The organism is Levilactobacillus spicheri DSM 15429, assembly GCF_001435095.1.
Lineage (GTDB): Bacteria > Bacillota > Bacilli > Lactobacillales > Lactobacillaceae > Levilactobacillus > Levilactobacillus spicheri.
Genome location: NZ_AZFC01000035.1, coordinates 538,605 through 596,275 on the forward strand (window position 1 = coordinate 538,605; position 57,671 = coordinate 596,275).

47 protein-coding genes, 1 CRISPR repeat array and 1 riboswitch (1 of these 49 only partly in view) are annotated in these 57,671 nt (G+C 55.7%); of the genes, 11 read left to right on the plus strand and 36 right to left on the minus strand.

All coding sequences use genetic code 11. The annotated features are described in order from the left end of the window. Nucleotides 1-5: 5 nt before the first annotated feature. From add to FD37_RS11355, 13 genes are all read right to left on the minus strand, one after another. Nucleotides 6-1,046, minus strand: a complete 1,041-nt coding sequence (gene add, locus FD37_RS11295; RefSeq protein ID WP_056965338.1) for an adenosine deaminase — start codon at nucleotides 1,044-1,046, stop codon at nucleotides 6-8. A 66-nt stretch (nucleotides 1,047-1,112) separates the two neighbouring features. Then, nucleotides 1,113-2,411 (minus strand): pyrimidine-nucleoside phosphorylase, encoded by a 1,299-nt coding sequence (locus tag FD37_RS11300; protein ID WP_056965339.1) that lies wholly within the window; start codon nucleotides 2,409-2,411, stop codon nucleotides 1,113-1,115. A gap of 7 nt (nucleotides 2,412-2,418) precedes the next feature. Further along, nucleotides 2,419-3,387, minus strand: a complete 969-nt coding sequence (locus tag FD37_RS11305; protein WP_056965340.1) for a sugar-binding transcriptional regulator — start codon at nucleotides 3,385-3,387, stop codon at nucleotides 2,419-2,421. Between the two features lie 495 nt (nucleotides 3,388-3,882). Continuing rightward, complete coding sequence (gene deoD, locus FD37_RS11310) at nucleotides 3,883-4,593, minus strand: purine-nucleoside phosphorylase (protein ID WP_045806364.1); 711 nt, start codon at nucleotides 4,591-4,593, stop codon at nucleotides 3,883-3,885. A 24-nt stretch (nucleotides 4,594-4,617) separates the two neighbouring features. Beyond that, nucleotides 4,618-5,805, minus strand: a complete 1,188-nt coding sequence (locus FD37_RS11315; RefSeq protein WP_056965341.1) for a phosphopentomutase — start codon at nucleotides 5,803-5,805, stop codon at nucleotides 4,618-4,620. 23 nt (nucleotides 5,806-5,828) lie between these two features. Next, on the minus strand, nucleotides 5,829-6,518 hold the full coding sequence (deoC, locus tag FD37_RS11320; RefSeq protein ID WP_056965342.1) for a deoxyribose-phosphate aldolase: 690 nt from the start codon (nucleotides 6,516-6,518) through the stop codon (nucleotides 5,829-5,831). 326 nt (nucleotides 6,519-6,844) lie between these two features. After that, on the minus strand, nucleotides 6,845-7,702 hold the full coding sequence (locus tag FD37_RS11325) for a metallophosphoesterase family protein (RefSeq protein WP_056965343.1): 858 nt from the start codon (nucleotides 7,700-7,702) through the stop codon (nucleotides 6,845-6,847). 849 nt (nucleotides 7,703-8,551) lie between these two features. Beyond that, a complete protein-coding gene (gene rihC, locus FD37_RS11330) occupies nucleotides 8,552-9,466 on the minus strand; it encodes a ribonucleoside hydrolase RihC (RefSeq protein ID WP_045806361.1) in 915 nt (304 codons plus the stop codon). 69 nt (nucleotides 9,467-9,535) lie between these two features. Then, nucleotides 9,536-10,870: an NCS2 family permease gene (locus FD37_RS11335; RefSeq protein WP_082605184.1), complete on the minus strand. Its 1,335-nt coding sequence runs from the start codon at nucleotides 10,868-10,870 to the stop codon at nucleotides 9,536-9,538. Between the two features lie 250 nt (nucleotides 10,871-11,120). Then, nucleotides 11,121-12,389: a NupC/NupG family nucleoside CNT transporter gene (locus FD37_RS11340; RefSeq protein ID WP_045806359.1), complete on the minus strand. Its 1,269-nt coding sequence runs from the start codon at nucleotides 12,387-12,389 to the stop codon at nucleotides 11,121-11,123. Nucleotides 12,390-12,654: 265 nt separating this feature from the next. Beyond that, nucleotides 12,655-13,482 carry an alkaline phosphatase family protein gene (locus tag FD37_RS11345; RefSeq protein ID WP_056965344.1) on the minus strand — a complete coding sequence of 276 codons (828 nt, stop codon included), beginning with the start codon at nucleotides 13,480-13,482 and terminating at the stop codon, nucleotides 12,655-12,657. Between the two features lie 1,239 nt (nucleotides 13,483-14,721). After that, a complete protein-coding gene (locus tag FD37_RS11350; RefSeq protein ID WP_056965345.1) occupies nucleotides 14,722-15,363 on the minus strand; it encodes an SDR family oxidoreductase in 642 nt (213 codons plus the stop codon). 215 nt (nucleotides 15,364-15,578) lie between these two features. Beyond that, a complete protein-coding gene (locus tag FD37_RS11355) occupies nucleotides 15,579-15,848 on the minus strand; it encodes a hypothetical protein (RefSeq protein WP_045806356.1) in 270 nt (89 codons plus the stop codon). 355 nt (nucleotides 15,849-16,203) lie between these two features. Between FD37_RS11355 and FD37_RS11360 the strand changes: the two genes are divergently transcribed. Continuing rightward, entirely contained in the window at nucleotides 16,204-16,818 is a 615-nt protein-coding gene (locus FD37_RS11360) for a hypothetical protein (RefSeq protein WP_056965346.1), read from the plus strand. A 127-nt stretch (nucleotides 16,819-16,945) separates the two neighbouring features. After that, the gene (locus tag FD37_RS11365; protein WP_045806354.1) at nucleotides 16,946-17,203 is read left to right on the plus strand and encodes a hypothetical protein; all 258 of its coding nucleotides are present in this window, start codon (nucleotides 16,946-16,948) and stop codon (nucleotides 17,201-17,203) included. A 59-nt stretch (nucleotides 17,204-17,262) separates the two neighbouring features. On the opposite strand, the gene FD37_RS11370 is transcribed toward FD37_RS11365, so the two are convergent. Then, nucleotides 17,263-17,646 (minus strand): MarR family winged helix-turn-helix transcriptional regulator, encoded by a 384-nt coding sequence (locus FD37_RS11370; protein ID WP_045806353.1) that lies wholly within the window; start codon nucleotides 17,644-17,646, stop codon nucleotides 17,263-17,265. Nucleotides 17,647-17,882: 236 nt separating this feature from the next. After that, a complete protein-coding gene (locus tag FD37_RS12970) occupies nucleotides 17,883-18,683 on the minus strand; it encodes a hypothetical protein (protein WP_056965347.1) in 801 nt (266 codons plus the stop codon). A 305-nt stretch (nucleotides 18,684-18,988) separates the two neighbouring features. Here FD37_RS12970 and FD37_RS11380 point away from each other — a divergent pair, with 305 nt between their 5' ends. Further along, nucleotides 18,989-19,654, plus strand: coding sequence for a hypothetical protein (locus tag FD37_RS11380; RefSeq protein WP_147007747.1), 666 nt, complete (start codon nucleotides 18,989-18,991; stop codon nucleotides 19,652-19,654). Between the two features lie 65 nt (nucleotides 19,655-19,719). On the opposite strand, the gene FD37_RS11385 is transcribed toward FD37_RS11380, so the two are convergent. The 12 genes from FD37_RS11385 to FD37_RS11440 all read right to left on the minus strand — a co-directional run bounded on the left by FD37_RS11385 (nucleotide 19,720) and on the right by FD37_RS11440 (nucleotide 38,091). Further along, a complete protein-coding gene (locus tag FD37_RS11385; protein ID WP_056965349.1) occupies nucleotides 19,720-21,933 on the minus strand; it encodes an L-type lectin family protein in 2,214 nt (737 codons plus the stop codon). Nucleotides 21,934-21,957: 24 nt separating this feature from the next. Further along, on the minus strand, nucleotides 21,958-22,992 hold the full coding sequence (locus FD37_RS11390; protein WP_082605185.1) for a WxLIP family cell surface protein: 1,035 nt from the start codon (nucleotides 22,990-22,992) through the stop codon (nucleotides 21,958-21,960). Between the two features lie 120 nt (nucleotides 22,993-23,112). Beyond that, the gene (locus FD37_RS11395) at nucleotides 23,113-23,814 is read right to left on the minus strand and encodes a WxL domain-containing protein (RefSeq protein ID WP_056965350.1); all 702 of its coding nucleotides are present in this window, start codon (nucleotides 23,812-23,814) and stop codon (nucleotides 23,113-23,115) included. A 35-nt stretch (nucleotides 23,815-23,849) separates the two neighbouring features. Continuing rightward, a complete protein-coding gene (locus FD37_RS11400) occupies nucleotides 23,850-24,509 on the minus strand; it encodes a WxL domain-containing protein (protein ID WP_045806348.1) in 660 nt (219 codons plus the stop codon). Between the two features lie 18 nt (nucleotides 24,510-24,527). After that, on the minus strand, nucleotides 24,528-24,923 hold the full coding sequence (locus tag FD37_RS11405) for an LPXTG cell wall anchor domain-containing protein (protein WP_056965351.1): 396 nt from the start codon (nucleotides 24,921-24,923) through the stop codon (nucleotides 24,528-24,530). 742 nt (nucleotides 24,924-25,665) lie between these two features. Next, a complete protein-coding gene (locus FD37_RS11410; protein ID WP_056965352.1) occupies nucleotides 25,666-26,607 on the minus strand; it encodes a glycosyltransferase family 2 protein in 942 nt (313 codons plus the stop codon). A 217-nt stretch (nucleotides 26,608-26,824) separates the two neighbouring features. Continuing rightward, complete coding sequence (locus FD37_RS11415) at nucleotides 26,825-28,144, minus strand: hypothetical protein (RefSeq protein WP_082605187.1); 1,320 nt, start codon at nucleotides 28,142-28,144, stop codon at nucleotides 26,825-26,827. A 329-nt stretch (nucleotides 28,145-28,473) separates the two neighbouring features. Then, nucleotides 28,474-31,497 (minus strand): YfhO family protein, encoded by a 3,024-nt coding sequence (locus FD37_RS11420; RefSeq protein ID WP_056965354.1) that lies wholly within the window; start codon nucleotides 31,495-31,497, stop codon nucleotides 28,474-28,476. 269 nt (nucleotides 31,498-31,766) lie between these two features. Then, nucleotides 31,767-33,137, minus strand: a complete 1,371-nt coding sequence (locus FD37_RS11425) for a hypothetical protein (protein ID WP_056965355.1) — start codon at nucleotides 33,135-33,137, stop codon at nucleotides 31,767-31,769. A 148-nt stretch (nucleotides 33,138-33,285) separates the two neighbouring features. Further along, entirely contained in the window at nucleotides 33,286-34,455 is a 1,170-nt protein-coding gene (locus FD37_RS11430; protein ID WP_235807871.1) for a GW dipeptide domain-containing protein, read from the minus strand. 385 nt (nucleotides 34,456-34,840) lie between these two features. Then, on the minus strand, nucleotides 34,841-36,370 hold the full coding sequence (locus FD37_RS11435) for a hypothetical protein (RefSeq protein WP_056965357.1): 1,530 nt from the start codon (nucleotides 36,368-36,370) through the stop codon (nucleotides 34,841-34,843). A gap of 314 nt (nucleotides 36,371-36,684) precedes the next feature. Beyond that, entirely contained in the window at nucleotides 36,685-38,091 is a 1,407-nt protein-coding gene (locus FD37_RS11440; RefSeq protein ID WP_056965358.1) for a hypothetical protein, read from the minus strand. Between the two features lie 594 nt (nucleotides 38,092-38,685). On the opposite strand from FD37_RS11440, the gene FD37_RS11445 reads away from it, so the two are divergent. The 4 genes from FD37_RS11445 to FD37_RS11460 all read left to right on the plus strand — a co-directional run bounded on the left by FD37_RS11445 (nucleotide 38,686) and on the right by FD37_RS11460 (nucleotide 43,438). After that, entirely contained in the window at nucleotides 38,686-38,919 is a 234-nt protein-coding gene (locus FD37_RS11445) for a hypothetical protein (RefSeq protein WP_056965359.1), read from the plus strand. Between the two features lie 489 nt (nucleotides 38,920-39,408). Continuing rightward, on the plus strand, nucleotides 39,409-39,885 hold the full coding sequence (locus FD37_RS11450) for a hypothetical protein (protein WP_056965360.1): 477 nt from the start codon (nucleotides 39,409-39,411) through the stop codon (nucleotides 39,883-39,885). Nucleotides 39,886-39,924: 39 nt separating this feature from the next. Then, nucleotides 39,925-40,401 carry a hypothetical protein gene (locus FD37_RS11455; protein ID WP_056965361.1) on the plus strand — a complete coding sequence of 159 codons (477 nt, stop codon included), beginning with the start codon at nucleotides 39,925-39,927 and terminating at the stop codon, nucleotides 40,399-40,401. A gap of 194 nt (nucleotides 40,402-40,595) precedes the next feature. Beyond that, nucleotides 40,596-41,418: direct repeats of the CRISPR family, unit length 28 nt; unit sequence GGATCACCCCCACACGTGTGGGGAATAC. A gap of 499 nt (nucleotides 41,419-41,917) precedes the next feature. Then, a complete protein-coding gene (locus FD37_RS11460) occupies nucleotides 41,918-43,438 on the plus strand; it encodes a DUF5776 domain-containing protein (protein WP_056965362.1) in 1,521 nt (506 codons plus the stop codon). 340 nt (nucleotides 43,439-43,778) lie between these two features. On the opposite strand, the gene FD37_RS11465 is transcribed toward FD37_RS11460, so the two are convergent. Beyond that, nucleotides 43,779-44,990: an aminotransferase-like domain-containing protein gene (locus tag FD37_RS11465; RefSeq protein ID WP_056965363.1), complete on the minus strand. Its 1,212-nt coding sequence runs from the start codon at nucleotides 44,988-44,990 to the stop codon at nucleotides 43,779-43,781. 162 nt (nucleotides 44,991-45,152) lie between these two features. Between FD37_RS11465 and FD37_RS11470 the strand changes: the two genes are divergently transcribed. Beyond that, the gene (locus FD37_RS11470; protein WP_056965364.1) at nucleotides 45,153-46,061 is read left to right on the plus strand and encodes a LysR family transcriptional regulator; all 909 of its coding nucleotides are present in this window, start codon (nucleotides 45,153-45,155) and stop codon (nucleotides 46,059-46,061) included. Nucleotides 46,062-46,164: 103 nt separating this feature from the next. On the opposite strand, the gene FD37_RS11475 is transcribed toward FD37_RS11470, so the two are convergent. The 3 genes from FD37_RS11475 to FD37_RS11485 form a co-directional block, all read right to left on the minus strand. Then, nucleotides 46,165-46,398 (minus strand): DUF2922 domain-containing protein, encoded by a 234-nt coding sequence (locus tag FD37_RS11475; protein WP_056965365.1) that lies wholly within the window; start codon nucleotides 46,396-46,398, stop codon nucleotides 46,165-46,167. Nucleotides 46,399-46,418: 20 nt separating this feature from the next. After that, nucleotides 46,419-46,625 carry a hypothetical protein gene (locus tag FD37_RS11480; RefSeq protein ID WP_045806330.1) on the minus strand — a complete coding sequence of 69 codons (207 nt, stop codon included), beginning with the start codon at nucleotides 46,623-46,625 and terminating at the stop codon, nucleotides 46,419-46,421. A 95-nt stretch (nucleotides 46,626-46,720) separates the two neighbouring features. Continuing rightward, on the minus strand, nucleotides 46,721-47,272 hold the full coding sequence (locus FD37_RS11485; protein WP_056965366.1) for a helix-turn-helix domain-containing protein: 552 nt from the start codon (nucleotides 47,270-47,272) through the stop codon (nucleotides 46,721-46,723). Between the two features lie 293 nt (nucleotides 47,273-47,565). Between FD37_RS11485 and FD37_RS11490 the strand changes: the two genes are divergently transcribed. Beyond that, nucleotides 47,566-48,609 carry a hypothetical protein gene (locus FD37_RS11490; protein WP_056965367.1) on the plus strand — a complete coding sequence of 348 codons (1,044 nt, stop codon included), beginning with the start codon at nucleotides 47,566-47,568 and terminating at the stop codon, nucleotides 48,607-48,609. Nucleotides 48,610-49,490: 881 nt separating this feature from the next. Here FD37_RS11490 and FD37_RS11495 read toward each other — a convergent pair. The 5 genes from FD37_RS11495 to FD37_RS11515 all read right to left on the minus strand — a co-directional run bounded on the left by FD37_RS11495 (nucleotide 49,491) and on the right by FD37_RS11515 (nucleotide 54,918). Then, nucleotides 49,491-51,416 carry an ABC transporter ATP-binding protein/permease gene (locus FD37_RS11495; protein ID WP_056965368.1) on the minus strand — a complete coding sequence of 642 codons (1,926 nt, stop codon included), beginning with the start codon at nucleotides 51,414-51,416 and terminating at the stop codon, nucleotides 49,491-49,493. A 74-nt stretch (nucleotides 51,417-51,490) separates the two neighbouring features. Further along, nucleotides 51,491-52,138, minus strand: coding sequence for a thiamine phosphate synthase (gene thiE / locus FD37_RS11500; protein ID WP_056965369.1), 648 nt, complete (start codon nucleotides 52,136-52,138; stop codon nucleotides 51,491-51,493). Further along, entirely contained in the window at nucleotides 52,138-52,953 is an 816-nt protein-coding gene (gene thiD / locus FD37_RS11505; RefSeq protein ID WP_056965370.1) for a bifunctional hydroxymethylpyrimidine kinase/phosphomethylpyrimidine kinase, read from the minus strand. Before thiD ends, thiE begins: the two co-directional genes overlap by 1 nt. A 30-nt stretch (nucleotides 52,954-52,983) precedes the next feature. After that, nucleotides 52,984-53,772 (minus strand): hydroxyethylthiazole kinase, encoded by a 789-nt coding sequence (thiM, locus tag FD37_RS11510; protein ID WP_056965371.1) that lies wholly within the window; start codon nucleotides 53,770-53,772, stop codon nucleotides 52,984-52,986. Between the two features lie 155 nt (nucleotides 53,773-53,927). After that, a riboswitch (TPP riboswitch) is annotated at nucleotides 53,928-54,035 on the minus strand. Nucleotides 54,036-54,081: 46 nt separating this feature from the next. Then, nucleotides 54,082-54,918, minus strand: coding sequence for an oxidoreductase (locus tag FD37_RS11515; protein WP_045806325.1), 837 nt, complete (start codon nucleotides 54,916-54,918; stop codon nucleotides 54,082-54,084). A gap of 273 nt (nucleotides 54,919-55,191) precedes the next feature. Here FD37_RS11515 and FD37_RS11520 point away from each other — a divergent pair, with 273 nt between their 5' ends. Further along, the gene (locus FD37_RS11520) at nucleotides 55,192-57,219 is read left to right on the plus strand and encodes a DUF5776 domain-containing protein (protein ID WP_056965372.1); all 2,028 of its coding nucleotides are present in this window, start codon (nucleotides 55,192-55,194) and stop codon (nucleotides 57,217-57,219) included. 154 nt (nucleotides 57,220-57,373) lie between these two features. Then, nucleotides 57,374-57,671, plus strand: partial view of a 23S rRNA (uracil(1939)-C(5))-methyltransferase RlmD gene (rlmD, locus tag FD37_RS11525; protein WP_056965373.1) — the 5' portion only. Its footprint extends 1,169 nt past the window's final position; the window shows 298 of its 1,467 coding nt (coding positions 1-298); it begins with the start codon at nucleotides 57,374-57,376; the stop codon falls past the right edge of the window.

The window sequence follows — 57,671 nt, forward strand, 5'->3', positions numbered from 1 at the left end:
ACCACTCACAGATCAACCGGACTGACCGCCGCCAGTACCCGCTCGCGTAAACCGTCCTTTTGGTCCTGAGCGATGAAGGCCCCGTCGATGGCGTTTAGCGTCACCTGGGTCAGCAGGTTCCAGTCCAGCCCGCAGTGGGCGTGCAGGTCCAGAAACTCCTGGGTCAGCGTGGTGTCGGAGACGGTCCGGTCGTCGGTGTTGACCGTCACGGCCAGGCCGTTCTCCAGAAACTCACGCAGTGGAAAGGCGGCGACGTCCGCGACCGCCTTGGTCTGGAGGTTGCTGGTCAGGCAGGTCTCAATCGTCGCGTGGGCCGCCCGCGCCTGCGCGATGATGGCCGGGTGCCCGCTCATGTGGACCCCGTGCCCAATTCGTTGCGCGCCCAGCGTCAGCGCGTCCGCCACGTTACTGGCCGGACCGGCCTCGCCCGCGTGCAGGGTGAACGGTAAGCCCGTCGCCTGGCCGGCCGCAATGGCCGCCGTGAGCTCACTGGTCGGGTGGTGGAATTCATCCCCGGCGAAGTCGAGCCCCACCACGCCCTGGTCGCGGAACTCGGCCGCGGTCGCAAAGACCTCCCGGCACTCGTCCAGCGGCCGGTCGCGCATCGCACAGACGATGGCGTTCACCGGGATGCCGTACTCGGCGCTCCCGCGGTGCAGGCCGTCCAGCACGCCCTGGATGGCGGAGCGGATGCTCAACCCCTGCTCCGTGAAGATGGCCGGCGCAAAGCGGGTCTCCAGGTAGATCAGCCCGTCGGCGTGGGCCGTGCGCACCATGTCGTACCCGGCGATGGCCAGTTGTTCGGGCGTCTGCATCAGGTCGGTGACCACCTGAAAACGTTTCAGATAATCAATCAGGCTGACGGTGTCGCGCGGGGCCGTCACCAACTCGCGGAGGGCCGTATCGCTTGCCGGCAGCGACTGGCCGCCCACCCGGGCCATCTGGCGCAGTGCGGGCAGTGACAGGGAACCGTCTAAGTGGCAGTGCAGCTCCACCTTGGGAAAGCGCCGCACCGTGGCTTCGTTAAAGGGTCGTTCTTGGGTCATAAGATTGTCCTCCTTCTAAAAAACGGTCACCCAGCCAGCTGACTAAGTAACCGTTTTCATTAAACGCTAACGAATCGTTTCGTGAATCAGCGTGATGGGGTCCGCGCTGTCACTGATCTGAATGTTGTCGTAGAGCAGGTCTTGGATGTCGTCAACGTTCTCGCGGTTACTGTAAATGGTCAGTAAAGGTTCCCCGGCCGTGACCGCGTCGCCGACTTTCTTGTGCATCATGATGCCCACGGCGTAGTCGAGTTGGTCGTCGGCCTTCTGCCGGCCACCACCCAGCAACATGCTGGCAATGCCCATCTCGTCGGCCTTGACGGTGCTGACCACGCCGGACGTCTTGGCTGGCAGGTCGATCTGGTACTTGGCCTGCGGCATGATCTCAGGATGGTCGATGACGCTGCGGTCCCCGCCTTGCGCGGCGATCATGTCACCAAAGGTCTTCAGGGCGCTGCCATCGGCAATCGTCCGTTCACACATCGCCCGGGCCGTTGCCAGGTCGTTAGCCTTCTTGGCCATCACGACCATGTGGGCGCCCAGCGTCAGGACCAGGTCCGTGATGTCCTGGGGTCCCTGACCCTTCAGGATGTCGATGGATTCCTGAATCTCCAGCGCGTTACCGATGGCGTTTCCCAGCGGCTGGTTCATGTCGGAGATGACGGCCATGCAGTCCATGCCGACGCCCTTGCCGATCTCGACCAGCGCGTGGGCCAGTTCCCGGGAGTCGTCCAGCGTCTTCATGAAGGCCCCGGAGCCCGTCTTGACGTCGATCACTAGGGCGTCGGTCCCGGACGCGATCTTCTTGCTCATGATGGAGCTGGCGATCAGCGGAATCGAGTCGACCGTGTCGGTCACGTCCCGCAAGGCGTAGATCTTCTTGTCGGCGGGCGCGATGTTCCCGGTCGCCCCGACGATGGCACACTTCACGTCGCGGACCTGCTGTAAAAAGGCGTCCTCGCTGATTTCGACCGTGTATCCTGGAATCGCTTCCAATTTATCCAAGGTGCCACCCGTGTGCCCCAGGCCGCGGCCGGAGATCATCGGGACGGAGATGCCCAGGGCCCCCACGATGGGCGCCAACGGGATACTGGTCTTGTCGCCGACCCCACCGGTCGAGTGCTTGTCGGCCGTGATGCCGTCGATGCTCGAGAGGTCTAAATGGTCCCCGGATTGCATCATCGCCATGGTCAGCGCCGAGCGTTCGGCGGCCGTCATGTCGTTGAAGTAGGTTGCCATCAGAAAGGCGCTGATCTGGTAATCGGGGATCTCCCCGGACACCACGCCGTCGACAAAGGTTTGAATCTCATCTGCGGTGAGCTCGCCACCGTTACGTTTCTTATCAATAATATCAACCATTCTCATGGGGTGTTCACTCCGTTTCTTGGGTCGCTGTGGTCAAATGGAGCAACTCGGTCGCCGCGTGCTGGTCGATGATCAGGCAGTTGGGATAGCCCCCGTTCAGCGCCGCGCGGACCGCGGGCACCTTGGCATCCCCCGCCGCGACCAGGATTGAATGGTCCTTGGCGCGCAGCTGGTCTAACGCAATGCCAATCGTCCGCTGGTTCAACTCGGGGTCCACGATGGCCCCGTGCTCGTCGATGTAGCGCGAGAAGATGTCGCCCACCGCGTGCTGTTGCAAGTAGCGTTTCTCGGGGTCGTGCAGGTACTCGAGCTGGAAGACGCGGGCGGTCTCCCGCACCGTGCCCACCGAGTAGATGGCGATGTTGGCCTTGCACCCCAGTGCCAGCAGGTATTGGATGTGCCGCTCCGCTTCCACCAGTTCCTTGGTTTTTTGGTGGTCAAAGATCACGGGCAACGGCAAATACTGCGGGACCGCATGGAAGGCATTGGCAAAGGCATCAATGCTTTCGTATGCGTAGGTGTGCTCGGTCGAGTAACTCACGCCACCCTTCAGCTGGACGACCTCGACGCCGGTCACGGTGTCGGGTTCCAGGTGATTCGCCACCGCGTAGAGGGTCTTCCCCCACCCGATGCCGATGATGTCGTGCTCGGTCACGATGCTTTCCAGGTAGCGGGCAGCGAACTGCCCCACCGTGTTCAGGAGGTCCCCCACCGGTGTCAGCTGCGTGGGGACCACGTGGACCTCGACCTGGTAGGCGGCCGCGAGGGCCTGTTCGAGCGTCTGGACGCTTTGCATGGGGTCGACGATGCGAATCTGCACCAGGCCCTGTTGCCGGGCGTACTGGAGCAATCGCGAGACCGTGGGCCGCGAGATGCCGAGTTGCTGGGCAATCTGACTTTGACTCTGATTGGCCTGATAATAGAGCTTCGCCACCGCCAAACTCTGTGTCAGTCGCTGATCCGTTGTCTCCGCCATGTGATTGCCTCCATAATTGTTAATGATTTGATTTCCAAAGTTGTATGTGTTGGTCGCTTCCGGGGCGGTAAAAATATGGCTGGAACGGGGTGGGCACGGCTGGAAGCCCAAAGTTCAGGTCTCCCAGACCGGCCTTTGTCTAAGCCGGCATAACCCCGCCGGCTAAGACAAATTTCACCCCTGAGCCAATTTTTACCGCCCCTCCAGCTTACCTTGTCGTCATTTTTCAGTTAGTTGCATCCAATGACACCACTAACTCTGCCAAATGGCCTGACCGTCATATCGGGCTGTCCTCATCACTATCATGCTAAACAGCCCACCTCGACCGCAATTCATCTATCGTTAACGTCTAGTCCATCTCGATCAGTGGAACAGAACCGACTGAATAACCGCGATGAAATGACTGTTATCCGATGCTCTTTGTCAAGTTGCCAACGGTTACGACTGCCAGCTTTTTGCCGGCCCGGAAGCGCCATCCCACACAACCACAAAAGCTTAGTCGCTTTGGACGGCAGCTTCTAAGGCCACCTTGATCATGTCGTTGAAGGACTTTTCCCGTTCTTCCGGGCTGGTCGATTCGCCGGTCACCAGGTGATTGCTGATGGTCAGGACCGACAAGGCCTTCACGTGGTATTTCGCCGCCAGCATGAAGAGCGCGGCCGATTCCATTTCCGTGGCGATGACCCCGTAGTCGATCAACTTCTGGCGGTCCATCTCATCGTTGTAGAAGCGGTCCTCGGCCAGGATGTTCCCCACCCGGACCGGGATGTCTAAGTCCTTGGCCGCGTGGTAGGCCGTGTCCAACAGGCCGAAGTCACTGATGGGCGCGTAGTACATGCCGCTGCCGAAAGTGTTTTGGATGATGGCCGAGTCGGTCGTCGCCCCCTGCGCCAGCACCACGTCGCGCACGTGCACGTCGGGGCTCATCCCCCCGGACGTCCCCACCCGGAAGAGCTTCTTGGCACCGTAGTCCTTGATCAGCTCGTTGGTGTAGATGGAGATCGACGGGATACCCATCCCGGTTCCCTGAATCGAGATGCGCTTGCCCTTGTAGGTACCCGTGTAGCCAAAGGCGTTCCGCACCCGATTATAACATACCGGGTCCTCCAGGAAGGTCTCCGCAATGTACTTGGCCCGCAGCGGGTCGCCCGGCATTAAGACCGTGTCCGCAATGTCGCCCATTTTCGCTTCCAAATGATTACTCATGATCGATGTCCTCCTTAGTGCTGGTTATTGCAAGTTCGCTAAGAAACTGTGACCCTGACCGTTGCCAGCCACGCCGAAGTTGTCCAGAACGGTCGCGCCGAAGTCGGCGAACGGCGAACGGACGCCCAGGCTGCCGCCCTGCTTGAAGCTTGGCGAGTAGGCCAGGAGTGGGACCAGTTCGCGGGTGTGGTCCGAACCAGTGAAGGTCGGGTCGTTCCCGTGGTCCGCGGTGATCAATAACAGGTCATCGTCGTGCATGTTCGCCAAGACGGTGCCCAAGCGGCGGTCAAAGTCCATCAGGGCCTGACCGAAGCCTTCGGGGTTGCGCCGGTGCCCGTACATGGCGTCGAAGTCCACCAGGTTGATGAAGCAAAAACCGGTGAAGTCCTCTTGCATCACGTGGTCGACGTGGTCCATCCCGTCCATGTTGCTTTCGTTATGGTAACCCTCGGCGATGCCGTGGCCGGAGAAGATGTCGTTGATCTTGCCGACCCCGACCACGTGGACGCCGGCGGCTTGGAGCCGGTCGAGGTCCGTTTGGCCGGTCGGTTCCAACGTGAAATCGCGACGGTTCGCGGTCCGGGTGAAGTGGGCCGCGTCCGGACCCACGTACGGCCGGGCAATGATTCGACCGACTAAGTAGTCAGGGCCATTCACCAGTGAGCGGGCATATTCACAAATCTTGTAGAGCTCGGCCAACGGAATCACGTCTTCGTGTGCCGCGATTTGAATCACGGAGTCACCGGACGTGTACACGATCAGGTCGCCGGTTTGCATCTGTTGTTCACCGAGTTCCGCGATGATCTTGGTCCCGGATTCGGGCCGGTTGCCGATCACCTTGCGACCGGAGAAGCGTTCCAACTTGCTGATGATGTCGGCTGGGAACCCGTTGGGGAAGGTGCTGAGCGCCTTTTCGACGGGCAAGCCCATCATTTCCCAGTGGCCGTCCATCGAGTCCTTCCCGGCAGACACTTCCTGCATCCGTCCGTAGTAGGCGTGGGGGTCAGTGGCGACCGGGACCCCTTCGATGGGCGTCCCGTGCAGGTTCGACAGCCCCAGCTTGGCCAGGTTCGGCAGGGCCAGCTTGCCGGCGTAGAAGTGGCCGACGTGGCCCAGCGTGTCGGCCCCGTCGTCACCGTACTTGACGGAATCCGGTGCGGTGCCCGCGCCAACGGAATCCATGACTAATCCAAAAATTCGTTTATATGCCATCAGTGATTGCCTCCTACTTCTGTCTAGTAACCGGCGGGTTGGGCGTCCGTCTGGTCCGTCAAAATGGCGACCGTGGCGCTGACCCCTAAGCGACTTGCGCCGGCGTCGATCATGGCGAGGGCTTCTTCCTTGCTGTGAATACCACCGGAAGCCTTTACGCCTAAGCGGTCACCGACCGTGGCGCGCATCAGCTTTACGTCGTCTAACTTGGCGCCCGCCGTGGAGAAACCGGTCGAGGTCTTAACGAAGTCGGCGCCGGCTTGTTCGCTTAATTCACAGCCGCGCACGATTTCGTCCTTCGTCAGCAGGCAGGTCTCCAGGATGACCTTGAGCAGCTTGCCCTTGGCGTGAACGGCGTTGGCCAACGCCCGGATGTCGGCTAAGACGATGTCGTCGTGGCCGGACTTGAGTTCGCCGACGTTGATGACCATATCGATCTCTTCGGCACCTTGGTCGATGGCGGTCACGGCTTCAAAGACCTCGGATTCGGTCGCCATGGCCCCGAGGGGGAAGCCGACAACGGCGATTGGGTTCACGTCGCTGGCCTTCAATTGCTCAGCAACGAACGGAATCCAGTACGAGTTGACGCAGACCGAAGCCGTGTTGAACTTGGCTGCTTCGTCACAGGTCTGCTTGATCGATGCTTCCGTTGCGTCGGCCTTCAAGTTGGTGTGGTCCATGTATTTTGCGAGTTGTGCTGTCGTTAATGTCATTTTATGAAACCCCTTTCATTTGTCATCAATACTATACCGAATCCGTGAACATTTGTAAACACCCGTTTTGAAATTATGTTCGTTCAGGGGGTTGTTTGTGAAATGGGTGGCAATTATGACTAGGACGTTTAACGTTTTACTTACCCCACTTTTTCCAGACCGGCTTTGTTTTCATGAATCGCTGCGGCGGCCAATTTTTTCAGTAAATGGCGACTTCCGGCTTTTTTCACGAACAAAAAAATTTTTTACTTGATTCCTGGAGAACGCAAAAAAAGGGCGACGATTGCGTACCAATCGTCGCCCCCAAAACGGGTCCTTTCAACTGCTCATCCGCGCTCCCAGTCGACCGGACGCATCAGCCGGGGGCGGTGCTTGGCGAAGCCGGTATTGGCCACCTCGATGGTCCGGGCCACCTGCGGATCGAACGCCAGGGGCCGGGTGGTCACGCTGGCGACGCCCCGCTGGATGGTAATGACGTTGTAGCTCACCGCCGCGTGGACCTGATGGTGGTGCGGGTCCTGACAGTCTACGTAGGCGGTCGCCCCGCCGACCACCGTGACCGGCAAGGTGTTATCGACCAGGTAGTTGGCCGCGAAGTTCAGGTGCCCCGCGTAGATGCCGCCGATGTTGTGTCCGTGCAGGATGGCCAACAGCTCGTGGTTGTTCTGCAGGAGCGTGTAGCGCAGCGACCGCAGCGCCGGCGCGTCTAAGGGATGGTGTAAAAAAATGAAGGCTCGCCGACGCGGCGCCAGGTGGAGGTTCTTATTCAGCCAGTCCAGCTGCTCGCGCGCCAGCCAGCCGGCCGTGCGCCGAGTCCGCCACTTGGAGTCCAGAAAGTAAAAGTCCATGTTCTGGTAGACCTGCTTGGCCGCGTAATAGGGCCGCTTCTGTTCGAGGTACCCGGCGTTGAACGCCTCACGGTTGTCCTGATCGCCCAAGATCACCCGAATCGGGGCGCCCAGCCGCTGACTCTGCTGGTCGAGATACCCCCGCAACCAGCGGTAATCGGCGGCTTGCCCGTTCTTAAAGAGGTCGCCGCCGATGACGACCAGGTCCGGCGCCAGGTGATGGGCCAGGACGTCGTCGAAGATGGTCTGTAACGGCCTGGGGGTCGGCGGCTCCCCCGTTTTCGGCAGCGACGGTAGCTGCACGTCGGATAAGTGAATCACCGTAAACTTGTTCATGACACTCTGGTCCCCCCATCGATCAATCGTTGGCATCGTCGTGTTTCCCCCGGACGATGCCCCTACGCGTGGCGCGATAACGCTACTCTCAGGATAGCGAAACTTTGTAAAGGATTAGTATGGTCCGTGTCAACATCGTGTAAAGTTTCCACGACAGGACGACCCAAAAACGGCGCCCCTCCTCACTGGAAGGAACGCCGTCTTAACGCGTCGTTTAAGGATGCCGTTCCGGATGATAGAACCAGAGCATCGGTAACCAAGACAAAACAATCAAAATTAACGTATCCACTTGCGTGACGGTCATCCGATCATCTCCCCGTTGATTACCCCCACTTTAGCACCGCCACATCGCGAAGACGTATCGTTTACGTTTCGTTTGTGTAAATGTTAAAACGCGTTCTAAAGTTGGTGGGAGCTGGCGATTGCTTCCACGTCAACGGTGCCAAAATGGGGACCCCAAGGTGGCTGATTTCTCTTTATGGTGGGATTGTTCTGTTGGCGGGTGTTTCCTGCGCTGAAGACGAGGAAAAACACCGTTACCACTCTACGGGGCGGTTAGACGAAATGGCAAGATGACCACCAACGTTAAGATTGCTGGAGCTCAGATGGGCCAAGACCGTGAAATTGTGGTTGGTCAGCGTCTCTCAGCTGACTTACCACAAGGCCGAGCTTCAAGACACGGGGGTCTTCCGTGGCTCGAAGTCGTGCCCACGGTCGTCACGGCCCAGCTGAGCGGAAGCAATCGACACCCCCCGTTGATACACAAAAACAGGAAGGCAATTCCCGGAAAACCGAGAATTCCCTTCCTGTCCTGCTAGTATCCGGGAACCGTCCCGAACGCTACCAGTATTACATCTTGATATTCTTAACTTCTTCCATGAACCAGTCGTTGAAGGCGTCCGCGTCGATGTCGACGGAAACCTTCGCGTTGGTCTTACCATCGTGGTAAGCACCCCGGATGTCGCCGACCGTTTCACCGATTGCGGGACCCTGGGTGATCACGTCGACCCACATGTCCTTGGTGGTGATGGCTTCTGGGTGCAACAGGTAGAAGATGGTGTTCACGTCATGCATGGCGCTACCCTTTTCGTTGTGGTCCCCATCGTTGATGATGATGTCGTGCAACATCTGACCGGCTTCGTTCAGGTGTTGTAACTTCTCGATGTTTTCGTTGGTCAAGAGGGCCTTCATGGTGATGTCCAGGCCGACCATCACGATCGGAATTCCAGACTTGTACACGATAGCGGCCGCGTCTGGGTCGGTGAAGACGTTGAATTCAGCGGCACTGGTCATGTTCCCCATGCCTAACGCACCACCCATGGCCACGATCCGGTCGATGTGGCTCTTCACTTCTGGGTATTCACTGAAGAGTAACGCGATGTTGGTGTAGGACCCGGTTGGGACCAGGGTGATTGGGTCGCTGCTGGCCATGATCTCGTCATGCAAGGCTTCCACGGCCGTCTTGTGTAACGGCTTTGGCAAATCCGTTGGGAAGTCGTAACCGGGCATCCCGGATTCCCCGTGGATCCGTGCGGCGTCTTCGAAGTCCTTGAACAGAGGTTGTTCCGCACCAGCGGCCACTGGAATGTCTTGGTTGAAGAAGCGAACGATCTTCAACGCGTTCTTGGTGGTCTTGTCGACCGTGACGTTACCGGCAACCGTCGTGATCAACTTCAAGTCGATCTTCGGGTCGTTGATAGCCATGGTTAAGGCCGCTGCATCGTCAATTCCGGGGTCGGTGTCCATTAAAATTTTAATTGTCATTGTGAGTTCCTCCTAAAGTTTTAAAATGCGTAACCGCTTACGTTTTAGCGGCGGGAAAAGTCCCCGCTCTTACAACATGGCACTAAAGACCAGGTCGAGCAGGAACAAGCCGCCGAGCAGGTAGACCGGCCAAGTGAGCTGTTTGCCCTGGCCGACTGCCAACTTCATCACCGGATAGGCCACGAAACCAAACGCTAACCCGGTGGAGATACTATTGGTGAATGGAATCAACACGATAATCAGAAACGCGGGAAACCATTCCGAGAAGTCCCCCATGTCGATACCGTCCATGGCCGCCATCATCAGGGCCCCGGTGATGATGATCACCGGCGCGATCGCTGCGGATGGCACGTAGGCCAGTAACGGCACGAACAGGAGTGACAGGCCGAAGAGCACTGCGGCGACCAGCGCCATCAGGCCGGTCCGGCCCCCACTCTCGATTCCCGAGGCACTCTCGGCCGCGGCAACCGTGGGACTGGTTCCCATGAACCCGGACAGAAAGGTGGTCACCGCACTGCCCTCAAAGGTTTTCTTGAACTTCCGCTTGTTCGGCAGGAGTCCCTGTAACAGCCCCATGGATTCGAAGACCAGAATCATGGTCATCGAGAACGCCGCCAAGATAAACGGCGTGGTCATCCAGTGGGAAAAGTCGTTTTGGAAGACGATCTTGTGGTACTCGCCCAACCGTGCTAAGTCGACGGTCGGCGTCCCACTGTCCTTGACGCCGAAGAAGAAGGCCACCAGACTGGTTGCCACGATGCCGATGAAGAAGTTCCCCTTGACCCGGCGCAGGTACAAGACCAGGCTCAGGGCCAAACCGAACAACGCTAACAACGGCGTGGGCTTCGTCAGATCACCCAGCACGATCAACGACGACTTGCCGGCGACGATCAGGCCCGCTTTTTCGAGCCCGATTTCCACCAGGAACAGGCCGATCCCCGCGGTGATGCCGTGCTTCAACGACTCGGGGATTGCCTCCGACAGGATCGTCGAGATCTTGGTGAAGGCAATCAGCATGTAGATGAAGCTGGCGACCGCGGCGATGCCCAACGCCTCCTGCCAACTGAGGCCCATGTTGACCACGATGGTGTAGGTGAAGAAGGCGTTGACCCCCATTCCCGGGGTCAGGATGATCGGTGCGTTGGCCCAAAAGGCCATGACCAGACAGCCGACCATCGAGGACAGGATCGTCGCGAAGACGCTGAGGTCCGTGGGGATCCCGGCGTCCTTCAAGATGACCGGGTTCACGATGATGATGTAGGAGATGGCGAAGAAGCCCGTCACCCCCGCGATGATCTCGTTACGGACAATGTCCTTGTGGTGCCAGACCTCGCGCAACGGCATGTCGTTGGCGGCGTCCGTCGGCGTCCGAATCTCTTCTACTGGGGTTTGTTGCTTTTCCATAAAATAACCTAGCTTTCAATGCGTCCAGGACGCACAAACTTCACGGGCATTGCAACCGGATAGTCTCACGTACCCGGCTGGGTTTCACTCCCCGGCAAGGGAGGTCGACACCCGTGCGACTATCATAAGGTAGCCGCAAAGAACCGTCAAGGCCCGCAAATTTCGAGCCTAACAGACACAGATAGCCCAGAAACCATCGCCTCTGGGCTACTCTGCCTGATTATTTTAATCAGCTGTGTTTAACGTCCGATTACCAAACGAACAGACCAACGATCCCGGCAGACATTAAGGATACCAGAATCCCGGAAAGCAGCATGTAACCAACGTTCTTGGAAATCAAATCGTTCTTTTCTTTGTCAACCATACCCTTGAAGGCACCGATGATCATCCCGGTCGTCCCGAAGTTAGCAAACGACGTGATGAAGACGGTCAAGATGGCACGGTAGTGAGCGTTGAACAGGGATGGGTTGTTGATCTTGCCGACCAACTTACCCATGACAACGAATTCGTTCGTAACTAACTTAGTCCCCATGAATTGGGCGAATTGGAAGGCGTCGTGGACGTTCAGACCCATTAACCAAGCAAATGGGAACATGATAACCCCTAAGATGTGTTCCAAAGTCAGCCATGGGTTGAACAGCATCAAGATCTTGTCGATCAAGGCAGCTAAGGCCACGAAGGCGATAACGTTGGCCGTGATGATCAGAACCAGACGACCGGCACCCAAGATGGAGTCACCCAAGAAGGAGAAGAATGGTTCACGTTTGCCATTTTCTTCAGCGCCATCGGCTTCAGCAGCTTCGGCAGCGGCACCAGCACCCCCGACCTTGGCGATGGTGTCTTCTTCAGGCGCCACCTTAACAGGGTTCAGCATGTTGGTAATGATGATGGAGTTCAAGATGTTCAGTGGCACGGCGGTCAAAACGAATTGGCCAGGAACCATTTGCGTGTAGGCCCCTAAGATGGACGCCGTCACACAGGACATGGACATCATGGCTAAGGTCAAGTCACGTTCCTTACGCATGGTTTGCAGTTGTAACTTGGAAACGGCTAAGGCTTCCGTGTTCCCTAAGAACATCATTTCAACGGCAAAGAAGGATTCGAACTTTGGTTGACCCGTCACGTAGGACAAGCCACGACCAACCCACTTGATGATCCAAGGTAAGACCCCGATGTACGTCAGGATATCGAACATTGGAACAATCAACAAGATTGGGAGCAGCGCACTGGTAATAAAGTTCATGGACTTAGCAGTCCCACCATATAATGGCGTTACCCAGTTTGGTAAGGCGAAGATGATCCCTTGGTAGGAAACTTCAACCAACCAGTTGAACCCGTTAGCGGCTCCTTGGACGATGTCCCGTCCAACTTGGAACCCAGTTAAGAACCAGGCTAACAGAAGGTTAATTACTAAAACAATAGCGACAGAACGCCAGTTGATGTGCTTTTTGTCCTTGGAGAACAGAAAAGCGATTGCGAGGTAGACAAGTACCCCGAGAATATTGACTGCGACTAGCATTGGCCAAAATACCTCTTTCCGATATTAGTTAACGCGGTGTGGCGAGGCCACGACCGTCGTTGTTGACACGATGTTGCGGCAGAAACTATGTACGCATAATTTCTGTTACGAACGAACGGGCTATCGGGGTCCTCAACGAGCGACGACGGTTTATTTGGGGCAATGAATAATTGATATAACACGAACCGTCGTGCCCTTGCTTCTCGTTGATTAGCCGATAGATGTTGCCTGTTCACCCCCTTTCAAGGAATTGTTCGTTGCGTGGTTAGATTTGCGTGATTTCATTTAAAAGACTATGTCCGGCCGTGACCGTCGCCACCCCGTAGTTCTCGAGGACGGTGGCGCCCACGTCGGCCAGGGTGCGCCGGATGCCCAGCGCGTGGCCCGTCTGCCGGGATGGTGAGTAGGCCAGCAGCGGCAGATACTCGCGCGTCGGCGTGACGCCAAACGTCGGGTCGGCCGCGTGGGTGCTGGTGACGATCAAGAGGTCGTTGGCCCCCAGGTCGTGAATCGCCTGCTCCAGGTAGCGGTCGGTATCAACCAGCGCCCCGGCGAAGGCGTCAACGTCCTGCTGTTCCCCGGCGAAGCGAAACTCCGGCAGGACCACGTAGGTCAGTCCCGAGACCGGATCGTTCAACCGGTCGTAGAGAATCTGGAACGCCGCCTGGTTCGAGCCGACTTGGAAGCGCTCAGCCGGCGTCTGGGTCGCCAGGTAGCTGAGAAACGGTCCGGCCAGGGTCACCGAGTAACCGGCGGCCGTCAGGGTGGTGAAGACGTTCTCCGTGCGAATGTCGCCGGCGTAGTCCCACATCTCCCGTAAGCCGGTGGTCCGGCGGTTGCCTTGTGCAGCCATGCTCAAGCGACCGAAGAAACCGTGGGGTTGCTCCACGGGCGGAATGCCCGCGATTGGATCGTCTATCCGAATGTTTCCCAAGCCCAGCCGTTGTAATGTTGGGAGATTTAGTTGACCCGGCCAACTAACCGCCACATGGCCCAGGGTGTCGGCCCCGACCGCCTGAAAGCGATTTGCATCGGCCGCTTCTCCTAAGCCGAGTCCGGCCAGATCGAGGACAAAAATGCGATGAAAAGCCAACTTCCTCACTCCAATCCCCGGTGGGACGATCCAATGACGATTGTCCGCGCCGGCCTTAGTAATAATATACCTTTTCAGGTCAAGGCTGTAAATGGAAGATTCCGAAAATCTTAACAAAAATGCGATTTTCCGAACATTAAGTTGGTTGAGACCCCCATCGTTTCGGGGGTTTCACCGTTGCTCATCTTTTGCTAAAAGGATTTACTTGCGACAAAATCACCGTTTGTCCGTCCTTTAGATCCGGCACTCACATTTCGTGACATATGTATCCAAAATTGCGTCAGCTCCCGAGGCGTCAAAAATGGACTTCAAGTTCATGCGTAACTCCAACTTGAAGTCCATCAGTTCGTAGAAAGGGAGGTGCGATTCGAAAATTTCCGTTTCGTAATCGTATTAATCCTTAATCGCCTCATAAACTTAAATTTCTCCCGAGCTGCCGCAGTCGTTCTTCATTCATACTTAATTTCTGACTACCGTCTCAGGTGTTACAGAAGAACTAACTTAATTCCCTCATCATTCCGACTAACCCACACTCAAACGATTCTTCTTGAAATCATCGTATGACTCATCATTATGACATCCGAGCTCTAGCATTCGTGACTCTGTTTACTTATCTCAAAACATCTCAGTTACCACAAAAGCTATTCAATTCGGTGAAACTTGTAACCAATTGATTCTCCTAGAGTTCGTTAGAAGGTTTACCTCAAATACAAAATGTTTCGAAAAGGTGCTTCCTTTGTAACGCGTGATTCTTGTTGCTGGTGACTGTTGCTTTGTTGCGTTTGAATCAGACTTACGTTTAACGGAAATCTGTTTCCTAACTAAAGCAGTGTATCAACTAGATCAAGTGTCGCGGAACCGCAACCCCTAATCCTTTCTACACCTGTACTATAGCATATGCTGTAAGCGTTTGCAACTGGAACACCTAATTTTTTGGATTAAATTTGTTGGTGGGTCATGGACCAGCGTGAACGCCCGGGGGACGGCCATTTCACCGGTTGGGGCGCTCGTTCCAAAACAAAACGGGCCCCGAGAACATCGTCTCGAGGCCCGTCAAGCAATCACCCAACATCAATTTGATCGTGTCTATGGGTTCTTGTTTGGAGGATAAGTTAGAATAGCTGTTTAAGCAAATTGATTATGGGCAATCGCTCGCGCGCAACACGCAAGCTGACGCGGAAAAGTTTCCACATCCGCCTTAGTTATAGACCCTATTCGCTTAAAATGCACCCGTTTAGCTTAATACCAGGCCGGCTTGTCGCCATCGGTGTTCGGCTTGTTGACGCCCAAGGACGCGTGCACGGACCAAGTCGGGTCGGCGGCTAGCTTGGTGACCAAGTCGGCGATACTCTTCCGGGACACCTCGGTCCCCTTGAAGGCCTCGCCCTTCTGGGTGGTCTCGTAGTCGATCTCGTCGTGATTGGTCAACCAGGCCGGCCGGATCACCGTGTAATCGACGTCGGAGCTTTCGATGACCTTGGCAGCCGCCGCATAAGTCTCCAGGTAGCCCCCGTCGAGTTGTTGGTGGTTCCACTCGCCGTACTTACCCGGCACTTCGTCGTAGATGCCCAACGTCGAGATCCAGATCAGGCGCTTCACGCCGGTCGCGTCCATCGCGGCGACCACGTTTCGGGCCTCGTCTTCGATGTTGCTGCCCGCCAGGTTGGCGTACACGATGTCGATGCCGGCCATGGCCTGCTTCAGGTCGGCCAGCTGACCAGCGTCCCCTTCGACGACCGTGACTTGATCGCTGGCTTGGTCAGCCAGGCGCTGGGCGTTCCGCAAGAACAGCGTCAGTTGGTTGGCCGGGTCCTTCTCCAGCATGGTCGTGGCGAGCCGGGCAATCTTTCCGTGAGCACCTAATACTAAAATCTTCGTCATCATCAAAACCCCTTTTCGTTAATCGTTGCCTATACTGTAACTTAGATAACTACAGTTTGCAAGTTAAGTGACTTACTTTTGATTAGCATGAAGGACTGTCTCCGGCGTCCATTCTATAGAAGATTGTGGCCCGTTGATGAGCCACTCAACGAACCATTAACAGTTATCGGCCACGAAAAAAGGCCACCCACACCGGCGGATGACCTTCACACTTGCTAAATTAACATTAACGTAACGCCGGCAATGGGCGTGAGGCTGTCTCCCAAGTCACCGAAAACCAGCTCTTTCTTGAAGACTTGTTGGTCGAGTTCGGGAACGTTGGTCTTTTCGATGGTCAGATGATAACGGCCACGTTTTGAATCCCGGCGCAACTCGTAGTTGATGAACTCCTGTTCCGGAGCGTATTCCGCAAAGCGCGCGGCATAGTGTCCCAGTTGGTGAGAGACTACGAGGCGAATACCGTTTTCATCTCTAAAAATATGCAAAATCGTTCACTCCTATATTCTTTCAAACTGGCTGCTGGCCCACGCACGCAAAAAGGAAGGCGCACGCCACCGTGCCGCCTCCCAGCTCACCATGGTCGCGCCATGGCGTGGAAGCTTCCCGTCGACGGGAATCACCGGTACGACCGGTCATCTCAGCCTGTGTCGCTCATAAGGTTGCGACACTACTTAAAATTTCTCTATGCGTTGATTGTACCATACTTCCCTTAAAAAATTGGCATCTCCCTAAAAAACGGCGAAAAAACCCCGACGACCCCCGGCCAACGCTTGCGCCGACCCACCGAAAGATGGTCTAATAGGAGTATTAAGACGTTCCATGATTTGGAGGATGACATTCATGGCAAACACCAAGAACAGCCAGGCGGCCAAGATCCGTAAGCAGATTATCGCCTGGCTCCAAGACGAACAACAAACCGAAGAGGTCTCGGCCACCAAGTTTCCCGGCATTCGGGGCATCCGCGCCGTGAAGCTGCGGGAGATGCTGGGGGCACTGGGCTACGCGGCCTCCGTGGTGATGGGCGCCGTCTCCGCCGCCCCGTCGATCGACCACCGAATCCAAAAGGCCGCCCTCAAACCGCGGGAGGTCTACTACTACTTCGACGCCAGCGTGCCCGCCAAGTCGCCGGCCGCTACCGGTACGCCGGTGGCCGTGGCTCCGGCCAGTCAGACCACCAGCGCCGCGGCCCCGGCGGCACACCCCAGCACCCCACTCCCCACCCGGGCGGCCGGCCTCGCCAGCACCGCAGCCTTCGCCACGCTCCAGCGGGCCAACGCCCAGGTGGGCCAGGCCGTCGACGCCCTGTTGACGGCGGCGCAGGACCAGGCGCCCCTGGACGACCTGGAGCTCGACTTCTTGAGCGACCTGGCCGCCCAGACGGCCAAGCAGACGGAGCTGCTCCAGAGTTTCGCCATTCAGGACCGTATCGCCCAGTTAAGGCGTAAGGAAAGATAACTGACGTTTTATCGCCTGACCAGCGGGATTGTTCGCGATTATTCGGTAATTTTCGGAATTTCCCTTGACTTTTACCCCGTTACCCCTTACTCTGTTAGAAATTACTTTTAATGGGGGACGATCATTCATGGCTTTACACGAAAATGACCGGGTTTACTGCAAGGAAACCGAACTGTTTTCAACTTCATTCTACGGGAGTATCACCAAGATGTACGAGCACTCCGCGTTGGTCAAGGTGGAACCCGACCAATTAAAGAAGAAAGAAACCGACAAGATCGATTCCTTCGGTGATCTCGTGGTCATCCGGCAAACGGAATTACAATTAGTCGACACTGAAGGTCAGCCCCTGCCAGAACCAGAAGAAAAGCTCGAGGCGGCCGAATAGGCAAAAAAACAGCCCCGTCCCAGTCGTGATTTGCGACCGAGACGGGGCTGCTTTTTTAGTCAAACTTTTACGTAAGAGGCTAATTTGTTCATCAACTGCGGCAATTCGTGGGCGAGCACCAGACTGACGTGCTCGTGGACCGCCTTGCCGTGGTCGGTAATCTGAAAGACGTGGTACCGCCGATCGGTCGGCAGGGTCTCATCCTTGATGTACCCATTCTTCAGCAGCCGGCTGATCTGAATGGAAATCATGGATTGCCCGACGTTTAACCGCCGTGACAGCTCACTGGTACTGGTCTTTTCCTTCACTAATTCATGTAAAATCCGGTACTGCTCAAAAGTGACCGCATCCCCGCTGCTTGGCCGCTTGATAAACGGACGTAAGACCGAATTCAATTGATGAATTCGTTCGATGTCGACCGCCATTTCATCAACTTCTGTCATGACTCTCTTCCTCCTCACGGTAAGCGCCATCTGTGACACCCCAACGGCACTTACCCAAACATCATCATCGCGAACCAACCTAGCACCCAAAATACTGAGGGGTTAAGCTGATACTCTTGGTATTGTACCATAGAACAAATGACTACACTGTAAACAAATCACATGCGTGTAAAATTTTTTGTTAAATTTGATTGTTGACCAGACCACCGCGGTCATCTCCTCAACGATTTACAAATTTATAACCGGTTCCCCGTGTTGTTGCGGAGCCGTTGGACCAGCTTGCGCACCACTTCCGCCGGCGCTACGACCTCGTAAACCGCTAACGCTTGTTGCACCAACAGCGTGTCGCGGCTGACGTGTTGCTCGTGCAGGTGGGCCCGTTGCGCTTGGTGGTGCGCGTACCCGTACAGGTCCCGGTTATCGTAGTCTTTGTCGTGCTGATGATTGACTAACTTCAAGTGCTTCTGTTGCTCGCTGTGAATCCAGTTGGCGCACTTGATCCGCCGCCGGAGTTTTTCCGGCGCCTCGTTGATCAGAACCTCCACGTTCTCATCCAGGAGGACCAGGGATTCCTTCTTCCGAGTCGTCGCATTCAGGGTCTCCACCATGGCGCCGTTCAGCCAGTTCTGCTGCTTATCGTCCTTGTTCCCCGCTTGGACTAACCGCAGATTCCCCAGCACGTACATCAACGACGACTCAATCGGGACCCGTCCCTGTTGGGCTTGGTTGTACTGGTCCACGTAGACCTGCATGTCCAACCAGCACAGCACCCCGGTGTTGGCGCGCAGGTTGACCACCTGTTGGGCGCCCAGGTCGACTTTGAAGAAGCCCGCCGTACTGGTCCAGATGATGGTGTGGCTCTGCCGGTTGGCACCCCGCACGTTCTTCAGATAAATGAGGTGCTCCCAATCGATCTCCAACTGATCACTGGCGACCTTCACCACCACATCGGCAAGCTTCAACCGTCCCAGATGTAAGATTTCCCCCTGTCGTACACTATGTAACAACTCCTGACTCAAGCCTTTCAACGGTCCCATGGTCCTGAATTCCTCCTGTATTCTGTTGTCGTGGGGCTGATGGTAACGGATAGACGGTTCACTCACTTACCAATTATCCTTACCACCGCTAGAGTGCCATAAAAAACGAACATTGGCAAGGTATTAGCTCATGCGTTATTAAAAGTGTCATTTGCATAGGGATTGATATTATTGGGGACTCATGCTTTTTGGGTTAAATGATTCATCGGCAAAAGAGCGAACTATAAATAATTTTATATCGTGATTATTCGATTTTCTTTTCAAATTCTTAGCAAGCTCCCATGCAGCCGTTAGCTGGGTTTGGTATGCTGACTGTACAAATCCAAGAGGAGGTGGTCACGGTGCCACAGCACACGACCGGGGAAATTTTAGTGACATTGCGACGGGAGATTTTTCGGGACGACTGGGACATGTTGGCCGAGGACCTCGTGGTCTATCAACTGCCCCTCTGGTTCTACCAGCACCTCGAGCGGTCGACCGATCACGCCTTCACGCCCAAGTACGACCGCATCTTCACCGAGCTCTTCGACCTGGACCCCGGCATGCTGTCCCAACTGCTGGTGGCGCCGGACCCCGTGGCCGTCCTGGACGCCCTCAAGGACCGGGTCTTCACCGAGGCCCATTGGCGGCTCCGGCGCATGCGGCTGCCCTGGCCCGACCAGGACAACGTCGCTCAGCGCTTGGCCCGGACCTCGCCCGCCCGCTACCCCTACGGCGGCCTATTGCGCTGCGTCCGGTTGACCATGCCCGGCACCACGGTCTCCGACATGTCCCTGATCCTGCACCTGCCCGAACTGGTCTACTGGCAGGTCGAGCTGGGCCAGCTACCGGCCAACGGCGACGTCTTGGACCTCCTGTTCCGCGCGTACGGCACCAACGACCTCCGGCCCCTCCTGGCGGCGACCGACCTCCCCGAGCGGGTCAAGGCGCACGCCGATCAGTTACCGGAACTGAGCTTTAACTTTACCTAGACATGCTAAACAACCCCGCGACCGTCATTTGGATGGTCGTGGGGCTGTTTTTTAACGGTCGGCGGTTACGACGGGGCGTCCTGGAGGGTCCAGGTGATCTCCCCGCTGTAGGTGCCGGCCGTGTTATTCCCATTAATGTGCATCAAAAGGCCCTTAGAGCTGCTCCAGCTGCCGGCCACGTCGGTCGTGGTCGCGCTGTCACTGCTGGTGGTCTCGTGACTTTCGATCAGGGTGTTGCTGTCGCCAATGGTCTGCTCGTTGCCGGACGCATCCTCGTAGACCAGGTTCCCGCTGAGTTGGGTGCCTGAGGAAACAAACGGGGAGCTGACCCGGGCGTACAGCGCCCACTTGCTGCCGGTCCCCCGGGTGTCCTTGACGTTCAGCGCCCAGTCGCCGTCGGTCGCGATGTTCTGACTGCTCCCGGTCAGCGCGGTGGTGGTAAAGTCCGCGTCCGTCGAGACGGTCCCGAATTCCAGCGTCCCCACCACGATGGGCACCGTCACGGCCGGTGCCGAATCGTCCGCGTCGTCGCTCGCCGTCAGGATCAGCGTGTTCTTGCCCTCGTTCAATTTGGCCGCCGGAATCGTCAGGCTGTAGGTCCCGTCCGACGCCAGGGTCACGTTGCTCAGGTCGTCATCGTTCAACGTCGGATGGATGGTCACCGTGCTGGACGGCACGTCCCCGTCCGCCGTGGCCACCTTCCCGGTCACCGTCACGTCAGAACCCGTCGTGGTCGAGATGGGCAGACTGTTGTCCACGCTGAGGACCAGGTCGGACGTCTGGTGTTTGATGGTGAAGGCGTTGGTCGTGGCCTGGACCAGCGCCTCATCCCCCGTGAATTCGCTGGTCGCGGCGCTCACGCTGGTGGCCGTGGTGGTCGCCGGGTTATCGAACGTCCCGGTCACCGAGATCTTCGCGACGTCGTTATCACTGTCCAGACTCTGCAACGCGTACGAGGCCGCCTGACTGGTCAGCCCCGACAGGTCGTAGGTCTTGGTGGCCAGGCTGCTGTCCGCGTAGGTCACGGTCGCCTTTTTATAGGTGATGTTCGTCGGCAGGGTCAGGTTGGCCGTGAGGTTGGTCCAGTTCGCGGTCCCCGAATTGTAGGTGGCCTGGTAGTCGATCCGCGCGTGGTCGTTGCCCGTGACCGCATCGCCGGCGCCGACCGTCTTGCCGGTCGTGGTGTCGGTGATGGTCGCACTGGCCGTGGCGTCGACCAGCCCGGGCATCTGGTCGAAGATGACCAGGTTATTTTCGGTGTCGGACCCGGTCGACCCGGTGAATCCCCAGATCAGCTTGCCACTGCTCTGACTATAGGCCTGCGTGCTGTTCTGGTAAAACTGACTGGTGTCCAGCGTCAACGACTTGGTGGTCCCGGTCTGCGGTTGCCCAGCATTGGCGGGAATCGTGGTCGACCCGGTCTGACGCGGGATCGGCACCCGGTCATCCCAGGTGTACGACAAGGTGCTACTGGTCGGATTCCAGGACACCGTGATGTGGTGCCACTTGCCGTTGGCCAGCATGGTCGTGGTGCCGTCCATGATGGTCCCGCGGTGTTGCATCTGGTAGGCGTAGTGGGTGGTCTTTTTGATTCCCAGGAGTCCCGGGACCACCACGGAGTCCTGCAGGTAGGTACTCGAACTCGCGGGGTACCCCCAGGCGATATGCGGATAACTGTTCAGGGCATCGAAGCCGACCCCCAAGGTCGTATAGTTATCCGTCGTCAGCGTCTGGTTGTTCCCCCGGGTATCGAATTCCAGGGCCCAGCTGTTTTGGATGGCCGACCCGGTGACCTGTGAGATGTCGCTGCTGTCGACGTCGGAGCCCCAGACCCCCAGCGTCTCCCCGTACCAGGACGTCTGCCCCGACTGCATCTGGGTCAGCGCCGAGCGTGAGGAGTTCTGGAGGACCAGCGCCATCCCGTCGGCGGCTTCACTCTGGTAGCCACTGAAGTAGACCCACATCGACGCCGTTTGTTTCTTAGTCAGATCGAAGGCGTAGGCGTCGTTCGACCAGATGGAACCCACCTGGTTGGTCGTGTCCTTGGTGACCTGCACCACGCTCTTGGTGTTGGTGTTCGGGTTCGTAATGATCGACGCGTCATTGCTGTATCCGCTGGCGGCCGGTTTGCCCCCCGTGGTAAAGTACTCGCTGGCCGTGATGCCCTGGGGAGCGCTGGCCAACGCCCAGCTGAGGTCGTCCGCGTGGGCGCTGAGGCTCCCCAGTGTCACCGCCGCGACGGCCACGGTCAGCGTCATGATTAATTTCATCAGTCGCATGTTGATTCCCCCCAAAAACGGGCCTTAGTCCGGTTCCCCGTCGCGATTCCGGCGACGATTCTTCCATAATAGGTAAATAATAATGATCAGGAGCAAGAGGATCAGGATTCCCCCGGCCACGAACCACCAGAAGTAGTTGCGCTGTGGTTGGTTATACTTATTGGCCAGCGCCCCGACCTCCGCCTTGGTCACGGTGAAGTTCTTGACGAAGTGCCAGTGGTACCCGCCCTTGGCCGTGGCGTCCAGCGTCAGCGTATAGGTCCCGGCGGATAGCTGCGTGTCTCCCCAGGGGATGGCGTAGCGAAAGTGGCTGTTCGGGGCCATCGCCAGGTTGCGCTTTTCGTTTTGCAGCAGCGTCTTGGTACTGCCAGCCCGGGTGACCTTGGCCTTGACCTTCAGGTTGTGCATGATGCCCGGTTCCGGGTTCTGGAGCGTCGCCTCGACCTGGTTCAACGAGTTGGTCTGGCCGGCCTTCACCGACAGGAGCTGCATGTTCGGCCCCACGTCCACGGACGATTCGCGCAGGCGTAACCCGATCACGTAGGCGAAGTTGTTGTTGATGGTCACGCCCTTCTTGCTCTTCTGCGCACTGATGGTGACCCGTTTGACGTTGATGCCGCCCAGGATCATCCCGCGGATCTTCTGGCTGGGCATGTGGTAGGTCACGTAGACTTTCTTGGTCTGCTTGGCCTTGACCGTGACCGTCGGCAGCGTGGTCTGGTCGAAGATGTCCTGGATGCCGACCTTCAGGGAACTGTCGCGGGCCGGCTTGACCTGGCTGTAGTCGATGACCCCGTTGGCGTTGGTCACGGCCTGATTGACGGTGACCTTGTACGTCTGGGTCTGGCTGGTCTGGTTGCCGATCACGATGGCCAGCTTCTGCCGCTGATTGGGCTTGACCCGCAGCGCGAAGTACGAGGCGTTCTGGTCGTCCTGATTCTTGGGTAAAACGGCGTTGACGGTGTAGCCGACGCTCTCGGCGCGGGCCGTGACCTGATCACCGCCGAGCACCAGTCCCATCACCAGCAGGACAAGGAACCATGGTCCCATTCTTCTCATCTTTCATCGACCTCCGTTAACTCTCAAATTGCCGGCAACGGGTCGCCCCGGTCGGCACGTGACAAACGTGAAAATAGCGATGGCTGCTTAGCCACCGCTACCCCCACTTGGGTTGTTGATTTACTGGGGCGTATCGGTCAGCAGCCACGACAGCGTGCCCGCATAGGTCTGCGCCGTGGTCACGGCCGCGGCCGACACGTTCAAACTGGTCGGCGCCGTCGTGCTAGTGTTTAACCGCAGCAGCCAGGTACCCACGCCCTGGCGCTGGCCCGGCACGTCCTGCGCGGTGGCGACCAGCGAGTAGCTGTTCAGTGGCAGGGCCTGCGTGCTGCCGGTCATGACCTGGGGCGTGTGACTGGCGTTGCTGCCTGATGACAGGAAGAACGCCTTGCCCAGCGTCAGGGTCGCCGCCATCAGCGAATCCTGGTCCTGCTGGCCCACCAGGGTGGTCGGCTTGACCAACAGGCTCCAGCCCGTGCCGGTCCCCCGGCGGTCGCTGATCTGAACGAACGCCCGCTGGTTCGTGGCCGTGGCGGTGATCACCCCGGCTTTAGTCGCCTGCTGCTGAAACGCCAGGTTCGAGACGTAGTCCAGCGTCAGTAGACCGCGCGACCCGGTCCCCTGATTATCGGGATCCAGGTCGTCACCCGGAAAGGCCCCACCGGAACCGTCCGGGTCGACCGGTTTGACCGGCGTGGTGTCGGTCCCCGGCGCCAATTCGACGTTGGCGGTCGAGGTCCGCGTGCTGGCCAGCCCCACCAGGGACGGTCCCCCGCCGCTAAAGACGAGCGCGGCCACCACCAGTAGCGTGAGTCTCCGCATCGTGTCGCCCCCCTTTACCCGGCATCGGTCACTGCTTAAGCCGTTGGCGTGTTGGTCAACGTCCAGGTCAGCGTGGATTGGTAAGCCCCGGCAACGTTACCGGCCTTCAGGTTCAGCGTGGCGCCGGAATAGGTCGTGTTCCAGGTCCCGACCCCTTCTTTGTTGGTCGAGTAGTCGGCCGCTTCCACGTTTTGGTTGGCCGTGGCCTCGCCGGTGTTGAAGGTGATGGCCTGGTTCAGGGTCGACGGTGCGACCCCGGTGCCGTCCGTGTCGGCGTTGGCGATGGTCGGCGTCCCCAGGACCAGCGTGCTGGCGTTCATGGTGTCGTCGCTGCTCTTGAAAGCCGTGGCGGCGACTTGGACGGTCCAGTCACTCTTGTGCCCGGGGTTGACCACTTGGACGACCCCGTCGTTCGACGTGCCGGATTCAGTGGCGCTGACGGTCCCGGTCACGCTCTGGTCGGAACCGGTGATGGCGGTGCTGGGAACGTTCACGTACGGGACGGTCTTCAGGTTGATCCCGCCAGCGTCCCCACCCGGGTTATCGGGGTCGGTCGTGCCGGCCGTCAAGGTGACGTTCCCGGTCGTGGTGGTGCCGGTACTCGTGGTCGAATCGGCGTTGGCGGTCACGCCGGTGAACCCCAGGCCGGCGACAACGGCAACGGATGCTAGTAATTGTAAAGTCTTTTTAGTCATAGTCGATACACTCCTCATTTATGAACGCCGGTCGCGCCGGCTTAACTTCCATACCCAAAACAGTAACAGTAAGATGATGCCCAATAAGGTGAGCCCGCCCCAGGTCTGTTCGGACGTCTGGGGCAAACGGCCCAGCCACGAGGACTTCGTGGGTTGCTGGCCCAGCACGGTGACTGAGCTGGTCCCCCGGGCGGTCGTTGCGGTCGACGGCGTCTTCGCGGACGACCCGGTGATCTGGTCGTTAGCGCTTCCATTGATGACGGTCGCGTCACTGGAACCGCTGGCCGTTGGGGGCGTTAGGTAGACCGAATAGCGGGAGGCCTGCTGATCGCTCGCGGCGTGGGCCGGGGTCAGTTGCCCCCAGCCAACCGTAAACAGGCTCAACGACATCACCAGGATCTTGGCAAATCGCATCATGGTCCCTCATCTCTCAGCCCGTGCTTGATTATCAGTCAATCGTGCGGGCAGCCCTGCGCCTAACCGGTTAGCCGCGGGTCCCTGCACGTCATTTTTAAAGTTATCAGGTGATTCCCCATCGATGGTTCATGAGTATATTAGCACCACATTTATTCTTTGTCCACATCTTTATTTGTGTGCAAATAAAGATGGCTGAATCCGTTGAGATGTTATATTATTTTGAAATGATATCGGTTTCAAAAACGTTTTGGTAGGTGGATGGAAAGCCTGATAACCGTGAGATTAGTACAATCTTTACGGATTGCCGGCCGATTAAGGATTTTGCCGTTATTAGCCGACAAATAATCGTACTAGCTATGTTTTACATCGTAAACGGGTTGAATCGTTTGAATTCTTAATCCTTTCAAATCATTTACCAAAGAATATTTTTTTAAGTATGTTACCAAACTTTATTCTTCCAACCACCCTTGCATTGTCCCTACGTTGACACTTAATGGTCAGGGATTGATTAAATTATCCGATTACCTTATCATGGAATGTAGTTGATTCGAGGGCCATTCTAGATCCTTTCTACCTAAGATAACGACACATCGGCATTTCCTATAACACCCCAAAACCTCTAGCTTTTGCCGATATGCAGAACTGCCACCCTCGGATTCCAACACAAGGTATGCTAAAAAGAGCCACCAATTGGTGACTCTTTTTAGTTTGCCCTTTTTTCTGTTAGAGCAACGCACGCTTAGCGTTCCTCACGAACCAAATACTGTGGTCGATGCTTGGTTTCCAGATAGATCTTACTAATGTACTGACCGAGGATGCCCAAACAAAAGAGTTGAATCCCACCAATCAACAACATAATCACCACTAACGACGGCCATCCAGCGGCTGACCCACCAACCGTGAGCGCCCGCACCATTACGATGATCAAGCCAACCAATGACAGCAAGCACGATCCGCTGCCGACCCAGGTCGCCAACTTCAACGGTACGTCCGAAAAATCGATGATTCCCTCAATCGAGTAAGCAAACAACTGTCGTAAGCTCCAATGTGTCGTTCCCGCTGCCCGGGGCTGGCTTTCATAGGCTAAATAGGTTGTTTTAAAACCGACCCAGCTAAAGAGCCCCTTGGAAAAACGATTAAATTCGGGCAACTCAATCACGGTGTCCACGAATTGGCGGGTCATTAGGCGATAATCACGGGCATTCGGCTCGATATGGACGCCTGAGATCCGATTAATTACCCGGTAAAAACTGGTCGACAGAAACGCCCGTACCCGGCTTTGACCGCGTCGTTCACGTTGAACCGTCCCCACACAATCGTAGTCTTCTGCCTCTATCATCTTCAGCATCTTGGGCAACAACTCCGGCGGATCCTGCAAATCAACATCCATGACCGCCACATAATCCCCCGTGGTCGCTTGCAGCCCCGCCAGTAGTGCCGATTCCTTCCCGAAATTCCGTGAGAACGACCGATAATGCACGGTTTTCGTATGTTCCCTGTGCAACGCTTGCAGCTCCGCTAAGGTATGATCCGTCGAGCCATCATCAACAAAGACGTATTCCGGTATGATCTCGGTCCCAGCCAGTGTCATTTGATGAAAAACTTCCTTCACCGTTCGATAAAATAGTGGGATCGATGCCTCCTCGTTGTAACATGGCACAACTAAACTCATCTTTTTCATTGACTATAAAATCCTCTTCCCCGATAAAAATAACGCCTCTAAATAATCACCATTGGGTTAATAATAGCGTTGTTATGTATTATAGCATAACTATCTAATCCACTGTAGGAACGTTTAGAAGGGTGGCTCCTTGATGCCACTCAAAAAGACTCCCCAGGCGGGATTCATACCACCCTACGGGAGCCTTTCATTCGCTTACATTAAGCCATCATGTCAGTCATTCCCCAACGTAATCCGTATTCCCACTATCCGTCGTAGTGGATGGGGCAGCCCCCGTCTTCGTCGTGACCGTGTAGTAAGCTGTTACGCCGTCACCATACTTCGCACTACTATTAGCCGACTTCGTGGTGGTGGCATCAAACGTGTAAACCTTATACGTCTGATTGCCATCCGCATCCGTTTCAGTCGCTCCGGTCAAGGTCTTCAGCTTTCCAGACGTAAAGACCGTTGCCGTACTAATGTCGATGGCATCATCCGCATCCCCAGTAAAGATCTTTTGTTCACTGGTCGTCAGTGATGGGAAGGCCTTCGCCGCTAAGCTGGCAGCGGTAATCGTTGACGTATCCGTCGTTGCCGACCCTTCCGCCTTAAACGTGACTTTGGAAGTAGCGGCCTTGGCCACCTTGACTTGAATGGTACTGCCATAAGTGGCGCTGGTCAGGTCGGTATCACTCACCGTGTAACCGGATGGCACGTTTGCACTTACGAACGTATTCAGGGAACTCAAGTCGCTCGTACTCAAAGCATCTCCCTTAGTCGTCCCGGTCGTTGACGTGACCCAGTCGGACGAGGACCCCACCGAATTATAGTTGGCATCCACGTACTTGACCGTCACACTGTTATTATCGGTCGCGGTCGTCGCTGGTGCCGTGGTCGTTAACCCACCGGCGTAGATCCAGCCAGATACCGATGAATCTGCCGTATCGGTCACGTGATAGTAGAGTGACCCTTCACGCGTCTTGGTGGCCGCCTTGTCAATCGTAAATTTGTCCGTCTTCACCGCGCCTAACAGGCTCACCTTAGAGGCCTTGTACTGCGTATACTTCGGTGCCGTCCACAGCGTGTTCGTCGACGTGTCTTTCAGGTAGTAGTTGTTGACTTGCGTCGGTAAGGAAGCCGTCGTTGTGGTGTTCGCGGACTTGATACCGCCGGCGAAAGTCGACGTACTCTTACCGCCATAGACGTACCCACGATACTTGCCGTCCATGGAGACGACCTTGTAGTAGACCGATCCTCGGTTAGTGGTCTTCACCCCGTAAGCCCGAAAATAATTAGCCGATTTTTTCGAGGCGGCTAAGGTCTTCATGGTCGCTTTCGACGCCACCACTTTGGCCCCCTTGACCGTTCCTGGCTTGCTATACAGGGCGTTGGTCCCCGTAGACGCAACGTTACGACTCGTGGCCGCGGCCGTCAACGTCTTATAAGCCCCAGCAGTCGCATAGGACTTGGCGCTTGCGGTGGTTGATACCGCCGCCACGGCACCAAAACTCAAAGCCGCTAACCCTAAGTATAATGATTTCTTTAAACGGATTTGCATCATGAAAGTCTCCTTTTTGAGGTAACGTACTCGTTCCTAAGAACGCCACCAGTATAGCAAAGATAACGGGGATTCATCGCATCGTTAAAAATCCTTAATCTGTTTAAGATTCGTGCTCTGGCGGCGGTCCCCTCTTAGATTGCCGCATTACATATTGACTACCTAATCGGTGAACACGCACTGACTGGTGGTCGTCCCGTAAAAAAACCGTTCATCGAATCATCGATAAAATCCGCCGTCCTACCCTAACCTTTTCTTAAAGCAACAACGGGCATCCACTCATGGCAACCAAAAAAGCGCCCACCAGTGATTGCATGAACGCTCCTAACTCATTCGTCATTTTTTCGCCAGCGTCGAGGCCCTAGTAGGATCCCCACGATGACCAGTCCCCCGATTACCGATAACGTCAGTCCCACACGCAACCCGGGCGTCCGATAGGTCAGCTTGACCGTATGGGTTCCCGCCGGCAGTCGCGCACCGACGAACCCCACGTTAACGACCTGTGTAGCCACCGACTGCCCATCGACCGTCAAGTGCCAGCCCGGCGAGTAGGGAATCGACGTTGTCAACACCGTCGCTTGCTGGGCGGTCGCCGTCCCCGTGACGCGATTATTGTGTACCCGCAGGCCCCGCAACTTCTGATGCTTCAGCTGCTGCATCCGGTGCGTGTAGGCCTTTCCCAGCGGAACCGCAATTAGACGGGCGGACTTGAACGTCAGTCCCTTGACACCGCGGAAAGTCACCTTAATCGTCTTCCGGGGCTGCTTCGAGTATCCCAGGTTCAGCAAGACGCGGTGCTTGGGCTGATAGTCGGACAGATTCGTCTGTCCCAACTGCGAATAACCGGTAAAGTTCTGGAAACTAGTCACGTTGACCGTATAGGCCCCGTCATTTTGGTTCCAGAGAACCCGCCGTAGGGTATTCAACCGCTGAATTCCCGTAAACGCCCGGTTTCGATAAGCGTTCGTCGCGGCCTGTCCCCGATACTTATCCTGCATGGACAACCGTTGGGCGTTAATCCCGCTCAATTCCAAGTACAGTTCCGTCTTGGCCGTACGTTGTGACTGTTGCGTCTGCAACCGATACGTCACCGGCTGGTTCTGGTTGTCGCTGATCATGGCCGCTAGCCCGTCCCGATTGGCCTGACGATTCGTCGCCAGGGCACGCCGGTTTTGGTTAGCCAGCCGCTTCAAGCGGGGGCGGTCACTTCGCAGGTTCACGGAGCGATCCTGATTCTTTTGTCGCAAGGACGTTGCGGTCGTCGTCACCAGTTCCGGATCTAGCTGGTTCCCCTGTCGCCGGTACAGCTTGACCTTAGCCAAGCTATCAATGACCGTCGTGGGATCCTGCTTGACCGTGTACTTGATCTGCCGATTAGCCGAACGGTACTGGGTCACCGGGAGACCGGAGACCTTATCAGCCACCAACGCTCCGGTCGTCAACGCTTGTTCTTTATCGGTCCCATCCAGACGAGCGAATTGCCGGGAATCCAGCGTTTTCGCCTGTAGATAGGCCAGGGGCAACGCATTTTTCGACTGGTACAGAATCGTTCCATAGTTGTTCCCAAAGCTGTGCACCGGTTGATCACGGTAAGTTAACACGTTTCCGTTCCGGCGTTTAACGACCCGATACCCATACGGCAAAGCTTGCTTGCCCCGTTGATTGGTTCGCGCAAAAAGATAACGCACGCCTAAAAGGTTACTCAGGGTGGTCCGACTATCCGCTTGGTTAATGGGTTTGTTCATCTTAAACTGCGAATTGCCAACGGCCTGACTAAAGTCTCCCACCGCTCCGTTCTCAATGGAGAAGTACGACATGATGTCGTGTGTGCCCAGATTCATTCCCAGATTGGTCTTCGCCTCATTTGAATAGTAGTACTGGTTACTGAGTACACTGCGACTAAAGCCCGGTTGCCGGCGCACGTACTTCTGCGCCCCATCGTAATAGGTCTGCTGAAACTTGGTCGCCACCCCGCGGGGCGTCAGCTGTTGACTGGCCCCACCGGCATTCGGGCTGAAGTACCCGTACCCGTTGGCGACGATGTTCAAGCTGAGAAGCCCCAAGAGGCCTAGTAACGTCTGCCGGCGTGACCAGTGGGCGACTCGGGCCGCCAAAATCAGCAGTAACGTCAGCAGTAAGAGGCCGTACAGCACAAAGTCGTGCGGTCGATTCTGGTAAATGAACCCGTTCGACACCCAAACGGCCCCTAACAGCCCCAGACTGGCCCAGAGCAACGTCACCAGGTCGCGGTGGGTCAAGTCCGTCAAATGGTCCACAAAGGTCATCACTGCTAGACTAAAGGCCAAATTCCCCAACAATAACCACCGTTGGGAGGGCGTCGTTCCCCCATTCATCACGGCTGCCACCGCTGGCAACAAGGTTCCGCCGATTAGGAGGAGCACGCCAATATTAAGCCACCGGTACTGGCGAAAGTGCCGGAGCGTGTACACGACGCTCAAGAAGGTCAGTCCCGTCAGGCCCAAGTTCACCCAAAAACTCATCGGGTTCCCCGTCGTCAGCACGGCGTTAGATAATCGCAGGTAATAACTGAACGGATATAGGAGATAGCCGTTCGCAAAATGCCCCGTGGCGCGTGTCGATTGAAGGACACCCCAGACGGAGGGGATAAATAGCACTCCGGCCAATAAAAACCCTACGACGCCGGCACCAAACAACCGCCCCAAAAGAGGCCTGAAGGGAACGACCACCGTTTTTCGGACGGTCAAGTACCGTAAGACGGCATAGACCAGACTGCCAATGGCCAGGATATAGGCAAAATAAAAATTCCCCACCAGTGCAAGTGCGGTGAAGCCGGCCAAGGGCAACCAGCTCTTCCCCCGATAGATGTGGTCAATCCCGTAGGCCAACAGAGGAAACAAAATCATCGGCAACAGGAAAAACGGGTGCCGAATGCTCACGTATAGGGAAAATCCCGTAAACGTATAGGCTAAGGTCCCGAACAACTGGCTCCCCGGCTTAAAGTGTCGCTGTCGAGCAAATAGCATCAGGGCGAGCCCACTAAAGTACAGCCGAACTAGCACCAGCAGATTGTACCCCATCTCAAGGTGCGCTTTAGGAAAGAACCAGATTAGGTAGGCGAATGGATCACCTAACACGTAATACGAGAAGGTGGTGACCTTATCCGCTCCCAATCCCAGTGACCAGTCCCAGCCGGTCAAGCTCCCCTGATGGAGCCACTCATAAAACTTTACAAGAATGGGGTAATGTTGCGCCAACCCATCCCCTTGCCAAATAAACGATTTCCCCGTTAACATAAAAATCCCATAGAGCACTAAAACCAACCCCGCAAAACAAACGGTATAGGCTCGATAGGGATGCTTCCCGATCTTCATTAAATTCTCCTCTTCTAAATCTTCCCCTACTTAATCTCACAACTATGTAGTTCTTCAAAATAAATTCATTAAAAACATTGACAGGTGCAAGTCATTTCACCTGCGCTGTTTATAAAGCCAATAAACATATTAACACACGTTGATGGTATCGGCCAACTAACCAGACGGTTGAGCACTCGTCCCTCCCCCCATTTTCCATTTCGAAACCAAATAAAAAACGAGCAAGTTCATCGTGAACTGCTCGTTTTTGAAATGATTGTGATATTTAATTAGCCAACGTAGTTTGTGTTAGCCGTCGTGGTTGCTTCTTTAGGCGTATCAACTGGTGAAGTCCCCGTCTTAACGGTGCTAGTGTAGAACGCCTTGGCATTCTTCGTCGTACTGTAGTTCCCAGCAAGGGCACTGCTGAAGGTGTACTCCGTGTAAACCTTCGCACCCGACTTATCTGTGTAACTTGGCGTGTCTAACGTCGTCAAACCGTTAGCGGCCAAGTAGCTTTGAAGGTCGTTAGCCGTGTAAGCGGCATCGTTAGCACCCGTGAAGCTGGCAGACAACTTAGGAAAGGCTACGGTCGTTGCGTCAGCCGTCTTATCAGTCGTGTAGACCGTTAAAGGCGTCCCCTGTTGTGACAGATCACTCGACACACCGTAGAAACTGATCTTGGTGTCAGCGTTAGTGTTCTTGGTGACGAACAAGGTGATCGTATCACCCGTCTTAGCAGCGGAAACTGCCGCTACATTGACAGAATCGCCAGCAGCGTACGTGTAGCCGGTCCCTGATAAGAGGGCCTTACCCCAGTCATTGGTGGCCTTCGTCTTAACGTCTTTTCCAACCGCCGTACCAGTTGCCGTGGAAAGCTTACTGTCAGAATCCGCCTTCAAGCCTGCTAAGGTCGTTTCCTTCACCAATGTCCCATCGGTGGTCTTGAATTGAACCTTCACGTCAGTCTTGGCGTCGAACGTGTCTTGGGTGGCCGTAACGGCACCGCTGTAAATCCAGCCGCTAACGGATGGGTTCGTGGCGTCTTCCACGTAGTAGTAGAGCGAACCTTCGCGCGTCTTAGTGGCCGCCTTGGTGATCTTCAACGTATCCTTGGCAAATGGCGTGGTGTTCTTCACCTGCTTGGAAGCCTTGTATTGCGTGTACTTAGGTGCGTTCCACGTAACGTTGGCCGTCCCCGGCTTTGCAAAGTAAGCCGTCGTGTTAGCTGGCAGTGCAGCATCCGTCATGGTGTTAGCGGATTGGATACCGCCAGCAAAGGTCGTGGCGCTCTTCCCACCGTAGATGTAGCCCCGGTACTTGCCGTTCATGGAGACGATCTTGTAGTAAACGGAGCCCTTGTTGGTCTTAGCCACGGCGTATGCACGGAAGTAGTCCGCCGACTTCTTGGAAGCGGCTAACGTCTTGACCTTGGACTTGGACGCAACGATCCGCGCACCCTTGACCGTCCCTGGCTTGGAGTAGATGGCGTTCGTTCCCGTTACCTCAACGTTACGAGTCGTAGCATCCGTCTTCAAGTTTTGCGTCGAAACGACCTTTGCCTTACTCTTGGCACTGGCGGTCGTCGAAACCGTGGCAACGGCCCCGAAACTCAAGGCCGCTAAACCTAAGTATAAGGATTTTGCTAAACGTGATTGCATAAGTTATTCTCCTCTGGATAATGTTAGTTTTTAATAATCTTCACTAGTATAACAGATTGTTCCCCACAAGTTTACTGAATTTTGCATCTACGCAAAACAAGACCAACCTCACCGGATTGGCCTTGTCTCATCATTTCTTCAATAAAGCTTAGTAGGCTTGGAAAACACCATTGTTCAACGTGCCTTCGGTCGCCTGATAGTAAACGTTCGTCGTCGTATTCTTCATCCCGAAGACGGCATCCTGTGCCGTTACCAGGTCATACTTGTACGCCGTCGTACCGTTAGCCGTCGGCAGCGGAACCGTAAAGCTCGCTAACTTATCCGTCTTGAGCTGCTTAACGATTTCGCTTCCCTTAACGCTCTTGCCATCGGCCTGGTTAAAGAAGGCGTCCTTTTTCAGTACGTCTTGCACTTTGGCCGTGTGCCAGTTGGTCGTTAAGAGGTTTTGCAGATTGCTCTGATCGTTAACATCGTTGTTGTAGACTTTTGCTTGCAGGTTCAACGTCGTTGCCGGATTTTGAATCAGGTAAACGACGACCGAACCGCCCTTGCTGACCGTGGCACTGGTCCCTAGACCGGAATACGTGTAGCCGACCGGCAGATTGGCGTTAGCCAGTTGGATGGCTTGGTAATTGGTCACGGAAGTCGTGGCCCCCTTCGGCAACGCAACGACCTTATTAGAGACCGCCTCGCCCGTCGCCTTGTTAACGAACTTCAAGGTGATGCCGTTTTGTGGGTCGATAGCATCCTTGTCGCTCACCTTCAACGCGTCCGAGAAGATCCAACCGTTAACCTGCGGATTCTGGGCATCTTCCACGTAGTAGTACAACCACCCTTCACGCGTCTTGGTGGCCGCCTTGGTAATCGTCAGAGTGTCCTTGGCGTAGGGCGTGGTGCTCTTGACCATCTTCGTCGACTTGTACTGGGTGTACTTCGGTGCCGCCCAGGTCACATTCTTGGTGCCGGGATTAGCGAACGTCGCTGTCTTACTGGTTGGTAAATCAGCAGCGGTCATGGTCTTAGCGGGTTGAACGCCACCAGCAAAGGTACTGGTACTGTTTCCCCCGTAAATGTATCCCCGGTAATGACCACTCATGGACACAACCTTGTAGTACACGGAGCCCCGGTTGGTCGTAACGACCCGGTAAGCTCGGAAGTAATCAGCTGAAGACTTGGAATTAGCCAAGTTTCCAGCAGTGTACTTCGAAGCAACGACCCGCGCACCCGCGGCGGTCCCTGGCTTGGTGTAAATGGCATTACTCCCCGTTAATTCAACGTTTCGGGTGGTTGGATCACTCGTCATCGTTGAATTTGACACAACGTAAGCCTTGCTCTTAGCGCTAGCGGTTGTGGAAACTGACGTCACAGCTCCCAAACTTAAAGCGGCTAATCCAAAGTATACGGATTTAGCTAAATCTACTCGCATAAGTATCTCCCCTTATCTGTATTAGTAAGCTAATACATGGGTATTATAACAAATTAAGACCCATAAGTTCAGTGACTTATCAGAGCGACTAGACAAGATTGGAGAGTGAACGCTGCCCATGATGCTGCCGTAACGACTAGCATTGGGACACTCTACTCTGTTAGATCCTAACAAAAAAATCTGCCGCGCCCAATGAGCGTGACAGATTCTTTTGGATTACATACATTATATTGGAACTACTGGATTTTTAAAGGTAATCCAATCCTAATATCTATGCTTAGTTAGCCCAACCACTGTTGGTACTAGTCGCTGGCTTGTCATATGCAGAGTTACCAGGCACTAATGTAGCCGTGTAAATTGCCGTAGCTGATACGGTGGCGTGGTTATCATCCTTAGCGCCAAAGACCCCATCAAATGCACGTGCAAACTTGTATTCAACGTGGTATGGCGTATCTTTCAGTGGAGTATCAACTGCAGAAGGAGCAGATTTACCATTGTCTCTAGGGGTGACTTCTGCTTCTTGCTTAGTTGCAGAAACATTGGCATCATCCAATGCTTGTTCTAAAGTAGCACCTTTAACCATGTAGAACGTCTTAGTGCTTAACGTACTTGCATTGTTAGAAGCCAAGTTTGCTTGCACATCGGCACCAGTATAGTTTACACCGTTAGTACCGCTAAATGGTTTCGTTAACGTAGGCATTACAACAGTAGTTGCAAATTTCTTTGCTACAGCGTCATCAGTAGCCTTGATTAGTGGAGTAGCTTCTTTAGTGCCCTCATCTTTGTATGCCTTAATAGCAGTAACTACTTGGTCACCCTTCTTAGCATATAAAGTCAAAGTTGATCCGGCAGCAACCTTAGAGTTTAAGTTAACCGTATCAGTGGCAGAAACAGCATATCCAGTTCCATCAAGTGCCTTCTTGACAGTAGCTGCAAAGGTCGTTGAAAGCGTAGTAGGTGCAGTCGTTACGCCGTTGTGATCATACAAAACGCCATCCTTAACAATCGCACCCTTAGCATTGGTTTGGACATCTTGGTTGAATGACTTGATGGTCTTACCACTTAAATCAACGATATTAACTTTGATTTGAGTTGCTTCGTTCAACGCATTCGTTTGCGTCAAGTTAGAAGCTAAAATCCAACCATCAGCCTTAGTGTCCTTGGTGTTTTGGTTCTTGATGTGAACCCATTGGTCGCCTTCACGCGTCCGGGAACCAGCTTGGTCGACGGAGAACGTAGCATCCTTGTAAGCAGTCGTGTCTAAGATGGCACGGCCAACCTTGTATTGCGTCCAGGCTGGTTGGGTGTAAGTGACACCGTCTAAACCAGTCCCGGCGTTCTTCAACTTGAAGGTACCGTTCTTTTGATCATCAGTAACCGTTCCAAGCTTGAACGTGTCGTAAGAAGTTAACCCACCAGCAAAGGCAGACGTGCTCTTACCACCATAAACCCAACCACGGTAAGAATGCTTGTCAAAGGAAACCACCTTGTAGTAGACGGAACCACGGTTCGTGGTAGCGACACGGTAAGCACGGAAGTTCTTGTGAGAACTCGTGGAGTCCTTCAAGTTCTTAGCCGTTTGAGTGGTTGCGACGAGCTTGGCACCCTTAACAGTCCCAGGCTTTGAGTAGATGGCGTTAGCACCAGTCAAATTGATATTACGAGTTTCGGCTTTAGTCGTCAGAACCTTGTCAGACGTTACCTTAGCCTTGCTTGCGGCTTGGGCCGGCGTTGAAAATCCAGCTGCTGCCCCTAAACTAATAGCAGCTAAACCTAAATACAACGTTTTCTTCAAACTAGATTGCATTATATATATCTCCCCATAAATATAGTATTTTGGTACGGGGATAGTATACCAAGCTCCCTTACAATCAAAAACCTTTATCTCCACTTTTCACTAAATCCGCTATGAATTAGTTTATAAAAAGAGAGGTCAATCCTTGCTACTATAGCCTTTCGAGGCTCTCAAATTTAGTTAACAGCTCATGTCAGTTATTCCCTGTTTAACTTCCTCAGTTGATTTTGGCCCGTTCTACCGCACTTTCCAGCCCTGAAGATAAAAAAAGAACCGATCCACGCCGGACCGGTTCCCTGAAATCATCTATGCCACTTAATCTGAAATTAGCCGATGTAGTTGGTGTTTCCAGAGTTAACAGTCGTCGATGGTGCAGCGCCGCTAACCTTCGTCTGCGTGTAGAACAATTGCAGTTGGTCACCGAACTTAGCATTCGCGTTGGCATCTTTGGTATCCTTAGCGTCAAAGATGTAGTCGTAGTGGTAAGCCTTACCTTCAGAATCCGTTTGGGTTACCCCAATTAGCCGATAAAGCTTATTAGCACCGGCAACTGACGGATTTTCAGCGAATAAATCGTTCGTTGTAAAGTCCCGCACTGGATTACTCGTTGCCGAGAGGACCGACTGCCCAGCCTGCCCCGCAAAGATCGATTGTTGCTTAGCATCCAAGGATGGGAAAGCGCCGTTGTTCAAATCAGCTGCGGAGAAGGTCCCAGTATTGGTAATCGCATCACCTGTAGTCTTAAAGGCAACCTTCGAAACAGCGGCTTGAACGACCTTAACTTGAACAGTACTACCGTAAGTTGCGGATGAAATCTTACCAGCAGTCGGATCAACCATGTACCCAGTCGGCACGTTGGCTTGCGCGAAGGCATTCAACGCAGTCAAATCACCGGTCTTGGCAGGTGTATTCCCAGAGGCAGCCACGTCAGCAGACAATGTTTGTCCCGACTTGGTCCCAGTTGCGGCCGTGATAAAGGTCTTCGCGGATCCAACCGGACTGTAACTACTGTCGACGTACTTCACAGTGACACTGTTATCCGCAGTCGCGGTTGGCGCTGGCGTGGTGTTGCTCAGGCCGCCCGCGTAGATCCAGCCGTTAACGGAGTTGTTGCTGGCATCGACCACGTGATAGTACAAGCTGCCTTCACGGGTCTTGGTTGCAGCTTGGTCGACCGTGAACTTATCAGTCTTGGAAGCCCCGTACAAGCTGACCTTCGAAGCACCGTATTGGGTGTACTTCGGCGCAGTCCACAAGGTGTTTTGCGAGACGTTCTTCAGATAGTAGTTGTTGACTTGGGCGGGCAAATTAGCCGGTGTCGTCGTGTTGGCCGACTTGATGCCGCCAGCGAATTCACTGACAGACTTCCCACCGTAAACGTAGCCACGGTACTTGCCGTTCATGGTCACAACCCGGAAGTAGACGGAACCCCGGTTCGTGGTCTTGACCCCGTAAGCCCGGAAGTAGTCTGCGGACGACTTCGAGGATGCTAACTTTGCCATCGTGGCTTTAGAAGCCACGACCCGGGCACCCTTCAAAGTCCCTGGTTGGTTGTACAAAGCGTTGGTCCCGGTTGCCGCGACGTTACGCTTAGTGGGGTCTGTCTTCAGTGTTTGGTAGGCACCGGCAGTAGCATAGGACTTAGCTGAAGCAGTCGTGGAAACCGTTGCAACGGCACCAAAACTTAATGCAGCGAGGCCCAAGTAAAGAGACTTCTTTAAACTTGATTGCATAAATTTCTTCCTCCAAACATAATGTATGTAATCTATCAAGCAAGAATAGTATACATTAAATTAGAAAATTTGTTAAGATTTAATTCTTAAGCATCCTAATTGGTGTTGTCTATCCCTCAATTACAACTAAAATTATAGCCAGTCTTCGGTAATTAAACAAGGAATACGCTTTAAATGTAGTTCTAATGAAACAATAAATGGTTTTCTGTAATATCACTGTCACATAAGCGGTGAGTTGTTCCCTTTTTGACCATTTGGACGGCTTCTTAATAAGTTTACTTATTCGCAACCTTTTAAAGCGTCATTAAGGTAAGCGTCTTTACTTGAGCTTTGCCGGTTTGGGCGTTAGACTAGCTTTATCAAACGAAAGGGGGTGATGCTTTTTGGCTATTGGAAATAGTCTTAAGGTCATCGCTTCCGCGGAGAACGGAAACGATTAACCTTCAAGCGAGGGGTCGGCAAATGATCTGTCGGTCCTTTTTGTTTGTCAAAATAACGGGATTCGTTAATTAGTTGAGGTATCCCTAATTTTATTCTCCAATATGTTGTAACTTGTTCCCGCATCCCCTATAATGCGAATTGGAGGTGCGGGATATGTTAACAATTTATGTTGATCCGAAGAAGCAAGATCAAGTCGTTCGCCTATCTGATCAGGACCGCGGTTACCTAGCCGTGACCAAAACCACGGAGGGCCCAGTACGGTATACCTTCACGTTCACGGGTCACGCCCATCCAAGTTTCTGGCACGATGGCGCGCTGAGTGACGGCCTAGAAGAGACCGTGCAAAGCATTGACGGCACCCAGAAGTACCAGATTCTCTTCCGTTGATGCGTTGATTTGTCGGATTTAATTCGTCGACCATTGCTTCCGAGACATCAGCCCATCAACGACTGATCCAAATTCCCCGGTAACGCCCTATCAGCCACGCGTTACCGGGGAATTTTGTCATGTTGATTCTTACTCGGCAACCGTGCTCTCTACCGGTTACCATTAATTTTTCACTGATATTTTATTTGGCTGGCTTGATGACGCCTCTTCATTTAGTTCCCCAGGTACTATCATCCCTGTAACTAATTATTCCAATATATTAATGAAGAAAATGATCACTGAAATTCTAACAGACCATCAAGAAAAAACGACTCTCCTGATACCATCTCAGCATCTGTCACTAAATCCAACGACAGTTTATACCGACCTATTCAGCCAACAATCAAGTCATTCTCAGATTTGTCCCGTCTGAAATATCCCTCCAAACTTTCCTATCCCTTCCCCTCAAAAAACGGTATACTAAAATTAACATCGGGGAGGAAAACATTTATGAAATTAACTGTTCGCAAATTAACTTTAGGTATTCTCGCCTTTACCGTTATCTTCATCCTTTGGGGTGGAACATCGTCGTTTGCCGCTAAACTGGCCACTACCCCGGCCAGTATACGTGGCACCTGGGTCAAGGTGGATAATAACGGGGAGATTCACCACGTCTTATCCATTAAGAAGCACGCCGTCACCGACGCCTACCTCAATAGCCAGGGGGATGTGGCGCTAGGGCGTAGTTGGGTCACCGGTCGGTCTTTTGGCAAGAAGAGTGTCCTGTACGTCTCACGTCGTTCGGCCGCTGGCTACTGGACCATTGGTCAAATTGGCCATCCCAAGCACCAATTAAAGCTACAGCGGGTTCCAGCATACAAGCACGTCAAGATCATTGCTGCCTACAGCACCAAGACGAAGCCGCGACACACGTTTTACTACGAGAGCAAATCGTTCTCTAAGTACGTTCAGAGTTTAGAAAAATAGATGACTCGTCCTTATCATAAATAAAGGGAGATACATACCATGAAAAAGAAGACCGTTGTTAAGTTATTGATCATTGCCGCATTTTGTCTCATCGGTGTCTCCATCAATCAATCCAGTGCCGATGCTGCCTCCTGGCACAAGGGAACGCCTAAGGTCTTACGGGGCACTTACCAAGGTAAGCGAACCAGCTCAGCTGAGGGATTCGGCTACTTTTACAAGATTGCTAGCAAGCACTACATCATTCAATATTCCAATATGTCCCAAATAAAGACGGTCAATCTTAAGTATAAGAAGCTGCGGACTCACGTCTACCGTATCGTGGGCCATACCCAAAAAAGTGGCATGGTCTTAGGCGGTCATAGTGACAGCGTTCTTTACCGTAAGGGCAAGTTGTTACTACTCACCGACTATGCTTCCTACAAAAAAGAAAAGATGAACGCCTTCAAGTACAGCTTGAAGAATCCCGCTAAGAAGACCACTCACATTAAAGATGGTGGCGCAATCGTTCATATGTAAACCGGAAACCCGACCAGTGGGTTTATTGATTCAAAACGACAATAAATAGCCTAGAACTCCTTATCGTTAAAGCGATGGCGGGTTCTAGGCTATTTTCGTTAATATTCCAAAGGTGGTCACTTTTGCTTCTGAGAAAATTCCCCCACATGCGTGGGGAATACTTACCCTTAAGACCGCTGCTACTGACTGTAACCGGGTCACCCCCACACGTGTGGGGAATACTTGATTAAGCTGGCATCCATGGCCGCCGCCTCGGGATCACCCCCACACGTGTGGGGAATACCCATCTGAAGGTGTCCCGCATGTCCTCGAACCAGGATCACCCCCACACGTGTGGGGAATACCGGCGTGAGACCGGGTCAGGCTTGCCGTTATCGGGATCACCCCCACACGTGTGGGGAATACTCAGGATAGTTGGCCGGGTCATGGCTGACCTGGGGATCACCCCCACACGTGTGGGGAATACCCCCGAATTTTAATCAACTTTGTGAATTTATCAGGATCACCCCCACACGTGTGGGGAATACATTTCCACACCGTTTTTAGCGGCGAACGCTCTAGGATCACCCCCACACGTGTGGGGAATACTCAATGATGGTCTTAAAGATAACGACAATCACAGGATCACCCCCACACGTGTGGGGAATACAAAGACGGGTTGGAGGTCCAACTCGGAGACTGGGGATCACCCCCACACGTGTGGGGAATACTTGATTCGTTCGTCCAACGCCGTCGTGTAGGCGGGATCACCCCCACACGTGTGGGGAATACACCAGAGCTTGGTATCGAACCATGTACGGGTCGGGATCACCCCCACACGTGTGGGGAATACGACAAGGAACTGGCTTTAACGGTCTCTAACTTTGGGATCACCCCCACACGTGTGGGGAATACGTATCACGCTGTACCGTCAGACGATCCTGTCCGGGATCACCCCCACACGTGTGGGGAATACCAAAGTGGTGTTGTCGACGTATTCGCCCAGCAGAGGATCACCCCCACACGTGTGGGGAATACACTAAGTAAATACCGTTAAATCAACGTTTTAGAAATCATCATTGCCGTATTTTCATTAACTTACAATTTACTACATTCATCATACGCCCGTATTAGCCCACCAGCAATTCTAATCACATCTACCCAATCAGCATTTAATCGCTTCATTGAAAAATATCGTGCGCTCAACCAGTCAATGAAGGGGGAATATCTAATCGAAAACAATCAATTTTTCCTGACCGTGACCCCACTTTTGTCAAAACGTCCCCTAAACGGAACCGTTTGAGCGCTCTAATTGATCAATTGAATATATACTATAATTGGTGTTATCAGTTAATGTTTAATTATTAAATATAGGAGGAAGTGAAATTAATCATCTATAAATTTATCTTTTGAGGTTCCTTCTGAATCAATTCTTACATAGTCACTGCTTCAGAAGCACCGACGCTGTCGCCAACCCCAAAGATTCTCAAAATGTTTCAGTTAGTCTACTGACAGACATAAATTAAGGGGTGAAATCATGAAATTATCTAGAATTTTAAAAATGCTACTTTTAAGCATGGCCCTCATTCTCTCTTTTCTAGCCGTCCCACCAATTTCGACTCAAGCCTCAACCGATGGCAGTACCATCGTAGAGTTTTATGGTCCAAATCAACCTATCGTGGATGGCAAAAACTACACGCAGGCCATCACATTTTTACCAAACATTACTGAACAGTCATCTGTTAGTGATCTAACCGATGACCAACAAGTTCCTGACTCTATCGTCGCTATGCTGCCGATCATGAACCAACTGGCGAACAATTACCTGACTCCCGCCCAATTTATTTCGGCTGTCAAAAATCAGCTGGGAGTGACATACGCCGAAAGCGACATCACTGAAAGTACAGAGGTTTTCCAGGGTTACTCCGTGAACGATGGTGAAATAGCCAAATTACCAACCGAAAAACTCACCCTTTTAAAAGAACCAAACATTTACTACGTCGTCATCCCCGCCCACAAGAACAATTCGGCTGCAACTAAAACTGTGACCGTTAAAGATGTTGCGGGTAACGTTCTCGAATCTCGTAACGTCACTGGCAATATTAACGACAGTGGACAATTTATTTTGAATGACAGCTACTTTACGGATAGTAATGACGCATTGGTCACCTCAAATCATCAACTAGTGACCATCACCCCCAATGACTATCTAAAGAAAAAGCTCAATCTCTCGCTTTATGGATTTGATCTCACATTAGATGGACAGACCAATACTACCTACACGCTGGTTCCGAAGACACCCGTTGCCGTCACAATTCACTACCGCTCCACGACCGGCAAGACTCTCGCGGCGGATAAGACCGTGAGTGGGGTTACGTTAACCCAACAAACTCTCGCGGCGCCAGCAATTAAAGGGTACACTGCCAAGGCCCCGACGGCCACTATCACTTTTGGGACCGATTCTGATGCCACCTTTACCTATACCCAAGATGCCGCAACATCGAGTAGTAGCTCCTCAGCTGTAGTGGATTCGTCTTCGTTTAATTCATCTTCTTCAGTTACCTCATCCTCTTCAACCGCCTCAACATCGTCAACGACAACAGCACCGACCAAGGTCTTTCAGCCAATTCAAATTTATGTAAAGAAGGGGCTCTATACTTATCAGCACCCGACCTTTAAGAGGAGTGAGCGGGTTCATCACTTTGCTGAGCTACCGCAAAAAGGACGGATATTTACAGTCGTGGGAACGGCTAAATCTAAGTCCGGCATTCTCCGCTACCAGTTAAATAATGGCACCTATATCACGGCCAATTCTGACTACGTTGCCAACCTTTACTGGCAAGGCAGCAGCTACACTAAGCTGAAGGTTACCAACACTAAGGGTGCTTACCAGTATCGGTCAGCGACCCTGGCTAAGAAGAACCGCGGCAAGTTCTTGAAGAAGGGAACCACGGTCAAGGTCACCAAGCTGGTTCGCCGAGGAACAATGACCCGGTACCAGTTAGCGAACGGACAGTATTTGACCGGGAATAAAAAGGTCGTTTCAATGGCGAAATAAATTTTCAATATATAAAGGCGTCACCATCCGGACTGAATGGTGACGCCTTTGTCGTTATTAGACCCCCCACATGTGTGGGGAACACTGAAAGTTAGCTTTATGGCCGTTAGTAGACATAGGGTCACCCCCACACGTGTGGGGAACACTAACCCAATCCCGCTAAATCAACATTTTAAGAATTCTAATTGTCGACTTTTTATCAACTTACCTCACTGCATTCATCATACGCCCATCCCACGTCTGCCACAATCCTAACCGTCCCCACCCCATCAGCAGTTTACCCGAAAAAGTTACCTAAAAAAGGCTAGCCAGAGGACAATCCTCTGACTAGCCCTTCTGTTTACAGCACCGGATTCAACGCATGCACCGCCGCCTTCAGCTGGTCGCCCAGCCGTCGCATCCCGCTGTCGATGGTTTGCGGGTCCAGGCCGCTGAAGCTCAGCCGCAGGGCGTTGTGCACGTCGCGGTTCGGGTAAAAGTTCGTCGCCGGCACGTAGGTCACGTGGGCCTCCGGACTAATGACGTCGCGCATCAGCTGCTCCGCGTCGATGCCCTGCGGCAGCGTGACCCAGTCGAAGAAGCCCCCCGCCGGTCGCGTATAGTGGGCCTCGTCCGGGAAGTAGGCCGCCAGCCCGCGCAGCATGGCGTCCCGTTGTTGCCGGTAGTGGGTCGTCATGTGAGCGATGTGCTGGTCGATGTCGTTAGCGTCCATGTAGGCGTTGATGGCCGCGTGGGTCACCCCGGTCGCCTCCAGGTCACTGGCCAGCCGGACCTTTAAGATGGCCTGCAGGATGGCGCCGTCCGCGACCAGCCAGCCGGTCCGCAGCGCCGGCATCAGGATCTTCGAGAAGCTCGACAGGAAGATCACCCGACCCTCGGTGTCAAAACTCTTGATGGCCGGCAGCGGGGCGTTTTCGTAACCCAGGTCCCGGTACGGGGTGTCCTCCAGGATGACAAAGTTGTAGCGGTTGGCCAAGGCCACCAGCTGTTGGCGCTTCGCCACGCTCATGGTGATGCCGGTCGGGTTGTGGTAATCCGGCACGGTGTACAGGAGCTTGATGCTCGGGTGGCGTTTCAACGTGGTCTCCAGGGCGTCCAGGTCCAGGCCGTCCGCCTGCAATGGCACCGCGTGGTAGTGCGGCTGGTACAGGTCGAAGGCCGCCAACGCCCCGATGTAGGTCGGCACCTCGACGGCAATGTCGTCGCCGGGGTCCAGCAGCGCCTTGGCCACCAGCTCGATGCCCTGCTGCCCACCGACCGTCAAGACGATGTGATCGGCCGTGGTGGTCACCTGCCCCCACTTCGCGATGCGGGCCACCAGCTTCTGCCGCAGCGCCGGGTTCCCCTGCGCGGACTGGTACTGAAAGAGGTGCGCGCCCTGCGTCTCGATGGCGGTGTTGAACGCCGCCTGGACCTCCTTGACCGGGAACAGCTGCTCGTTCGGGCTCCCCGCCGCAAAGGTCACCGCCGTGGGATCATCGTCCTGGGGAAACAAACCGGATAACGCCGATGAAACGTCTGGGTTGACGCGTTGCGCTAATAATTCTTTCATTGTAAGACACACCTTTCTAAGTCGGGTCGCTAGCCGGCCTAACCGTTCTTGTGGACTATCGCCTTTCTGCCTAGTATGATAGAATACTTCTGATGGAAAGTACAATTTATTCATCACGTTTTTACGTGAACTTTATTCAACTTTAAACAGGAGGTGGCAACCTTGCTTCCGTTTGCCTACCGTGTCTTTCAAGCAATCATCCAAGAACATACCTTTTACCGCGCCGCGCAGGTCTTAAACGTGACCCCCTCGGCCATCAGCCACTCGGTCAACCAGCTGGAAAAGGAGCTGGGCTTCTCCCTGTTCATCCGCAACCGCTCGGGCGTCGAACTGACCCCCGACGGTCAGGCCGTCCAACCGCTGATCCAGGCGATCATCAACGCCGAGGACCGGCTCGAACAGGCCGCCGCGAACATCAAGGGGCTCAACGCCGGGTCGGTGCGGCTGGGGGCCTTCTCCTCGGTCTGCATCAACTGGCTGCCACCCATCATCCAGAACTTCAAGCAGGACTACCCGCAGATCGACATCAACGTCGAGCAGGCCGACTTCAGCAGCATCGCCTCGGCCGTGAAGACCGGGCGCCTGGACCTCGGCTTCTCCGCGCTGCCGGTCACCGAGAAATTGACGGTCCTGCCGCTGGTCAAGGACGAGATCTACTGCATCACGCCCAACGACTTCATCCCCGCCAACCGGACCACGGTCACGGCGGCCGACCTGGTCGACCAGAACTTCATCCTGCAGCGGGGCGACTACGATAAGGACACCAAGGCCGCGCTAGACCACTACCAGATCCAGCCGAACGCCCTGCGCTTCTCCATCGACGACCAGTCCATCCTGGCCATGGTCGAGGCCGGCATGGGCATGGGCATCCTGCCCGAGCTGGCGCTGGAGCGCATCAGCGGCGACGTCAACGTCTACCCGTTCGACACGCGCTTCTACCGGACCATCTGCCTGGTGGTCAACAGCGAGCAGGCCAAGGCCCCGTCGACCGCCAAGATGATCGACGCCATCACCGATTACGTCACCGTCAAATACCCCGATAAGGTGCTGCAGCACCCGCACGTGGGCTAAAACGCCAAAGGCCGACCACTCCAGCGAGTGATCGGCCTTTTTGACGGTTGTTTTCAAAACTTTGCCTTCCGATTAACGGAACTAGTCTTTAGACCGGCGCGCGTTAGGCGACGGGTTCGGGCGTGGGGTCCAGTGGCGTCTTGGTGGTCTCAACGACCGCGGCGCTGACGGGGGTGGCGTACAGGGCCTGGTTCCCCTTGGCGAACAAGTTGGCGGCGGCCATCTTGCCCATCACCGCGTGCACGTCTTCGGCGGTCAGGTTGTCGGCCACGTACTTCAGCCGCAGGGTCTTGAGGTGTAAATCGGAACTCTTAAAGGTCAGTTCTAAGGTTTTCATCTAATCTTCTCTTCCTTTCGTTAGGCGGCAGTGGCAACGTCGTTCATGGTGGTGACGGTCGCGTGACGGAACGGCAACCCAGTCAAGCTGGTCAGGTACCCGCCGAACGCCTCGATGGCTTCCGGCGTCGGGTTCGCGATCCCGTTGGCGAGGACGACTCGCACGGGGTGAGCCGCGTCGTTACCAAGGATGAACGTGATAGTGGTTTTCTTCCAGTTGCTTTGCATGGGTGAATCTCCTCTCGTGAACGTAATGTGGTAAGTGATTGGCCAACCCTTACACCCCTACTAACGAAATGCCGGGGTCATTTGTCCGCCCTTTTTCACTTTTTTTGAAAATACCGGGCCAACCGTCGCATGACGGCCGTGCGCCAGCGGTAAACGGTCGACCGCCCGACGCCGTGCCGCGCGGCAATCTCGGCGATCGACCGGTGGTCCAGCAGGCGTTCTTTCAGATACCACCACTCGCCGGCGGTGCCGTGGGTCGCCACCAGGGACAACAGGTGCCACTGCAGATCAGCGGCCTCGACCGTGACCGCGAAATCCACGGGCGCGGGTTGCTCGCCGATGACCGTGGTCGGGTCCCCCGTAAGCTGCTGCTCCGTGCGTTTCCGGTCGCGGCGCAGGCGGTCGCTCAGGCGCCACTTCACCCGCTGGTAGGCGTAGGCCAAGAAGCGGTGGGGCTGGGCGGTCGGGTCCCCCTCGTAGTCGTTATACAGTTGAATAAAGATCAGCCGGCCCTCCTGGAGGTAGTCCTCGTAGTCCGGGTGGGCGGGGGTCAATCGCAAGTGGCGAACGGCAGCGTAAATGATCCGTTCGTGATCTTCGGCAAAAAGGAAGTCGCAGGCGGCGGTGTCTTGAGGTGTGGTCATCATGAATCATCCCTTCAGGTGTGATCCATAGCGCTATGGTCACCGCCTACTCTACTGAAATCCGCCGCCACTGGCGAACCCGCGGCAGCTGCCAGTTAACCGGAGATTAAGCGGTTTCGTTAATGAAATATTCGTAAAAAGCGACCACCGAGCCGGCCGACCCCCATCGGCCCCACCCCGTCGTTTTAACGGTTTATTCCCCGAAGAAGACCATTAAGACCCCAAATTAATTTTAAAAAGTGGTATAAATAGAAAGGAGGCCCCTCGGGACCAGCATCATCAAAGGAGTGGAAACCATGCATCAATCAATCTGGCTCACCGCCACAGCGGCCATCGCGGGGCTGCTGTTCGCGGGGACGTCGGCGAACGCGGCCGTCAAGACCAGCACCCAGCACGGCAACGCGCTGCGGCCCTACAACGTTGCCAAGTACACCACCGTCAATAACCGCAATATGCACGTCAAGCGCACCGCCTTTACCGGTACCGGCAGCACGGTCAGCAGCGCTAAGGGTAAGCGGGTCACCTTCAAGACCGACCTCTTATTGCCGTCCCATTACAACGGTCGGCTCTGGACCAACCCGCAGAGCCTGGTCATGACCCCTTCCGGCAATACGCTGTACGTTCTGACCACCAACCACCATGACCAGGGCTTCATCACCCGGTACAACCTGGCCGGCCTCAAGCGGTTGGGCATCACCGCGCAGAACGCCCCTCGGCTGGCATCCGCCACATCCGGCGACCGGGCCATCGCCAAGAACGTCCAGGTCGGGCCGATGTTTTCCTGTGGGCACGGGCAATCGCTGGCCCGCAACCCCAAGAACGGCCAACTCTGGTTCGTCGGCGCCACGGCCATCCATAGCAACGTCCAACGGGTCAGTCCCCAAACCTTAAAGCCTGTCAAGCGGATCAACTTCACCCTGAAGAGCACCGTGCCGATGGGCGAGAACCTGACCTTCGACAAGCGCGGGCACGCGTACTTCTATACTTATTCCAACGGCGGCTGGGCGCCCAAGGGCTGCGTCAAGCTCTACCAGGGCACCCTCACCAACCAGTCCGTCAAGTTCCACCTGATCATGCAGGGGCTGCGGCATAATCCCGGGACCAAGAGCCAGTCGCTGGCCTACAACGCCAAGCGCAACCGCCTGTACTTCGTCAGTGACAGCAGCATCGCCTCGATCCCCGTCAGCAAGCTCGGCCACCTGAAGGCGAGCGACGTCGAAGCCACCAACTTCAACGGCCACCGCGAGTTCGAGGGCCTGCAGTTCACCCGCAACGGGACCGGCTACCTCCTGACCAACCGCCCCGCCCAGGTGATGAAGACGACCAGTCGCCATTACTAGGCCCTCACCGTCAAACGCCCCCATCCAACTCCCGGATGAGGGCGTTTTGGGCCGTTTTCCCCGAGAACGCCAAAAAGGCCACTGCTCATCCCTAAGCAGCGGTCTCCAAAATCGCTTGACGGGGACATGATCCCATCGTCCCCGTCGGTATGCTCGGCACCGCGGTCACCCCCGGCGCCGACTGAACTTGCCGCGTCGGCTAGTCAGCGGATCGGGCCGTTCCCGGTGAACGACTCCGACCCTAACGACAAACTCGTGAGTCCCCACTGACTAACCTCAACGACACCCGCGACCGGCTTGCTAGACCACCGGCCCCGGTCCGCCGGGTTCCCCGCCCAGATGGCGGAGAACTCAACGGAAGCTCCCCCATTTTATCATGCTCCCGGCATGATAATCATGAGAAATCACGTGCAACGTGACGCATCGCCAAGATTGACCCGTTCGTCATCCCCGACTTGTTCCATTATACGAACATACGTTCTAAAACGCAAGGCCTTTTCGGCTGACCGGCCAAAAGTTGGCAAGTCGACCAGACGGCAAACGTTTTAAAGCCCTAACGAGTTCGTTAAGCCACCGCCCCTGACCGGCGCCCCTTGCCCGGCAGGTGGCCACCGATCCCCGACGATATTGATTGGCAATTCACAGGCGATATGGTACACTAAACCTGTAAAGCCGGGTTTAGTCACCCTGACTTCTCATTTATGGCAAGAATCGGTTAGGCCACCGTTCCTATCTTGTGGCCTGACCGATTTGTGATTCTGACGTTTTCGCTCAACGTTACATATTTTCCTCAGTGTTACCAAATCAGTCGATTGGCACCTCACTCGCCGCTCGACAAAAAGCCTGTCACCAACATGCGGTCGGTGACAGGCTTTTTTGGTTTATTCGTAAGCTAAGGCTTCGATTGGGTCGAGCTTGGCGGCCCGACTGGACGGCGCTAAGGCGGCCAGCAGGCTGATGACCACGGCCACGACGATGCCAAAGATCAGGTAGTTGCCGGTGACCTCGACGATGGTGTAGCCAATGTACTTCGTTGCGAGATTATTGGCGAACAGCGCCACCAATTCCGTAAAGGCCAACGCTAGGATGCTGGAGAACAGTCCTAAGAAGAAGGCTTCCGACAAGAACAGGTTCTTGACGTCGCGCTTGCGAACCCCCAGGGCCCGCAAGATACCGATTTCCTTGGTCCGCTCCGACACGCTGATGTACAGCACCACGATGATCATGATGGCGGAGACCAGTAGCGAGATACCGGCGATCCCGGCCAAGACGTAGAACGCCAACTGGATGTAGGTGTTCAGCGTCGAGACGATGGCCCCGGCCCCGGTCAGTTGATACCGGGCCTTCCCTTGGGCGTTCTTCAGGCCCTTGATCTTGTCCTGCACGCTGGTCACGTTGCTCAGCGAGTCGATCATGACCGTCGCGAAGTTGGCCCGGAAGGTCAATTTCTTACCGTGATACAGGTTCTTAACGGTCTGCAGGTTCGGCTGGAGCTGCCCGCCGGACCCGTCGGTGACTCCGCTGACGGTCAGGTTCTTGGTCATGACCACCGGCAGATGATTCTTATCCATCGCGGTGATGGAGACCTTGACCTTCTTCCCAATCAGCTTGTACGGGTGCTTTTTGTTAAACTTCTGCGCGAAGCCCTTAGCGATCAGCACCTGTCCGGTCGCCGGTTGATGCCCCTTCTTGATACTCTTGGCCAGCATCTGGTCGGTGACCGTCTGGACGATCTGCGCCGTCGAGCTGGTCCCGGCGTACTGGACCTGCGCCCCCTGGGTGTAGAAGCCCAGTTGGACCTTCTTGACGTGCTTGAGCTGCTTCAAGCGCGACACGTCGCTGTCCGTGACCGCCAGCTTCTTGGCGTCCTCACTGCTGGTCTTCTGGGCGACCTGCACCGCGGTGGGCTTGATCTGCGAGTAGATCTCGTGGTTGATGTAACCCTTGACCCCCTTACCGAGCCCCAGCATCAAAATGACGCTGAAGATCCCGATGGAGGCGCCGAAGATGATCAGCAGGTTGCGGCTAAAGTTATAGCGCATGTGCTTCAAGGCCATTTTGACCATCGCACCGAACCCGAGGTGCTTGGCGGCCATCTCGGCGTGGTCGGTGACCGGGAACGGGTCCTTTAGGTGCTTGTCCTGGTCGATGACCCCATCGGCCATGTGCACGATCCGGGTCCCGTGGTCGGCGACCTCCTGCGAGTGGGTCACACAGATGACCAGCTTGCCGCTCGCCGCGATCTGGTCCATCAACGTCAGGATCTCCTGCGTGTTCTGCGAATCCAGCGCGCCGGTCGGTTCGTCGGCGATGATGATGTCGGGGTCCGACGCCAGCGCCCGCGCGATGGCGACCCGCTGCTTTTGGCCCCCGGAGAGTTGGTTCGGGTGCTTGTGCCGGTGTTCCTTCAGCCCGACCTGGTCCAGCAGTGCCGTGGCCCGGTCGCGCTGTTCCTTGCGACTCAGCTTGGTCATCTGCAGGGAGACCATCACGTTGTCGAGGATGCTCAGGTGACTGATCAGGTTGAAGTTTTGGAAGATGAACCCGATCGTTTGCCGCCGGTAGCTGTCCAGTTGCTTGGTCGAGGCGTTATGTAACGACTTGCCGTTCAGCAGGACGTCCCCCTCGTACTGCGCGTCCAGGCCCCCGATGATGTTCATCAAGGTGGTCTTCCCACCCCCGGATTCCCCCAGGATGGAGACGAACTCGCCCCGGTCAAACTTCAGGCTGATACCCTTTAAGACCGGAAATTCCGTCTTGTTCATTTTGTAGGATTTATGAATATCTTGTAGCTCTAAAAAGCTCATAGGTTGGCTCCTTCTAAACCGTTATAGTCCAAAGGATAAAGGTTTTTACCGGTCAAATCAAGGAATCCGTTCGCCTAAAAGGCCGCCAGCATGGCCTTGACGGCGCGTTCCGGCTGGTCGTTGTGGGTCAACAGCGTGATGATGGCCACGCCGGCCGCCCCGGTCTGGGCGATGGCCGGCAAGGACTCCGCGGTGATGCCCCCGATGGCCACGATGGGGACCTTGGCCTGTGCGACCAGGGCCTGCAGCCCGGCCGTGCCGATCACGGGGTCCGCGTCGTCCTTGGAGACCGTGGGGTAGATGGGCCCGCTGCCCAGGTAGGCGATGCCGTCGATCTGGTTCGCCGCGGCGACCTCCGCCGGCGTCGAACAGGACAGGCCCACGAACATCTGGCGGCTGTTGGTCGCGGCCAGGACCTGCTGGATGCGTTCGTCGCTCTGGCCGACGTGCACGCCGTCCGCGTTGAGCGCGAGCGCCAGGTCCACGTCGTCGTCCACGATAAACGGCACGTTGGCAGCCTGACACTGCTGGCGCAGGTCGCGGCCAAGTTCTAAGCGTTCGGCGGCGGTCAGCTGGCTACTGCCCTTATCCCGGAATTGAAAGGCGGTGATGCCCGCCCGCAGCATGGTGGCCAAGACGTCTCGCAGGTCACGGCCCGGCACATCCTGACTTCCGGCAACAAAGTAGGCCCGTAACAGGCCCGGTTCAAAGGTCACTGACATTATAAGACGCCTCCTTGGTTGTACGCCCAATGGTTCAACGGTCCGTGGCCGTGCCCGACCTCGATGGTGTGGGCGATGGCCGCGGTCACGTAGTCCTTACCCAGCCGAATGGCGGTCTCGAAGTCCGCGCCCTTGGCCAGTTCGGCCGTGATGCACGACGACAGGGTGTCGCCGGTGCCGTGGGTCCGCACGGTGTCGATGCGCGGCGCCGTCAGCCAGAACGACCGGCCGTCGGCGAGCAACACGAAGTCGCTGGCCTTGTCCGGCGTGGCCTCGTGCCCACCCTTTAGTAAGACGTTCTTGGCGCCCATCTGCTGGAGAGCCACCGCGGCGGCCTCCATCTGTTCGGCCGAGTCGATCGTCAGGCCGGTCAGCCGCTCCGCCTCGGGCAGGTTCGGCGTCAGCACGTCGGCCAGCGGGACCAGCTCCTGCTTGACGGTCTCAACGGCGTCGTTCGCTAACAGGGCCGCGCCCCCCTTGGCGATCATCACGGGGTCGACGGTCAGCGGGCCGAAGTCGTACTTTTTCAGGTTCGCCACCACCAGCCGCACGTGTTCGGCGTCGGCCAGCATCCCCGTCTTGCAGGCGCGGATCTTGAAGTCCGCGGCCAGCGAGGCGAACTGCTCGTTGATCAGCTTGGCCGGCAGGGCCATAAAGTCCTGCACGCCCAGCGTATTCTGGGCCGTGACCGCGACGATCACGGCGGTACTGAAGACGTTGCGTTCCTGCATGGTCTTCAGGTCGGCCATCACGCCGGCCCCCCCGCCGCTATCGGTCCCCGCGATCGTCAACGTCTGTGGAAATTCATTGGTCATCATCTATCATCCTTTCACCGCCCTACAGCGTTACTTGTAGGCCGCCACCGCCTCAATTTCGGCAACCGTGGTGAATTGTAAGGCGTCCATTAATTTAGTAATAAAGGTACCGGCCCCCATGCGTTCGGCCGTGCCCGCGACCCGCTGGCCAATCGCCGCAAAGACCAGGCAGGCGGTCTGCGCCGCCTCGAAGGTATCCGGTTCGACGGCACAGAAGGCCGCCACGATGCTCGACAGCATGTCGCCGGACCCCACGTGCGTCTGAAACAGCGGCGTGCCGTTGTCGACCTGGACCGTCCGTTGGCCGTCGGTGATCACGTCGGTGGGGCCGGAGAGGATCACGACGCAGTGGTGCTTACGCGCACAAGTCTGGGCAATCGTGACCAGATCCCCGCTCCCCTGTCCGGCGTCGATGCCCTTGGCCTGCCAGTCCAAGCCGGCTAAGGCCGCGATCTCCCCGGCGTTCCCCCGGATCACGTCGGGGTCGATGGTCTGGAGCAGCTCGGTCGCGACCTGGGCGCGAAACCGCACGGCGCCCACCGCCACGGGGTCGATGACCAGCGGCTTGTGCTGGCGGTTGGCCAGCTGGCCGACCGTGGTGATCTGCTTGACCTGCGGCAACGTGAAGGCCCCGAGATTGAGGCACACGGCCCCGGCCAGCCCGACCATCTCGTCGGCCTCAGCCACCTCTTCGGACATGATGGGCGACGCGCCCAAGGCGTTCAGCCCGTTGGCCACGTCCTGGACGGTCACGAAGTTGGAGATGTTGAACACGATGGGATTTTGCTCCCGCAGCTGATCCAATAACGCAATTTTCATTTAAATTCCCCCATAAAATGATTGGCCGCCCCGCCAGCAACGACCCGGTACGGTTACTTCCGCAAACCGGCCGCCGATTTTTGGCGGGAGACCCCTAATTTTCAACCGAGCGCAAAAAACGCCACCAAACCCGCGTAAACGTGGTCTGGTGGCGCTCTTTCCAGCAAACACGTTCCCTTCGCAAGTCCTAACTTGACAGGTTCCAAGGGATCGCACTGCCCGTGCATCTCAGCCCACCGCAATGGGCACCCCTAGTGTTGAATAGCTTTAGCATATCGGTCTTGGCGAGCCGCGTCAACGACTCTTAGATTAGTGGGTAATTCGTTTAGCTGCCCGACCAACGACGCGCCAGAGCCGGTCCATCTGCTTATCGGACAGAAACTTGCGCGCCAGGAGGATCGAACTGCCGGCCCCCGCGTGGTAGCGGGTCTTTGGACGGCGGGACAGTGCCGCCTGGTCGACCAGCCGGGCAATGACCTGCGGCGCGCTGGCGAACTTCTTGACGGCCTTTAAAATCGCGATGGCCGTCTGGGTCGTGGCGGCGTATGGACCGCTACCCGAGGCCGTCTGTAAATGGTCACTCGCGATGTCGGCCCACTCGGACTGGATACTGCCCGGCTCGACGACCGCCACGTGCACGCCGTGGGGGGCCAGCTCCAGGCGCAGGGTGTCGGACAGGCCCTCCAACGCGAACTTAGAGGCCACGTACCAGCTGGCCATCGGTTGGGCGACCTTGCCGTCGACCGAGGTCACGTTGATGATCCGGCCGGCGTGTTGCTGGCGCATCATCGGCAGGACCGACTGAATCAGCCGGGCCGCCCCGAAGAGGTTCACGTCGAACTGCGCCTGGGCCTGGTCGATGCTAAGGTCTTCGAGCGCCCCCAGCAGGCCGAAGCCAGCGTTGTTGACCAGGATGTCAATGCGCCCGGTCTCGGTCACGATGCGGTCGACCACGCGTTCCACGCTATCGGCGTCGGTCACGTCGAGCGCCAACGTGGTGATGCCCAGGTCATCGAGGTCGTTCATTCGGTCGACCCGCCGCGCGCCGGCGTAGACCGTGACCCCGTTGCGGTGCAGACTCTTTGCAATGGCGTTGCCAATGCCGGACGATGCCCCGGTCACCAACGCTACTTGACGATAATGCATAGTGAAGCCCCCTCTTAGTCAATAGATACCTTAATTGTACTCAACCCCTGCCGGTTTTGCTATGGAAGCGGCTTCATCTTTGCAACTTTTTTAAACTTTTTTCGCTGAAGCAGCTCGTTTTATTTGCAAATTAATCGCAAATCGCATTGATTGAACTTATTCACTTTCCAGGCTATGCTATTCGGTGATAGGGCTGATAATTTAATTAACTAATCAAGTGGCCGGCCGCCGAATCACCCGGTCACTGTGTCACTTCGAAAGGAGTTCATCCACATGTCTACTTTCACTAAAACCCCCGCGGTGCTCGTGGCGGCCCTGGGACTGGGCGGCCTGCTACTCGGCGGCACCGGACTGACGCTCACCACGCCGGTCACCGCGCACGCCGATACCACGGCCACTCAGGGCATCCTCCACTCCGGCGAATACGGCACCAGTCACTGGTACATCACCGATGATCTGACGCTCCACATCGGTGCCGGGACGCTGGCCAACACCACCGGCAATGGGCCCGCTTGGCAAGCCTACGGGGATCAAGTCGCCAAGATCGTCATCGATGGCCCCGTGGTGCTCCCCGCTAAAAACAAGGGACTCTTCGGCTATCTCGGCGCCACCGAAATCGACGGTCTCGACAAGATCGACGCCAGTCACGCCACGAGTCTGACCTTTGCCTTTTACGGCACTCAGGTCACCAACCTCGACCTCTCCAGCTGGGACGTCCACAACGTGACCGACGCCAGCTTCATGTTCGGCCAGGCCCAGTCGCCCGTCATCAACCTGACCGGCTGGAAGATGCCCAAACTGACCAACGCCTACTGGATGTTCATGATGGCGGCCCACGTCCACGAGCTCGACCTTTCCGGCATCAACTTCCGCAAGGCCAATCTTTCGCAGGCCTTCATGTACAGTAATCTGACCGTCCTGCACCTGGGGCCCGACTCGCTCCTCAAGGGCTCCAACTTTAATCCGTTCACGAACGACGCCTACAAGGACGCCTGGCAAGAAATCGGGACCGGGACCATCGCGGCACCCAACGGAAAGGTGACCTATCAAAACGGTGCGGCCCTGCGCGATAGCTACGACGGTTCCGCCCCCGGCACCTACGTTCGGGCCAAGAACCCCGGCGGCACCATCACGGCCCGCTACCTGGACCAACTCGATCAACCGCTGACGCCGGACGTCACCGTCGACGGCTACTTTGGTGACGACTTCACCACCACCCAGAAGGCCTTCCCGGGCTACACCTTCCAGAGCGTCACGGGTGACCCGACCGGCCAATTCGACGCCGATCCGCACACCGTGACCTACCACTACACCCAGGACGAAAAGAACCAGCAGAGCCTGACCGGTGAGAACGCCACCATCACGGTCGGCGACGCCACCCCGACCGCCGCAACGTTTCACGCGCAGGCCACCGACAAGCACGGCCAGACGATCCCCGTCGCCGTCGACCTGAGTGGCGCTCAGCTGGACACCCCTGGCACCTACGACGTCCGGCTGACCACCAGCGACGACCAGTCGTTGACCGTCAAGCTCACGGTCAAGGCCGCCGAAAGCAGCTCATCCAGTAGCAGTACTAGCTCATCCAGCAGTTCCAATTCGACGAGCTCGTCCAGCAGCAGTTCCAGCTCGGCCATCATCAGCTCATCGAGTAGCGCTGCCGGGTCGACCAGTTCCAGTGCCCCGACCAGCTCGATCAGTTCGTCAAGTCAGCCCAGTCAGGTCAAGCCGCCACTGAACGACGGCGACCTGATCACCGGGGGCGAGAGCGACCTGTCCGCCTTCAAGGGCGAGGCCATCTACGCTACCAAGGCCCTCAACCTCTACCGGCACCCGACCTTTAAGAAGTCCCAGCGCAAGGCGCACTACGCCAAGCAGCCGCGGGTCAAGCGGCCGATGTTCGTCGTGACCGGGGCCGCCACCACCAAGGCCGGCACCCTGCGGTTCAAGGTCCGCGACGTGAACCACGACCGCAAGACCGATGGCCGGGTGGGTTACATCACCGCCAAGAAGGCCTATGTCTCCGGCGTGTACTACCAGCACGTCTACCGGAAGGTCAGCGTCATCAACCCGCACGGCGTCAACAGCTACCGCACCCGCAAGCTGACCGGCAAGACCCACCACTACCGCAAGGGGCAGGTCCTGACCGTTAAGCGCATCATGCGCTACCACCTGACCACCCGCTACGTTCTGACCAACGGCCGGTACGTGACCGCTAACAAGAAATTGATCAAGGCCCACGTGCCGGCCGCCCGCTCGACCACCCAGCATTCCGTCGCGCTGCACACCCGCACGACCCGTTGACCCATTTTTTCCGCGCGTTTCTTCGACTTCGGCCTGAGAAACGCGTTTTGTTTGACCCGCAATCATCCCCGGGCGCATTCATGCGGGCCAATCTCTGGTATAATGGTCGAGACTTCCAGGTTCTACGTGTTCACATTATAGGAGACTAAATCAAATGAGATATGATAATCACCAACGGGATCATTCCCGCAACGACCGCGCCGGCTTTCACAACGACCGGCGGCCCCGCCGCAACCGCCGCGAGGAGACGCCGCAGGTCGCAGTCGAGGTCGGCCAACGCTTTCCGCTGACCATCAAACGCATGGGCATCAACGGCGAAGGCATCGGCTACTACAAGCGCATGGCCGTCTTCGTGCCCGGCGCCTTGACCGATGAAGAGGCCGTGGTCGAGGTCACCAGCGTGGCCCACCGCTACCTGCGCGCCAAGGTCCACCGGATCCGTAAGGCCATCC

Excerpts from the sequence above, each read along its gene's own strand:
- add (WP_056965338.1), bottom strand. The coding sequence starts at position 1,046 with ATGACCCAAGAACGACCCTTTAACGAAGCCACGGTGCGGCGCTTTCCC.
- FD37_RS11300 (WP_056965339.1), bottom strand. The coding sequence starts at position 2,411 with ATGAGAATGGTTGATATTATTGATAAGAAACGTAACGGTGGCGAGCTC.
- FD37_RS11305 (WP_056965340.1), bottom strand. The coding sequence starts at position 3,387 with ATGGCGGAGACAACGGATCAGCGACTGACACAGAGTTTGGCGGTGGCG.
- deoD (WP_045806364.1), bottom strand. The coding sequence starts at position 4,593 with ATGAGTAATCATTTGGAAGCGAAAATGGGCGACATTGCGGACACGGTC.
- FD37_RS11315 (WP_056965341.1), bottom strand. The coding sequence starts at position 5,805 with ATGGCATATAAACGAATTTTTGGATTAGTCATGGATTCCGTTGGCGCG.
- deoC (WP_056965342.1), bottom strand. The coding sequence starts at position 6,518 with ATGACATTAACGACAGCACAACTCGCAAAATACATGGACCACACCAAC.
- FD37_RS11325 (WP_056965343.1), bottom strand. The coding sequence starts at position 7,702 with ATGAACAAGTTTACGGTGATTCACTTATCCGACGTGCAGCTACCGTCG.
- rihC (WP_045806361.1), bottom strand. The coding sequence starts at position 9,466 with ATGACAATTAAAATTTTAATGGACACCGACCCCGGAATTGACGATGCA.
- FD37_RS11335 (WP_082605184.1), bottom strand. The coding sequence starts at position 10,870 with ATGGAAAAGCAACAAACCCCAGTAGAAGAGATTCGGACGCCGACGGAC.
- FD37_RS11340 (WP_045806359.1), bottom strand. The coding sequence starts at position 12,389 with ATGCTAGTCGCAGTCAATATTCTCGGGGTACTTGTCTACCTCGCAATC.
- FD37_RS11350 (WP_056965345.1), bottom strand. The coding sequence starts at position 15,363 with ATGACGAAGATTTTAGTATTAGGTGCTCACGGAAAGATTGCCCGGCTC.
- FD37_RS11360 (WP_056965346.1), top strand. The coding sequence starts at position 16,204 with ATGGCAAACACCAAGAACAGCCAGGCGGCCAAGATCCGTAAGCAGATT.
- FD37_RS11365 (WP_045806354.1), top strand. The coding sequence starts at position 16,946 with ATGGCTTTACACGAAAATGACCGGGTTTACTGCAAGGAAACCGAACTG.
- FD37_RS11370 (WP_045806353.1), bottom strand. The coding sequence starts at position 17,646 with ATGACAGAAGTTGATGAAATGGCGGTCGACATCGAACGAATTCATCAA.
- FD37_RS12970 (WP_056965347.1), bottom strand. The coding sequence starts at position 18,683 with ATGGGACCGTTGAAAGGCTTGAGTCAGGAGTTGTTACATAGTGTACGA.
- FD37_RS11380 (WP_147007747.1), top strand. The coding sequence starts at position 18,989 with ATGCTGACTGTACAAATCCAAGAGGAGGTGGTCACGGTGCCACAGCAC.
- FD37_RS11385 (WP_056965349.1), bottom strand. The coding sequence starts at position 21,933 with ATGCGACTGATGAAATTAATCATGACGCTGACCGTGGCCGTCGCGGCG.
- FD37_RS11390 (WP_082605185.1), bottom strand. The coding sequence starts at position 22,992 with ATGAGAAGAATGGGACCATGGTTCCTTGTCCTGCTGGTGATGGGACTG.
- FD37_RS11395 (WP_056965350.1), bottom strand. The coding sequence starts at position 23,814 with ATGCGGAGACTCACGCTACTGGTGGTGGCCGCGCTCGTCTTTAGCGGC.
- FD37_RS11400 (WP_045806348.1), bottom strand. The coding sequence starts at position 24,509 with ATGACTAAAAAGACTTTACAATTACTAGCATCCGTTGCCGTTGTCGCC.
- FD37_RS11405 (WP_056965351.1), bottom strand. The coding sequence starts at position 24,923 with ATGCGATTTGCCAAGATCCTGGTGATGTCGTTGAGCCTGTTTACGGTT.
- FD37_RS11410 (WP_056965352.1), bottom strand. The coding sequence starts at position 26,607 with ATGAAAAAGATGAGTTTAGTTGTGCCATGTTACAACGAGGAGGCATCG.
- FD37_RS11415 (WP_082605187.1), bottom strand. The coding sequence starts at position 28,144 with ATGCAAATCCGTTTAAAGAAATCATTATACTTAGGGTTAGCGGCTTTG.
- FD37_RS11420 (WP_056965354.1), bottom strand. The coding sequence starts at position 31,497 with ATGAAGATCGGGAAGCATCCCTATCGAGCCTATACCGTTTGTTTTGCG.
- FD37_RS11425 (WP_056965355.1), bottom strand. The coding sequence starts at position 33,137 with ATGCAATCACGTTTAGCAAAATCCTTATACTTAGGTTTAGCGGCCTTG.
- FD37_RS11435 (WP_056965357.1), bottom strand. The coding sequence starts at position 36,370 with ATGCAATCTAGTTTGAAGAAAACGTTGTATTTAGGTTTAGCTGCTATT.
- FD37_RS11440 (WP_056965358.1), bottom strand. The coding sequence starts at position 38,091 with ATGCAATCAAGTTTAAAGAAGTCTCTTTACTTGGGCCTCGCTGCATTA.
- FD37_RS11445 (WP_056965359.1), top strand. The coding sequence starts at position 38,686 with ATGTTAACAATTTATGTTGATCCGAAGAAGCAAGATCAAGTCGTTCGC.
- FD37_RS11450 (WP_056965360.1), top strand. The coding sequence starts at position 39,409 with ATGAAATTAACTGTTCGCAAATTAACTTTAGGTATTCTCGCCTTTACC.
- FD37_RS11455 (WP_056965361.1), top strand. The coding sequence starts at position 39,925 with ATGAAAAAGAAGACCGTTGTTAAGTTATTGATCATTGCCGCATTTTGT.
- FD37_RS11460 (WP_056965362.1), top strand. The coding sequence starts at position 41,918 with ATGAAATTATCTAGAATTTTAAAAATGCTACTTTTAAGCATGGCCCTC.
- FD37_RS11465 (WP_056965363.1), bottom strand. The coding sequence starts at position 44,990 with ATGAAAGAATTATTAGCGCAACGCGTCAACCCAGACGTTTCATCGGCG.
- FD37_RS11475 (WP_056965365.1), bottom strand. The coding sequence starts at position 46,398 with ATGAAAACCTTAGAACTGACCTTTAAGAGTTCCGATTTACACCTCAAG.
- FD37_RS11480 (WP_045806330.1), bottom strand. The coding sequence starts at position 46,625 with ATGCAAAGCAACTGGAAGAAAACCACTATCACGTTCATCCTTGGTAAC.
- FD37_RS11485 (WP_056965366.1), bottom strand. The coding sequence starts at position 47,272 with ATGATGACCACACCTCAAGACACCGCCGCCTGCGACTTCCTTTTTGCC.
- FD37_RS11490 (WP_056965367.1), top strand. The coding sequence starts at position 47,566 with ATGCATCAATCAATCTGGCTCACCGCCACAGCGGCCATCGCGGGGCTG.
- FD37_RS11495 (WP_056965368.1), bottom strand. The coding sequence starts at position 51,416 with ATGAGCTTTTTAGAGCTACAAGATATTCATAAATCCTACAAAATGAAC.
- thiE (WP_056965369.1), bottom strand. The coding sequence starts at position 52,138 with ATGTCAGTGACCTTTGAACCGGGCCTGTTACGGGCCTACTTTGTTGCC.
- thiD (WP_056965370.1), bottom strand. The coding sequence starts at position 52,953 with ATGACCAATGAATTTCCACAGACGTTGACGATCGCGGGGACCGATAGC.
- thiM (WP_056965371.1), bottom strand. The coding sequence starts at position 53,772 with ATGAAAATTGCGTTATTGGATCAGCTGCGGGAGCAAAATCCCATCGTG.
- FD37_RS11515 (WP_045806325.1), bottom strand. The coding sequence starts at position 54,918 with ATGCATTATCGTCAAGTAGCGTTGGTGACCGGGGCATCGTCCGGCATT.
- FD37_RS11520 (WP_056965372.1), top strand. The coding sequence starts at position 55,192 with ATGTCTACTTTCACTAAAACCCCCGCGGTGCTCGTGGCGGCCCTGGGA.